This window comes from Streptomyces sp. NPDC057854 (assembly GCF_042797055.1).
Taxonomy (GTDB): Bacteria; Actinomycetota; Actinomycetes; order Streptomycetales; family Streptomycetaceae; genus Streptomyces.
In genome coordinates, this window is sequence record NZ_JBHVMF010000005.1 from 171,196 (window position 1) to 226,423 (window position 55,228).

General features: G+C 72.8%; 55 protein-coding genes and 1 riboswitch (2 of these 56 running past the window's edge). Of the genes, 41 read left to right on the forward strand and 14 right to left on the reverse strand.

All coding sequences use genetic code 11. The features are described from left to right. From ACFVQZ_RS10190 to ftsH, 6 genes are all read left to right on the forward strand, one after another. Positions 1-471: the end of a hypothetical protein gene (locus tag ACFVQZ_RS10190; protein WP_030496979.1), read on the forward strand. It extends 1,002 nt beyond the left edge of the window; only the last 471 of its 1,473 coding nucleotides appear in the window; its start codon lies off the left edge, out of view; its stop codon occupies positions 469-471. 354 nt (positions 472-825) lie between these two features. Continuing rightward, complete coding sequence (locus ACFVQZ_RS10195) at positions 826-2,172, forward strand: ammonium transporter (RefSeq protein WP_030496980.1); 1,347 nt, start codon at positions 826-828, stop codon at positions 2,170-2,172. Further along, the gene (locus ACFVQZ_RS10200; RefSeq protein ID WP_015036464.1) at positions 2,169-2,507 is read left to right on the forward strand and encodes a P-II family nitrogen regulator; all 339 of its coding nucleotides are present in this window, start codon (positions 2,169-2,171) and stop codon (positions 2,505-2,507) included. Before ACFVQZ_RS10195 ends, ACFVQZ_RS10200 begins: the two co-directional genes overlap by 4 nt. Before the next feature lie 144 nt (positions 2,508-2,651). After that, positions 2,652-5,105, forward strand: a complete 2,454-nt coding sequence (locus tag ACFVQZ_RS10205) for a [protein-PII] uridylyltransferase (RefSeq protein WP_383620949.1) — start codon at positions 2,652-2,654, stop codon at positions 5,103-5,105. Positions 5,106-5,222: 117 nt separating this feature from the next. Beyond that, entirely contained in the window at positions 5,223-6,776 is a 1,554-nt protein-coding gene (gene ffh / locus ACFVQZ_RS10210; RefSeq protein ID WP_383620951.1) for a signal recognition particle protein, read from the forward strand. A 143-nt stretch (positions 6,777-6,919) separates the two neighbouring features. Beyond that, on the forward strand, positions 6,920-8,878 hold the full coding sequence (gene ftsH / locus ACFVQZ_RS10215) for an ATP-dependent zinc metalloprotease FtsH (protein ID WP_051788191.1): 1,959 nt from the start codon (positions 6,920-6,922) through the stop codon (positions 8,876-8,878). Positions 8,879-8,885: 7 nt separating this feature from the next. Here ftsH and ACFVQZ_RS10220 read toward each other — a convergent pair whose 3' ends face one another. Further along, complete coding sequence (locus ACFVQZ_RS10220; RefSeq protein WP_383620953.1) at positions 8,886-9,611, reverse strand: class I SAM-dependent methyltransferase; 726 nt, start codon at positions 9,609-9,611, stop codon at positions 8,886-8,888. Positions 9,612-9,952: 341 nt separating this feature from the next. Here ACFVQZ_RS10220 and ACFVQZ_RS10225 point away from each other — a divergent pair, with 341 nt between their 5' ends. The 17 genes from ACFVQZ_RS10225 (at position 9,953) to ACFVQZ_RS10305 (ending at position 22,672) form a co-directional block, all read left to right on the forward strand. After that, positions 9,953-10,546 carry a hypothetical protein gene (locus ACFVQZ_RS10225; protein WP_383620955.1) on the forward strand — a complete coding sequence of 198 codons (594 nt, stop codon included), beginning with the start codon at positions 9,953-9,955 and terminating at the stop codon, positions 10,544-10,546. 154 nt (positions 10,547-10,700) lie between these two features. Further along, on the forward strand, positions 10,701-11,132 hold the full coding sequence (gene rpsP, locus ACFVQZ_RS10230; RefSeq protein WP_030496986.1) for a 30S ribosomal protein S16: 432 nt from the start codon (positions 10,701-10,703) through the stop codon (positions 11,130-11,132). A 2-nt stretch (positions 11,133-11,134) separates the two neighbouring features. Then, entirely contained in the window at positions 11,135-11,374 is a 240-nt protein-coding gene (locus ACFVQZ_RS10235) for an RNA-binding protein (protein WP_005311361.1), read from the forward strand. Between the two features lie 77 nt (positions 11,375-11,451). Continuing rightward, positions 11,452-12,006 (forward strand): ribosome maturation factor RimM, encoded by a 555-nt coding sequence (gene rimM, locus ACFVQZ_RS10240; protein ID WP_030496987.1) that lies wholly within the window; start codon positions 11,452-11,454, stop codon positions 12,004-12,006. After that, complete coding sequence (trmD, locus tag ACFVQZ_RS10245) at positions 12,003-12,824, forward strand: tRNA (guanosine(37)-N1)-methyltransferase TrmD (protein ID WP_030496988.1); 822 nt, start codon at positions 12,003-12,005, stop codon at positions 12,822-12,824. Before rimM ends, trmD begins: the two co-directional genes overlap by 4 nt. A gap of 127 nt (positions 12,825-12,951) precedes the next feature. Further along, on the forward strand, positions 12,952-13,302 hold the full coding sequence (rplS, locus tag ACFVQZ_RS10250) for a 50S ribosomal protein L19 (RefSeq protein WP_030496989.1): 351 nt from the start codon (positions 12,952-12,954) through the stop codon (positions 13,300-13,302). Positions 13,303-13,371: 69 nt separating this feature from the next. Continuing rightward, entirely contained in the window at positions 13,372-14,175 is an 804-nt protein-coding gene (gene lepB, locus ACFVQZ_RS10255; protein ID WP_383620957.1) for a signal peptidase I, read from the forward strand. Next, a complete protein-coding gene (lepB, locus tag ACFVQZ_RS10260; RefSeq protein WP_030496991.1) occupies positions 14,168-15,175 on the forward strand; it encodes a signal peptidase I in 1,008 nt (335 codons plus the stop codon). The genes lepB (ACFVQZ_RS10255) and lepB (ACFVQZ_RS10260) overlap by 8 nt, the downstream gene beginning before the upstream one ends. Next, positions 15,111-16,055: a signal peptidase I gene (gene lepB / locus ACFVQZ_RS10265; RefSeq protein ID WP_383620959.1), complete on the forward strand. Its 945-nt coding sequence runs from the start codon at positions 15,111-15,113 to the stop codon at positions 16,053-16,055. The genes lepB (ACFVQZ_RS10260) and lepB (ACFVQZ_RS10265) overlap by 65 nt, the downstream gene beginning before the upstream one ends. 52 nt (positions 16,056-16,107) lie before the next feature. Then, a complete protein-coding gene (lepB, locus tag ACFVQZ_RS10270) occupies positions 16,108-16,863 on the forward strand; it encodes a signal peptidase I (RefSeq protein WP_383620961.1) in 756 nt (251 codons plus the stop codon). Further along, entirely contained in the window at positions 16,860-17,387 is a 528-nt protein-coding gene (locus ACFVQZ_RS10275; protein WP_030496994.1) for an NUDIX hydrolase, read from the forward strand. The genes lepB (ACFVQZ_RS10270) and ACFVQZ_RS10275 overlap by 4 nt, the downstream gene beginning before the upstream one ends. A gap of 29 nt (positions 17,388-17,416) precedes the next feature. Then, positions 17,417-17,725, forward strand: a complete 309-nt coding sequence (locus tag ACFVQZ_RS10280) for a DUF2469 domain-containing protein (RefSeq protein ID WP_005311352.1) — start codon at positions 17,417-17,419, stop codon at positions 17,723-17,725. 117 nt (positions 17,726-17,842) lie between these two features. Next, complete coding sequence (locus tag ACFVQZ_RS10285; protein ID WP_030496995.1) at positions 17,843-18,208, forward strand: YraN family protein; 366 nt, start codon at positions 17,843-17,845, stop codon at positions 18,206-18,208. A gap of 1 nt (position 18,209) precedes the next feature. Next, positions 18,210-19,823 (forward strand): YifB family Mg chelatase-like AAA ATPase, encoded by a 1,614-nt coding sequence (locus ACFVQZ_RS10290; protein WP_030496996.1) that lies wholly within the window; start codon positions 18,210-18,212, stop codon positions 19,821-19,823. Continuing rightward, positions 19,820-20,980, forward strand: coding sequence for a DNA-processing protein DprA (gene dprA / locus ACFVQZ_RS10295; RefSeq protein WP_383620962.1), 1,161 nt, complete (start codon positions 19,820-19,822; stop codon positions 20,978-20,980). Before ACFVQZ_RS10290 ends, dprA begins: the two co-directional genes overlap by 4 nt. Before the next feature lie 239 nt (positions 20,981-21,219). After that, on the forward strand, positions 21,220-22,053 hold the full coding sequence (whiG, locus tag ACFVQZ_RS10300; protein ID WP_030497432.1) for an RNA polymerase sigma factor WhiG: 834 nt from the start codon (positions 21,220-21,222) through the stop codon (positions 22,051-22,053). A 52-nt stretch (positions 22,054-22,105) separates the two neighbouring features. Continuing rightward, the gene (locus ACFVQZ_RS10305; protein WP_383621069.1) at positions 22,106-22,672 is read left to right on the forward strand and encodes a TetR/AcrR family transcriptional regulator; all 567 of its coding nucleotides are present in this window, start codon (positions 22,106-22,108) and stop codon (positions 22,670-22,672) included. On the opposite strand, the gene ACFVQZ_RS10310 is transcribed toward ACFVQZ_RS10305, so the two are convergent. Further along, positions 22,653-23,111, reverse strand: a complete 459-nt coding sequence (locus tag ACFVQZ_RS10310) for a M23 family metallopeptidase (RefSeq protein ID WP_030497434.1) — start codon at positions 23,109-23,111, stop codon at positions 22,653-22,655. The genes ACFVQZ_RS10305 and ACFVQZ_RS10310 overlap by 20 nt on opposite strands. Positions 23,112-23,367: 256 nt before the next feature. Here ACFVQZ_RS10310 and rpsB point away from each other — a divergent pair, with 256 nt between their 5' ends. The 9 genes from rpsB to ACFVQZ_RS10355 all read left to right on the forward strand — a co-directional run bounded on the left by rpsB (position 23,368) and on the right by ACFVQZ_RS10355 (position 33,173). Then, positions 23,368-24,234 carry a 30S ribosomal protein S2 gene (gene rpsB, locus ACFVQZ_RS10315; protein ID WP_383620965.1) on the forward strand — a complete coding sequence of 289 codons (867 nt, stop codon included), beginning with the start codon at positions 23,368-23,370 and terminating at the stop codon, positions 24,232-24,234. Between the two features lie 111 nt (positions 24,235-24,345). Then, positions 24,346-25,182, forward strand: a complete 837-nt coding sequence (gene tsf / locus ACFVQZ_RS10320; RefSeq protein WP_030497436.1) for a translation elongation factor Ts — start codon at positions 24,346-24,348, stop codon at positions 25,180-25,182. Between the two features lie 166 nt (positions 25,183-25,348). Then, on the forward strand, positions 25,349-26,116 hold the full coding sequence (gene pyrH / locus ACFVQZ_RS10325) for a UMP kinase (RefSeq protein WP_030497437.1): 768 nt from the start codon (positions 25,349-25,351) through the stop codon (positions 26,114-26,116). Between the two features lie 100 nt (positions 26,117-26,216). Next, a complete protein-coding gene (gene frr, locus ACFVQZ_RS10330) occupies positions 26,217-26,774 on the forward strand; it encodes a ribosome recycling factor (protein WP_030217939.1) in 558 nt (185 codons plus the stop codon). Further along, positions 26,774-27,883, forward strand: a complete 1,110-nt coding sequence (locus ACFVQZ_RS10335; protein ID WP_383620968.1) for a phosphatidate cytidylyltransferase — start codon at positions 26,774-26,776, stop codon at positions 27,881-27,883. Before frr ends, ACFVQZ_RS10335 begins: the two co-directional genes overlap by 1 nt. Before the next feature lie 198 nt (positions 27,884-28,081). After that, a complete protein-coding gene (gene rlmN, locus ACFVQZ_RS10340; protein WP_319011277.1) occupies positions 28,082-29,194 on the forward strand; it encodes a 23S rRNA (adenine(2503)-C(2))-methyltransferase RlmN in 1,113 nt (370 codons plus the stop codon). Between the two features lie 29 nt (positions 29,195-29,223). After that, a riboswitch (TPP riboswitch) is annotated at positions 29,224-29,333 on the forward strand. Between the two features lie 83 nt (positions 29,334-29,416). Beyond that, positions 29,417-30,502, forward strand: a complete 1,086-nt coding sequence (locus ACFVQZ_RS10345; RefSeq protein WP_383620970.1) for a thiamine ABC transporter substrate binding subunit — start codon at positions 29,417-29,419, stop codon at positions 30,500-30,502. Between the two features lie 38 nt (positions 30,503-30,540). Further along, complete coding sequence (locus ACFVQZ_RS10350; protein WP_030497441.1) at positions 30,541-32,154, forward strand: iron ABC transporter permease; 1,614 nt, start codon at positions 30,541-30,543, stop codon at positions 32,152-32,154. Further along, entirely contained in the window at positions 32,154-33,173 is a 1,020-nt protein-coding gene (locus ACFVQZ_RS10355; RefSeq protein ID WP_383620972.1) for an ABC transporter ATP-binding protein, read from the forward strand. Before ACFVQZ_RS10350 ends, ACFVQZ_RS10355 begins: the two co-directional genes overlap by 1 nt. Here the strand turns inward: ACFVQZ_RS10355 and ACFVQZ_RS10360 are convergent, their stop codons facing one another. The 5 genes from ACFVQZ_RS10360 to ACFVQZ_RS10380 form a co-directional block, all read right to left on the reverse strand. Continuing rightward, the gene (locus tag ACFVQZ_RS10360; RefSeq protein ID WP_383620974.1) at positions 33,174-34,307 is read right to left on the reverse strand and encodes an LOG family protein; all 1,134 of its coding nucleotides are present in this window, start codon (positions 34,305-34,307) and stop codon (positions 33,174-33,176) included. Positions 34,308-34,360: 53 nt separating this feature from the next. Next, complete coding sequence (locus ACFVQZ_RS10365; RefSeq protein ID WP_383620976.1) at positions 34,361-35,509, reverse strand: hypothetical protein; 1,149 nt, start codon at positions 35,507-35,509, stop codon at positions 34,361-34,363. After that, entirely contained in the window at positions 35,491-36,219 is a 729-nt protein-coding gene (locus tag ACFVQZ_RS10370; protein WP_030497445.1) for an ATP-binding cassette domain-containing protein, read from the reverse strand. The genes ACFVQZ_RS10365 and ACFVQZ_RS10370 overlap by 19 nt, the downstream gene beginning before the upstream one ends. A gap of 201 nt (positions 36,220-36,420) precedes the next feature. After that, positions 36,421-37,809, reverse strand: coding sequence for an aspartate aminotransferase family protein (locus ACFVQZ_RS10375; RefSeq protein WP_383620978.1), 1,389 nt, complete (start codon positions 37,807-37,809; stop codon positions 36,421-36,423). Next, the gene (locus ACFVQZ_RS10380; RefSeq protein WP_234338256.1) at positions 37,794-38,285 is read right to left on the reverse strand and encodes an Lrp/AsnC family transcriptional regulator; all 492 of its coding nucleotides are present in this window, start codon (positions 38,283-38,285) and stop codon (positions 37,794-37,796) included. Before ACFVQZ_RS10380 ends, ACFVQZ_RS10375 begins: the two co-directional genes overlap by 16 nt. A 205-nt stretch (positions 38,286-38,490) precedes the next feature. On the opposite strand from ACFVQZ_RS10380, the gene ACFVQZ_RS10385 reads away from it, so the two are divergent. Continuing rightward, positions 38,491-39,927: a gamma-aminobutyraldehyde dehydrogenase gene (locus tag ACFVQZ_RS10385; protein WP_030497448.1), complete on the forward strand. Its 1,437-nt coding sequence runs from the start codon at positions 38,491-38,493 to the stop codon at positions 39,925-39,927. Between the two features lie 129 nt (positions 39,928-40,056). Continuing rightward, on the forward strand, positions 40,057-41,244 hold the full coding sequence (locus ACFVQZ_RS10390) for a spermidine/putrescine ABC transporter substrate-binding protein (RefSeq protein WP_383620980.1): 1,188 nt from the start codon (positions 40,057-40,059) through the stop codon (positions 41,242-41,244). A gap of 57 nt (positions 41,245-41,301) precedes the next feature. Here the strand turns inward: ACFVQZ_RS10390 and ACFVQZ_RS10395 are convergent, their stop codons facing one another. The 6 genes from ACFVQZ_RS10395 to ACFVQZ_RS10420 form a co-directional block, all read right to left on the reverse strand. After that, the gene (locus tag ACFVQZ_RS10395; protein WP_383620982.1) at positions 41,302-42,471 is read right to left on the reverse strand and encodes a serine hydrolase domain-containing protein; all 1,170 of its coding nucleotides are present in this window, start codon (positions 42,469-42,471) and stop codon (positions 41,302-41,304) included. Between the two features lie 121 nt (positions 42,472-42,592). Next, complete coding sequence (locus ACFVQZ_RS10400; RefSeq protein ID WP_383620984.1) at positions 42,593-43,276, reverse strand: response regulator; 684 nt, start codon at positions 43,274-43,276, stop codon at positions 42,593-42,595. Continuing rightward, positions 43,273-44,424: a sensor histidine kinase gene (locus ACFVQZ_RS10405; protein WP_383620986.1), complete on the reverse strand. Its 1,152-nt coding sequence runs from the start codon at positions 44,422-44,424 to the stop codon at positions 43,273-43,275. The genes ACFVQZ_RS10400 and ACFVQZ_RS10405 overlap by 4 nt, the downstream gene beginning before the upstream one ends. Next, on the reverse strand, positions 44,424-45,200 hold the full coding sequence (locus tag ACFVQZ_RS10410; protein ID WP_383620988.1) for an SAM-dependent methyltransferase: 777 nt from the start codon (positions 45,198-45,200) through the stop codon (positions 44,424-44,426). The genes ACFVQZ_RS10405 and ACFVQZ_RS10410 overlap by 1 nt, the downstream gene beginning before the upstream one ends. Next, positions 45,200-45,886: a glycerophosphodiester phosphodiesterase gene (locus tag ACFVQZ_RS10415; RefSeq protein WP_051788312.1), complete on the reverse strand. Its 687-nt coding sequence runs from the start codon at positions 45,884-45,886 to the stop codon at positions 45,200-45,202. The genes ACFVQZ_RS10410 and ACFVQZ_RS10415 overlap by 1 nt, the downstream gene beginning before the upstream one ends. 22 nt (positions 45,887-45,908) lie before the next feature. Then, entirely contained in the window at positions 45,909-46,940 is a 1,032-nt protein-coding gene (locus tag ACFVQZ_RS10420; protein ID WP_383620990.1) for an adenosine deaminase, read from the reverse strand. Between the two features lie 75 nt (positions 46,941-47,015). On the opposite strand from ACFVQZ_RS10420, the gene ACFVQZ_RS10425 reads away from it, so the two are divergent. Next, entirely contained in the window at positions 47,016-47,723 is a 708-nt protein-coding gene (locus tag ACFVQZ_RS10425) for a hypothetical protein (RefSeq protein WP_383620992.1), read from the forward strand. Here the strand turns inward: ACFVQZ_RS10425 and ACFVQZ_RS10430 are convergent. After that, positions 47,691-48,275 carry an NADAR family protein gene (locus tag ACFVQZ_RS10430; RefSeq protein WP_383620993.1) on the reverse strand — a complete coding sequence of 195 codons (585 nt, stop codon included), beginning with the start codon at positions 48,273-48,275 and terminating at the stop codon, positions 47,691-47,693. The two genes, ACFVQZ_RS10425 and ACFVQZ_RS10430, sit on opposite strands and share 33 nt — an antisense overlap. A gap of 175 nt (positions 48,276-48,450) precedes the next feature. On the opposite strand from ACFVQZ_RS10430, the gene ACFVQZ_RS10435 reads away from it, so the two are divergent. The 6 genes in view from ACFVQZ_RS10435 to ACFVQZ_RS10460 are tightly spaced (at most 49 nt apart) and all read left to right on the forward strand, a layout consistent with a single transcriptional unit that may run on beyond the window. Continuing rightward, positions 48,451-49,965 (forward strand): gamma-aminobutyraldehyde dehydrogenase, encoded by a 1,515-nt coding sequence (locus ACFVQZ_RS10435; protein WP_383620995.1) that lies wholly within the window; start codon positions 48,451-48,453, stop codon positions 49,963-49,965. A 49-nt stretch (positions 49,966-50,014) separates the two neighbouring features. After that, positions 50,015-51,262, forward strand: coding sequence for a spermidine/putrescine ABC transporter substrate-binding protein (locus tag ACFVQZ_RS10440; protein WP_383620997.1), 1,248 nt, complete (start codon positions 50,015-50,017; stop codon positions 51,260-51,262). A gap of 41 nt (positions 51,263-51,303) precedes the next feature. After that, positions 51,304-52,452 carry an ABC transporter ATP-binding protein gene (locus tag ACFVQZ_RS10445; RefSeq protein ID WP_383620999.1) on the forward strand — a complete coding sequence of 383 codons (1,149 nt, stop codon included), beginning with the start codon at positions 51,304-51,306 and terminating at the stop codon, positions 52,450-52,452. Further along, positions 52,449-53,378 (forward strand): ABC transporter permease, encoded by a 930-nt coding sequence (locus ACFVQZ_RS10450; RefSeq protein ID WP_383621001.1) that lies wholly within the window; start codon positions 52,449-52,451, stop codon positions 53,376-53,378. Before ACFVQZ_RS10445 ends, ACFVQZ_RS10450 begins: the two co-directional genes overlap by 4 nt. Further along, a complete protein-coding gene (locus ACFVQZ_RS10455; protein WP_030497462.1) occupies positions 53,378-54,172 on the forward strand; it encodes an ABC transporter permease in 795 nt (264 codons plus the stop codon). Before ACFVQZ_RS10450 ends, ACFVQZ_RS10455 begins: the two co-directional genes overlap by 1 nt. A 37-nt stretch (positions 54,173-54,209) precedes the next feature. After that, a protein-coding gene (locus ACFVQZ_RS10460) for an FAD-dependent oxidoreductase (protein WP_081959574.1) crosses the window boundary here: on the forward strand, positions 54,210-55,228 show its 5' portion. It continues 400 nt past the right edge of the window; 1,019 of the gene's 1,419 nt are visible here — the first part of the coding sequence; its start codon is at positions 54,210-54,212; the stop codon falls past the right edge of the window.

Here is a 55,228-nt window from a genome sequence, read left to right on the forward strand (position 1 = left end):
CGGGCCGTGCGGATGGCCGAGGACACCTTCGCCGACGCCACCCTCGAAGGCGGCCCCGAGCCGGACTGGATCCGCTTCTTCACCGAGGCCGAGCTCAACGGCGAGAACTCCCACTCCTTCCGCGACCTCGCCTATGTCGCCGGACGCTCCCCGACGTACGCCTCGCTGGCCGAACCGGTCATGGAGCGGGCCGTGGAGCTCTTCGAGAAGGACCCCGACCACCAGCGGTCGTACGCCCTCAACCTGATCGGCATGGCCACCGTCCACCTGCTCAAGCGCGAGCCCGAGCAGTCCGTCGTCCTCGCCGAGAAGGCCCTCGGCGTGGCCCGTTCCATCCGCTCCGAACGGGTCAACAACCGGCTCCGCAAGACCGTCGACACCGCCGCCCGCGACTTCGGCGACGTCGCGGAGGTCGTCGACCTCACCGACCGCCTCACCCTGCTGCTCCCGGAGTCCGCCGAGGCCGTCTGACCGGCCCCGCGACTCCCGCGAGCCCCGTACCCCGGCCGCGCCGGACGTCCCGTACTGCCCGACTCGGCTCCCCCGCCGCACAGGACACACGGACGCCGGCGCGGCCGGTCCGCGTCCCGGCCCCGGACCGCTCCCCGCCCGCCCGGCCGGGAGAGTACCCCGTTACCTCCCCGTGACCCGCGTGTTCACGGTCACGTAACACGCCCCCGTCCTTCGTCACCGCCGCGAAACATCGAGCGGCATCGGCGGAAACCGCGCTGCGCGAATCTCTGGCGCATAACCGGCCATCCCTCAGGCCGCCGCTCACCGCCGGCCCCGCCCCGCACAGGCCGCACCGACGACGAGGAGACGCCGATGGCACCAGCCATCACGACCCTGGCAGCGGACGCCCCCGCGCTGTCCGCCGCCAACACCGGGTTCATGCTCATCTGCTCCGCCCTGGTCATGCTGATGACCCCGGCCCTCGCCTTCTTCTACGGAGGCATGGTCCGCGTCAAGTCCACCCTCAACATGCTGATGATGAGCTTCATCAGCCTCGGGATCGTCACGGTCCTGTGGGTGCTCTTCGGCTTCAGCGTCGCCTTCGGCACCGACTCCGGCGGCCTCGTCGGCTGGTCCTCCGACTACCTCGGCCTCAGCGGCATCGGCGTCACCGAACTCTGGGACGGCTACACCATCCCGGTCTACGTCTTCGCCGTCTTCCAGCTGATGTTCGCCGTCCTCACCCCCGCCCTGATCAGCGGCGCCCTCGCCGACCGGGTCAAGTTCACCGCCTGGGCGCTCTTCGTCACCCTGTGGGCCACGGTCGTGTACTTCCCCGTCGCCCACTGGGTGTGGGGCGCCGGCGGCTGGCTCTTCGAGATGGGCGTCATCGACTTCGCCGGCGGCACGGCGGTCCACATCAACGCCGGAGCCGCGGCCCTCGGCGTCATCCTCGTCATCGGCAAGCGCGTCGGCTTCAAGAAGGACCCGATGCGCCCGCACAGCCTGCCGCTCGTCATGCTCGGCGCGGGTCTGCTCTGGTTCGGCTGGTTCGGCTTCAACGCCGGCTCCTGGCTGGGCAACGACGACGGCGTCGGCGCCGTGATGTTCGTCAACACCCAGGTCGCCACGGCCGCCGCCATGCTCGCCTGGCTCGCCTACGAGAAGCTCCGCCACGGCTCCTTCACCACCCTCGGCGCGGCCTCCGGCGCCGTCGCCGGCCTCGTCGCCATCACCCCCGCCGGCGGCTCCTGCTCCCCGCTCGGCGCCCTCGCCATCGGCGCGATCGCCGGTCTCGTCTGCGCCATGGCCGTCGGCCTCAAGTACAAGTTCGGCTACGACGACTCCCTCGACGTCGTCGGCGTCCACCTCGTCGGCGGCGTCCTCGGCTCCCTCCTCGTCGGCTTCTTCGCCACCGGTGGCGTCCAGTCCGACGCCAAGGGCCTCTTCTACGGCGGCGGCCTGGAGCAGCTCGGCAAGCAGGCCGTCGGCGTCGCCGCCGTCCTCGCCTACTCTCTGGTCGTCTCCGCGGTCCTCGCCCTGATCATCGACAGGACCATGGGCATGCGGGTCGCCGAGGACGACGAGGTCTCCGGCATCGACCAGGTCGAACACGCCGAGACGGCCTACGACTTCAGCGGAGCCGGCGGCGGCACCTCCGGGCGCGCCACCGCCGCCCCCGCCCCGGCCGTCACGCAGAACAAGAAGGTGGACGCATGAAGCTCATCACCGCGGTCGTGAAGCCGCACCGGCTCGACGAGATCAAGGAGGCCCTGCAGGCGTTCGGGGTCCACGGCCTCACCGTCACCGAGGCCAGCGGCTACGGCCGGCAGCGCGGGCACACCGAGGTGTACCGCGGCGCCGAGTACACCGTCGACCTCGTCCCCAAGATCCGCATCGAGGTCCTGGTCGAGGACGAGGACGCCGAACAGCTCATCGACGTCGTCGTGAAGGCCGCCCGCACCGGAAAGATCGGCGACGGGAAGGTCTGGAGCGTCCCGGTCGAGACCGCCGTCCGCGTCCGGACGGGCGAGCGCGGCCCCGACGCGCTCTAGGAGCAGCACCCGGAGGGGTACGGCTTCCAGGAACACGGCCCCCAGGGGGTACGGCCTCCGGCCCCGGAGCCGTACCCCCTGAGCCGTACCCCCGGCGCCACCCCCGCCGCCCCGCCAAGCGCCCCCCGAGCGAAGGAGCCGCCGGTGACCACCCCCGAACCGCAGGACGCGACCGGAGAGCAGGGCCGCCGAGGCTACGCGGCGGCCCGGTCGGCGCTCCTCCAGGAGAGGACCGCGTCCGGCCCGGAGCGCCGCGCCGCCCTCGCCCGCCTCACCGACGACTGGCTCGCCGGCCTCTTCGCCGCCGCCGCGCCGCCGCCCGGCACCGCCCTCGTCGCCGTCGGCGGCTACGGCCGCGCGGAACTCTCCCCGCGCAGCGACCTCGACCTCCTGCTGCTCCACGACGGCAGCGCCCCGAAGGAGGCGGTCGCCGCCCTCGCCGACCGCCTCTGGTACCCCGTCTGGGACCTCGGGCTCGCCCTCGACCACTCCGTCCGCACCCCCGCCCAGGCCCGCGCCACCGCCGCCGACGACCTCAAGGTCCAGCTCGGCCTCCTCGACGCCCGGCCGCTCGCCGGCGACACCGCCCTCGCCACGGCCCTGCGCTCCACCGTCCTCGCCGACTGGCGCAACCAGGCCGCCGGCCGCCTCCCCGAACTCGCCGAGCTCTGCCGCGACCGCGCCGAACGCGCCGGCGAACTCCGCTTCCTCCTCGAACCCGACCTCAAGGAGGCCCGCGGCGGCCTCCGCGACGCCCAGGCCCTGCGCGCCGTCGCCGCCTCCTGGCTCGCCGACGCCCCCCGCGACGGCCTCGACACCGCCCGCCGCCGCCTCCTCGACGCCCGCGACGCCCTCCACCTCGCCACCGGCCGCGCCACCGACCGGCTCGCCCTCCAGGAACAGGACGCCGTCGCCAAGGAACTCGGCCTGCTCGACGCCGACACCCTGCTCCGCGAGGTGTACGAGGCCGCCGGCACCGTCACGTACGCCTCCGACGTCACCTGGCGCGAGGTCGCCCGCGTCCTCAAGGCCCGCTCCGCCCGCCCCCGCCTGCGCGGCCTCCTCGGCGGCCGGTCCCCGCAGAAGGCCCCCGCCGAGCGGACCCCGCTCGCCGAGGGCGTCGTCGAGATGGACGGCGAGGCCGTCCTCGCCCTCTCCGCCCGGCCCGAACGCGACCCGGCCCTCCCGCTCCGCGCCGCCGCCGCGGCGGCCCAGCACGGCCTGCCGCTCTCCCCGCACGCCGTCCGCCGGCTCGCCGCCACCGCCAAGCCGCTGCCCGTGCCCTGGCCGGCCGAGGCCCGCGAGGCGCTCGTCACCCTGCTCGGCGCCGGAGCCGCCGCGATCCCGGTCTGGGAGGCCCTGGAGGCCGAAGGGCTCGTCACCCGCCTGCTGCCCGACTGGGAACGCGTCCGCCACCGCCCCCAGCGCAACCCCGTCCACACCTGGACCGTCGACCGCCACCTCGTCGAGACCGCCGTCCGCGCCGCCTCCCTCACCCGCCGCGTCGGCCGCCCCGACCTCCTCCTCGTCGCCGCCCTCCTCCACGACATCGGCAAGGGCTGGCCCGGCGACCACTCCGTCGCCGGCGAGACCATCGCCCGCGACCTCGCCGCCCGCGTCGGCTTCGACCGCACCGACACCGCCACCGTCGCCACCGTCGTCCGCCACCACCTCCTCCTCGTCGACACCGCCACCCGGCGCGACCTCGACGACCCCGCCACCGTCCAGGCCGTCGCCGCCGCCGTCGGCACCGTCGGCACCCTCGAACTCCTCCACGCCCTCACCGAGGCCGACGCGCTCGCCACCGGACCCGCCGCCTGGTCCGCCTGGCGCGCCTCCCTCGTCGCCGACCTCGTCAAACGCGTCACCGGCGTCCTCGCCGGCGAGCCGCTGCCCGACCCCGAGGCCGCCGCGCCCAGCGCCGAACAGGAACGGCTCGCCGTCGAGGCGCTGCGCACCGGCGAACCCGTCCTCGCCCTCCACACCCGCGACGAGCAGCCCCTCGACCCCGACGAGCCCGAACCCGTCGGCGTCGAACTCCTCATCGCCCTGCCCGACCAGCCGGGCGTCCTGCCCGCCGTCGCCGGCGTCCTCGCCCTCCACCGGCTCACCGTCCGCGCCGCCGAACTCCGGGCCGTCGAACTCCCCGCGGACCTGGGCGCCGCGCCCGGCCCCGTGCTCGTCCTCGACTGGCGGGTCGCCGCCGAGTACGGCTCCCTGCCCCAGGGCCACCGGCTCCGCGCCGACCTGCTGCGCGCCCTCGACGGCTCCCTCGACATCCCCGCCCGGCTCGCCGAGCGCGAGGCCGCCTACCCGCGCCGCCGCGGTGTCCAGGCCCCGCCGCCCCGCGTCACCGTCGCCCCCGCCGACTCCCGCCTCGCCACCGTCCTGGAGGTCCGCGCCCAGGACGCCCCGGGCCTGCTCCACCGGATCGGCCGGGCCCTGGAGGGCGCGGCGGTCCGGGTCCGCAGCGCCCACGTCTCCACCCTCGGCGCCAACGCCGTGGACACCCTGTACGTGACCCGCCCGGACGGCTCCCTCCTCCCGGACGAGGAGGCGATCGACCTGGCCCGGACGCTGGAGGCGGCGCTGGGGTGAGGGCCGCCCGGCCCCGCCTCCGTACCCGGATCGGGCGGGCGGGGCCACACTCTCCGGACGGCCCGATACCCTGGAGGGCAATCCGACCGCCCACGACACCGAGGATCCGCGACCGCCGTGTTCGATACCCTCTCCGACCGCCTTGCAGCGACCTTCAAGAACCTCCGCGGCAAGGGCCGTCTGTCCGAGGCGGACATCGACGCCACCGCACGCGAGATCCGGATCGCCCTGCTCGAAGCGGATGTCGCCCTTCCGGTCGTCCGCTCCTTCATCAAGCAGGTCAAGGAGCGCGCCACCGGCTCCGAGGTCTCCCAGGCGCTCAACCCCGCCCAGCAGGTCATCAAGATCGTCAACGACGAGCTGATCGCGATCCTCGGCGGCGAGACCCGCCGGCTGCGGTTCGCCAAGACCGCGCCGACCGTGATCATGCTCGCCGGTCTCCAGGGTGCCGGTAAGACCACCCTCGCCGGAAAGCTCGGCCTCTGGCTGAAGGGGCAGGGCCACTCGCCGCTGCTCGTCGCCTGCGACCTCCAGCGCCCCAACGCCGTCAACCAGCTCTCCGTCGTCGCCGACCGCGCCGGCGTCGCCTTCTACGGCCCGCAGCCCGGCAACGGCGTCGGCGACCCGGTCCAGGTCGCCAAGGACTCGATCGAGTACGCGCGCACCAAGCTGTACGACGTCGTCATCGTCGACACCGCCGGCCGCCTCGGCATCGACCAGGAGCTGATGCAGCAGGCGGCCGACATCCGGGACGCCGTCTCGCCCGACGAGATCCTCTTCGTCGTCGACGCCATGATCGGTCAGGACGCGGTCAACACCGCCGAGGCGTTCCGCGACGGCGTCGGCTTCGACGGCGTCGTGCTCTCCAAGCTCGACGGCGACGCCCGCGGTGGTGCCGCGCTCTCCATCGCGCACGTCACCGGCAAGCAGATCATGTTCGCCTCCAACGGCGAGAAGCTGGACGACTTCGACGCGTTCCACCCGGACCGCATGGCGTCCCGCATCCTCGGCATGGGCGACATGCTGTCGCTCATCGAGAAGGCCCAGCAGACCTTCGACGAGGAAGAGGCCGCCAAGATGGCCTCGAAGCTCGCGTCGAAGAAGGGCCAGGACTTCACCCTGGACGACTTCCTCGCCCAGATGGAGCAGGTCCGCAAGATGGGCTCCATCAGCAAGCTCCTCGGCATGCTGCCCGGCATGGGGCAGATGAAGGAGCAGATCGCCAACATCGACGAGCGGGACGTGGACCGCACCGCCGCCATCATCAAGTCGATGACGCCGGCCGAGCGCCAGGACCCGACCATCATCAACGGCTCCCGCCGCGCCCGTATCGCCAAGGGTTCCGGTGTCGAGGTCAGCGCGGTGAAGGGCCTGGTCGAGCGGTTCTTCGAGGCCCGCAAGATGATGTCCCGGATGGCCCAGGGCGGCGGCCTGCCCGGCATGCCCGGCATCCCCGGCATGGGCGGCGGCCCCGGCCGGCAGAAGAAGCAGATCAAGCAGGCCAAGGGCAAGCGGAAGAGCGGCAACCCGATGAAGCGGAAGGCCGAGGAGCAGGCCGCCCAGGCGAAGCGGGAGCAGGCCCAGCAGGGCGGCGCCTTCGGGCTGCCGGGCGCCGGGCAGGGCCCGCAGGACTTCGAGCTGCCGGACGAGTTCAAGAAGTTCATGGGCTGACGGTCTCCGGACGCCCCGCGAGAAGGGGCCCGTGGCGGGTACGCAACCGCCCCGGGCCCCTTTTCGTCCCCCCGGCCCGCCCGGAATGCCGCTTCTGTCGCGATCTTCGATACTGGGGCCACTGCCGCCCCGAGGAGAGCGACGTGGCCAACCCCGTACCCCCGCGCGACCGGACCGACCAGCCCTGGCGCTCGGAGGGGGCGCCGCCGCCCCCGCCGCCGAAGCGGAAGATGCCCGGCGGCTGGGGCAGCCTCATCCTCACCGCGCTCGCCGTGTACCTGATCACCAACATCGTGCTGTCCTTCTTCAACGAGGGCGACGGGCCGACGATCTCGTACACCGAGTTCAGCAAGCAGGTCACCGCCGGGAACGTCACCAAGATCTACTCCAAGGGCGACGCCATCCAGGGGCAGCTGAAGGACAAGCAGCCGGTGCCCGACGGCAAGGGCGACTACACCAAGTTCCAGACCCAGCGGCCGGCCTTCGCCGACGACGACCTGTGGGCGCAGCTCACCAAGCAGAAGGTCACCGTCACCGCCGAACCGGTGGTGCAGGAACGCTCCTTCCTCGCCAACCTCCTCCTCTCCCTCGCCCCGATGCTGCTCCTCGTGCTGCTCTGGGTCTTCATCGCCCGCCGGATGAGCTCGGGCATGGGCGGCGCCGGCGGGATGCTCGGCCGCAAGCAGCCGCCGAAACCGGTCGAGCTGGAGGGCGGCAAGCGCACCACGTTCGCCGACGTGGCCGGCATCGACGAGGTGGAGGGCGAGCTCAACGACGTCGTCGACTTCCTGAAGAACCCCGACGCCTACCGGCGGATGGGCGCCAAGATGCCGCGGGGCGTGCTGCTCGCCGGCCCGCCCGGCACCGGCAAGACGCTCCTCGCGCGGGCCGTGGCCGGCGAGGCCGGGGTGCCGTTCTTCTCGGCCTCCGCCTCCGAGTTCATCGAGATGATCGTCGGCGTCGGCGCCTCCCGGGTCCGCGAGCTGTTCGCCGAGGCCCGCAAGGTCGCCCCCGCGATCATCTTCATCGACGAGATCGACACCATCGGCCGGGCCCGCGGCGGCGGCTCGGGCATGGGCGGCCACGACGAACGTGAGCAGACGCTCAACCAGATCCTCACCGAGATGGACGGCTTCACCGGTTCCGAGGGCGTCATCGTGCTGGCCGCGACCAACCGGGCCGACGTCCTCGACCCCGCCCTCACCCGCCCCGGCCGCTTCGACCGGATCGTGCACGTCAACCCGCCGGACCGGGGCGGCCGGGAGGCCATCCTGAAGATCCACACCCGGCAGATCCCGCTCGCGAAGGACGTCGACCTGGAGCAGGTCGCCCGCACCACCCCCGGCATGACCGGCGCCGAACTCGCCAACCTCGCCAACGAGGCCGCCCTCCTCGCCGTCAAGCGCGAGCAGAAGGCCGTCACCCAGTCGGACCTCTCCGACGCCCTGGAGAAGGTGCAGCTCGGCGCCGAGCGTCCGCTCGTCATGCCCGAGGAGGAACGCCGCCGCACCGCGTACCACGAGAGCGGCCACGCCCTGCTCGGCATGCTCCAGCCCGGCGCCGACCCGGTCCGCAAGATCACCATCGTGCCGCGCGGCCGGGCCCTCGGCGTCACCCTCTCCACCCCGGACGCCGACAAGTACGCCTACACCGAGGAGTACCTGCGCGGCCGGATCATCGGCGCCCTCGGCGGCATGGCGGCCGAGCAGGTCGTCTTCGGCGTCATCACCACCGGCGCGGAGAGCGACCTGGAGCAGGTCACGAACATCGCGCGGGGCATGGTCGGCCGCTGGGGCATGAGCGAGACCGTCGGCCGACTGACCGCGATCCCCAGCGACGCCCAGCAGGCGTACGGGCTCTCCGCCGCCCCCGCGACCCTCGACGCCGTCGACGCCGAGATGCGCCGGATCGTCGACGAGTGCTACGTGGACGCCGTACGGCTCCTGCGCGAGCACCGCGACCGGCTGGACGCCCTCAGCGCCGCGCTGCTGGAGAACGAGACCCTGGAGGAGGACGCGGCCTACCGGGCGGCGGGCATCGAGCGCCCCGCCCCGGACGCGCCCGAGCCGGGCGTCCGGCCCGACCCGGAGCGGCGCGCCTGAGCGGCGGTCAGGGCACGCGCGCGACGACGTACCGGAAGTCGTTCGGCATCCACACCGTGCCGTCCGGGCGGCGGTACGGGGCCAGCGCCTCCTCGATCTCCTTCTCCACCTGCGCCGGGTCGCCGGCCCGCGCGGCAGCGTCGAAGGCGCCGGTCGACAGCAGCCCGCGCACCGCGCTGCTCTCGTCCGCGTACCCGAAGGGGCAGGCGACCCGCCCCGCGCCGACCGGCCGCAGCCCGGCCCGGGCCGCGAGGACGGCGAGGTCGGTACGGGGGGAGGGGCGCCGGTCCGCGAGCCGGTCCGCCAGCCGCAGCAGCGGCTCCGTCGCGCACCGCTCCGGCGGCCCCCAGCCGGCCAGCACGACCGTCGCGCCCGGTTGGGCCGCCCGGGTGAGGTCGGCCGGCGCGAAGCCGGTGCGGTCGCCCGCGTGGAAGGCGGTGACGACGTCGTACGGGCCGTCCTCCGGTACGCCGGAGGTGACCGGCACGTTCTCGGGGAGGCGTGTCCTGGCGAGCTCCACGCGCGCGTGGTCCCGCTCCGCCCCGGCGGCCGAGGCGCCCCGGGCGGTCGCCATCAGCAGGGCGAGGCCGGTGCCGCAGTCCAGGCCCAGCAGGCGGGTGCCCGGGCCGACGCCGACGCGTTCGTAGGCCGCCTCGTACAGCGGGACGAGCATCCGTTCCTGGATCTCGGCCCAGTCGCGCGCGGGGTGGTGCGGGACGAGCGTAGGTGTCATGGATCAGGCCCCATTCCGTGCCGGACGACAGCCCCCCCGTAGCCAGGGAACTGCGCTTCGCCCCCCGCGTCCAGTGGTCGGGCCGGACGACCGGGGGACGAGTTCGGGCCACCCCCTGAAAGATGTCGGCCGGGGGAGGGGGGCGGTGCCCGAACTCGGGCACGGGCGCGGTAGTGTCCCCTCCCACACCGCCCCGGCGCGCGTGACCTGACCGCGCGCCGGGGCGTATGCGCCGCTGTGCACCAGCTGTGGACGCCTCGCTACCGACTGACGGGTACGTGCAAAATATTTGAGTTGCCCCGGAATGGAACCCGGAGGGGATCCGGCTCGTTGTACCCGACGTGAGCACGACACCACCTGTCCTCGCCGCAGAGCTGGCGCAGGCGTGGGCCGACATTCAGCGGCACCACCCCGAGCTGCCGGACCTCGCCGCGCCCGAGTCCCTGATCGGAGAGTCGTCGTCCGCCTGCGGCGCCGAGCTCTCCTTCGAGCGACTGCTCCACGAGGCAGTCCACGGCATCGCCGCCGCCCGGGGTGTCCGCGACACCTCCCGCGCCGGCCGCTACCACAACCGCAGATTCCTCGCGATCGCCGAGGAGATGGGCCTCGACCATCCCGAGGAGCCGCACGCCAGCAGCGGCTTCTCCCTGGTCACGCTCACCCCCGAGGCGAAGCGGCGGTACCGGCCCACCATCGAGCGGCTCCAGCGCGCCCTCAAGGCCCACACCGTGGCCACGGCCGCCGACACCAAGCGCTCCTTCCGCGGACCGGCCGCCCGGCACGGCTCCTCGGGCGGCGGCGTCCGGGTCAAGGCCGTCTGCGACTGCGGGCGCAGCGTGCGCGTGGTGCCCTCGGTGCTCGCCCAGGCGCCGATCGTCTGCGGCGGCTGCGGCAAGCCGTTCCGGATCCCGGAGACCGTGGGCGCCGCAGGCTGACCTGGCGGGGTGTGGCACAATGGTCAGCTGTACTCGACAGTCGCACAGGACCCCTCTCTCCTCCGGCTGACGCGTCCATCGGGCACCCGAGTACCGCAACCCCACGTGGCATCTCAAGTGCCCACCCACGTCAAGACCAGGAGACACCACTCCAGTGGCAGTCAAGATCAAGCTCAAGCGCCTCGGCAAGATCCGCCAGCCGCACTACCGCATCGTCGTCGCCGACTCGCGCACCCGCCGTGACGGCCGCGCGATCGAGGAGATCGGCCTCTACCACCCGACGTACAACCCGTCGCGTATCGAGGTCGACTCCGAGCGTGCGCAGTACTGGCTCTCCGTCGGCGCCCAGCCGACCGAGCCGGTTCTCGCCATCCTGAAGCTCACCGGCGACTGGCAGAAGCACAAGGGCCTCCCGGCCCCGGAGAAGCCGCTGCTCGCCCCGGCGACCAAGGAAGAGAAGCGCGCTTCCTTCGACGAGTTCGCCAAGGCGCTCGAGGGTGCCGAGGACAAGGGTGAGGCCATCACCCCGAAGGCCAAGAAGGCGAAGGCGGACGAGGCCGAGGCCGAGTCCACCACCGAGGCCTGATCATGCTCGAGGAGGCTCTCGAGCACCTCGTGAAGGGCATCGTCGACAACCCTGACGACGTGCAGGTCGCCTCGCGCAACCTGCGCCGCGGTCGCGTGCTGGAGGTCCGGGTCCACCCCGACGACCTCGGCAAGGTGATCGGCCGCAACGGCCGCACCGCGCGTGCGCTGCGGACCGTCGTGGGCGCCATCGGCGGTCGTGGCATCCGCGTCGACCTCGTCGACGTGGACCAGGTCCGCTGAAAGTTTGACACCGGCACGGGCCGGGGAGGGCAGACCGCCCACCCCGGCCCGTTGCCGTACGACAGGAGAGTTCACCAGTGCAGTTGGTAGTCGCGCGGATCGGCCGCGCCCACGGGATCAGGGGCGACGTCACCGTGGAGGTGCGCACCGACGAGCCCGAGCTGCGGCTCGGTCCCGGCGCCGTCCTGCTCACCGACCCGCCCTCCGCCGGTCCGCTGACCGTCGAGTCCGGCAAGGTGCACAGCGGCCGGCTGCTGCTCCGCTTCGAGGGCGTCCACGACCGCAACGCCGCCGAGGCGCTCCGCAACACCCTCCTCATCGCCGAGGTCGACCCGGCCGAGCTGCCCGAGGAGGAGGACGAGTACTACGACCACCAGCTCGTCGACCTCGACGTGGTCCTCGCCGACGGCACCGAGGTCGGCGTGATCACCGAGATCTCCCACCTGCCCTCGCAGGACCTGCTCATCGTGGAGCGTCCCGACGGCACCGAGCTGATGATCCCCTTCGTCGAGCAGATCGTCACCGAGATCGACCTGGAGAACCAGCGGGCCGTCATCGCCCCGCCGCCCGGCCTCATCGACGACCGCGCCGAGATCGCCTCCGCCCGCGACGCCGAGGACGAGCAGGCATGAGGCTCGACGTCGTCACGATCTTCCCCGAGTACCTGGAACCGCTGAACGTCTCCCTCGTCGGCAAGGCCCGCGCGCGCGGGCAGCTCGACGTGCACGTCCACGACCTGCGCCGGTGGACGTACGACCGGCACAACACCGTCGACGACACCCCCTACGGCGGCGGCCCCGGCATGGTCATGAAGACCGAGCCCTGGGGCGACGCCCTCGACCAGACCCTCGCCGACGGCTACGAGGCCGGCGCCCGCGGCCCCGTCCTCGTCGTCCCCACCCCCAGCGGACGCCCCTTCACCCAGGAACTCGCCGTCGAGCTCTCCGAGCGGCCCTGGCTGATCTTCACCCCCGCCCGCTACGAGGGCATCGACCGCCGGGTCATGGACGAGTACGCCACCCGCATGCCGGTCTACGAGGTCTCCATCGGCGACTACGTGCTCGCCGGCGGCGAGGCCGCCGTCCTCGTGATCACCGAGGCCGTCGCCCGTCTCCTGCCCGGCGTCCTCGGCAACGCCGAGTCGCACCGGGACGACTCCTTCGCCCCCGGCGCCATGGCCAACCTCCTCGAAGGCCCCGTCTACACCAAGCCGCCGAGCTGGCGCGGCCGGGAGATCCCCGAGGTGCTGCTCAGCGGCCACCACGGCAAGATCGCCCGCTGGCGCCGCGACGAGGCGTTCCGCCGCACCGTCGCCCACCGGCCCGACCTCATCGAGCGCTGCGACCCCGCCGCCTTCGACAAGAAGGACCGCGAGCTGCTGTCGATCCTCGGCTGGGCCCCCGAGCCCGGCGGGCGATTTTGGCGCAGGGTCGAGGGCGTGGAAGAATAGGCGACTGCCGTCCGTCCGGCGCGCGCCCCTGCCACAGGGGGAGCCGCCCGCCAGGGACCGGACGGCGTCTCCATCATTCGTACGTCACCGTCGATGACCTGTGGCATCGGCGAGGAAAGAGACCTCCATGGCCTCCCTGCTCGACCAGGTGAACGCGGCTTCGCTCCGCTCCGACCTGCCCGCCTTCCGTCCCGGCGACACCGTGAACGTCCACGTGCGCGTCATCGAGGGCAACCGCTCCCGTATCCAGCAGTTCAAGGGCGTCGTCATCCGCCGCCAGGGCTCCGGCGTCTCCGAGACCTTCACCGTCCGCAAGGTCTCGTTCTCCGTCGGCGTCGAGCGCACCTTCCCGGTGAACAGCCCGATCTTCGAGAAGATCGAGCTCGTCACCCGCGGTGACGTCCGTCGCGCCAAGCTTTACTACCTCCGTGAGCTGCGCGGCAAGGCCGCCAAGATCAAGGAGAAGCGCGACAACTGAGCTCCGGCTCACCGCTCGCGCGACGCTTCACGCTCCTCGTACAGGCGGGCCGGATAGGCTCACCCCCCGATGGACACCGAAGCACAGCACACGGAGCGCGACCCCTCGTCCCCGGCGGATCCCCCACCGGATCCCGCCACGGACGACGGGTCGCGCTCCGTGCGCGTTTCCGGGCGCGGTCCCTCGTGGCGGCGGACCGGGCTGATCGGCGCCGCCTGTGTGGTGTTCCTGCTGCTCCTCAGCCACTTCGTGGCCCAGCCGTTCCTGATCCCCAGCGGCTCGATGGAGCCCACCCTCCAGGTCGGCGACCGGATCCTGGTGAACAAGCTGGCGTACCGTTTCGGCAGTGAGCCGCGCCGCGGTGACATCGTCGTCTTCGACGGCACCGGCTCCTTCGTACAGGAGGAGGCGGCCGGTGATCCCGTCACGGGGCTGCTGCACGACGCCGCCGCCTCCCTCGGCCTCGCCGCCCCCGACGAGACGGACTTCGTGAAGCGGGTCGTCGGCGTCGGCGGCGACCGCGTGGTCTGCTGCGACGCGAAGGGCCGCGTCACCGTGAACGGCACCCCCGTCCAAGAGCCGTACCTCGCCCCCGGTGACCGCCCCTCCGAGGTGCCCTTCGACATCGTCGTCCCGCCGGCCTCGCTCTGGGTGATGGGCGACCACCGCAGCCAGTCCAGCGACTCCCGCGACCACCTCGGCAGCCCCGGCGGTGGCATGGTCCCCGTGGACCAGGTCGTCGGCCGCGCCGACTGGATCGTCTGGCCGGCCGCCCGCTGGAGCTCCGTGCCCGCTACCGGCGCGTACGACTCCGTACCGGCGCCGCCGGCCGGCGGACACGCCGTCGGCCCGCGGGGGAGCGGGCATGGGTAGCCGCGGACGGCGGGCGGGCTCCGAGGCGGGCGCGGCGCCGGCACCGCCCGGGCGCGCCGAGCGGCGCAGGCTGGCCCGCAAGGTCAAGCGGCGCCGGCAGCGCTCCGCGCTCCGCGAGATCCCCATCCTGGTCGGCGTCGCGGTGCTGATCGCGCTCGTCCTCAAGACCTTCCTCGTGCAGGCGTTCGTCATTCCGTCCGGCTCCATGGAGCAGACGATCCGGATCGACGACCGGGTGCTCGTCGACAAGCTCACTCCGTGGTTCGGCTCGAAGCCGCAGCGCGGCGACGTGGTCGTCTTCAAGGACCCGGGCGACTGGCTCCACCAGGAGGCCGCCCCCGCCGCCGAGGACCCCGTCGGGATCAAGCAGGTCAAGCAGGCGCTGACCTTCATCGGTCTGATGCCCTCGGCCGACGAGCGGGACCTGATCAAGCGGGTCGTCGCGGTCGGCGGGGACACCGTCCGCTGCTGCGGCGCGGACGGCCGGATCACCGTCAACGGCGTGCCGCTGGACGAGCCGTACCTCAACCCCGGCGACAAGCCGTCCACCATCCCCTTCGAGGTCAAGGTCCCCGAGGGCCGGATCTTCGTGCTCGGCGACCACCGCTCCGACTCCGCCGACTCGCGCTACCACCTCGACGAACCCGGGCGGGGCACCATCGCCGAGGAGCAGGTCGTGGGCCGTGCCGTGGTGATCGCCTGGCCGGTCGGCCACTGGCGGCGCCTGGAGCAGCGCGAGGCGTTCGCCGCCGTGCCGGACGCGCCCGCGACCGCAGGGACCGCGCCGGGCCCGTCGCATAGTGTGTCCTCGCGGAACGTGAACGGAATGCCTGGGCCGCCGACCCCTGCGGAACTCCTGCTCGTTATGGGAGTGGCGGGCCTGTCCCTGTTCCGGGACGGGCGGCCGCATCGAGTGAGGAGTGGATGTGGGGGAAGTGGCCGTCGGCGCACGTTCCGGACACGACGGGCCCGAGGACAGGGCCGACGGGGCCAGAGGTGAGAACGTGACGGAAGAGAACACCAGCGGCGGCGGCACGTCGCCCTCCGGCGACCGGCCGGACGGGACCGACGGGTCCGACGCGAGCGACGGGCAGGGCGCGCGCGGGAAGAAGCAGCGGTCCTTCTGGAAGGAGCTGCCGCTGCTCATCGGCATCGCGCTGATCCTCGCGCTGCTGATCAAGACCTTCCTGGTGCAGGCGTTCTCGATTCCGTCGGAATCGATGATGAACACCCTGAAGAAGGGTGACCGGGTCCTCGTCGACAAGCTGACCCCGTGGTTCGGCTCCGAGCCCGAGCGCGGCGAGGTCGTCGTCTTCCACGACCCGGGTGGCTGGCTGGAGACGGCGGAGACGCCGAAGCCCAACGCGGTGCAGAAGTTCCTCAGCTTCATCGGCCTCATGCCGTCCGCCGAGGAGAAGGACCTCATCAAGCGGGTCATCGCCGTCGGCGGCGACACCGTCTCCTGCAAGGAGGGCGGCAAGGTCGTCCTCAACGGCAAGGAGCTCGACGAGACCGCGTACCTCTTCCCCGGCTCCGTCCCCTGCCAGGACTCCTTCGGCCCGGTCAAGGTCCCCGAGGGCCGCATCTGGGTCATGGGCGACAACCGGCAGAACTCGCTCGACTCCCGCTTCCACCAGGAGCTGCCCGGCGGCGGCACCATCGCCAACGACCAGGTCGTCGGCCGTGCCGTGGTCGTCGCCTGGCCCGTCAGCCGCTGGGCGACGCTGCCCGTCCCGGACGTCTTCGACCAGGCGGGCCTGAATCCGGCCGCCGCGCTCCCTGCCGCGGCGGCGACCCCGGCCGCCGCGGGACTCGCGGCGGCGCTCCCGCTGGTGCTGTGGCGGCGCAAGAAGCGGGCCGCGCGGCATACCGCCGAGTAGCTTCCCGCGGGTAGGGTCCGTCCCAGACCGACGACGGACCCCTGGGGAGCACATGAGCGCAACCGGCAGGAAGAGGGACGGCCACGGCCGGCTCGGCAGCGTGCTGTCGGGGCTGGCCGTGGCCGTCGGCTGTCTGCTCTTCGTCGGCGGCTTCGCCGCCGGGGCGCTGCTCTACCGGCCGTACACCGTGCCCACCGGCTCCATGGCCCCCACCTTCGACGCGGGCACCAAGCTGCTCGCCCAGCGGATCGACGGGGACGAGGTCCGGCGCGGCGACGTCGTGGTCTTCGAGGACCCGCTGTGGGGCGGCTCGACCATGGTCAAGCGGGTCGTCGCGGTGGGCGGCGACACCGTCGCCTGCTGCGGCGACGGGGGCCGGCTCACCGTCAACGGCACCCCCGTCGAAGAACCGTATCTGCGGCCCGGACCCGACGGCACCGTCCGCGCCGCCACCGAGGACTTCACCGCCACCGTCCCCGCCGGCAGCCTCTTCCTCCTCGGCGACGACCGCTTCACCTCGCTCGACTCCCGCACCCACCTGGAGGACGCTGCCCAGGGCTCCGTCCCGCGCTCCAGCGTCGTCGCCCGGGTCGACGCCGTCGCCTGGCCGCTCCCCGGCGACCTCCTGGAGCGCCCCGCCGGCTTCGCCGCCCTCCCCGGCGGCGTCTCCGAGCCCGGCCCCCTCCGGCTCCTCCTCGCCGCCGTCGCCACGGGCGCCGTCCTCATCCTCGGCGGCGCCGCCCACGGGCCCGTGAGCGCCCGCCTCCGGGCGCGGCGCACCCCCGCGCGCGAGAAGGTGAAGGCATGACGGGGAGCACCGAAGTGCGCCAGGTCGCCCGGGTGATCCTGCTCGACCCCGACGACCGGGTGCTCCTCATGCACGGCCACGAGCCGGACGACCCCACCGACACCTGGTGGTTCACCCCCGGCGGCGGCCTGGAGGGCGACGAGACCCGCGAGGAGGCCGCGCTGCGCGAACTCGCCGAGGAGACCGGGCTCACCGACGTCGAGCTCGGGCCGGTCCTCTGGCAGCGCCGCTGCTCCTTCCCCTTCGCCGGCCGCCGCTGGGACCAGGACGAGTGGTACTACCTCGCCCGCACCCGCCACCTCGGTCCCGTGCCCGGCCCGCAGGCCCTCACCGAGCTGGAGACCCGTAGTCTCTCGGGGCTGAGATGGTGGACCTCCGCCGAACTGTCGGCGGCCCATGAGACCGTGTACCCCATCAGGCTCGCCGAGCTGCTGCGCACGCTGCTCGACGAGGGACCCCCCAGCGTGCCCGTCGTGCTCGCCCCGGAAATCGTCGGGGAGGCACCCGCGGCTGGCGCACAATAGGGGGACGCACGGCTGAAGGGGAACATGCCATGAGCGCCGAGGACCTCGAGAAGTACGAGACCGAGATGGAGCTGAAGCTCTACCGGGAGTACCGCGACGTCGTCGGGCTGTTCAAATACGTGATCGAGACCGAGCGGCGCTTCTACCTCACCAACGACTACGAGATGCAGGTGCACTCGGTCCAGGGCGAGGTCTTCTTCGAGGTCAGCATGGCCGACGCCTGGGTCTGGGACATGTACCGACCGGCCCGGTTCGTCAAGCAGGTCCGCGTCCTGACCTTCAAGGACGTCAACATCGAGGAGCTCAACAAGAGCGACCTCGAACTGCCCGGCAGCTGACCCCACCCCCGCCTCTCACCCGTGTGAGTGACGCGGTCCTCCGCGACCGCCCGCTCGTCCACAGGCCCGCACACGCCGGGACCGCGTCCGTCACAGTCGGTGACGGAGGTGGTCCCGATGAACGCGACCCGAGCACTCGGACGGTACGGAGAAGAGCTGGCGGCCCGCCGGCTCGCCCGCGCCGGCCTGCACATCCTGGCCCGCAACTGGCGCTGCGGACGCACAGGGGAGATCGACATCGTCGCCCTGCACGGCGACACCCTCGTCATCTGCGAGGTCAAGACCCGGCGCATCGGCTCCTTCGAGCACCCCATGGCCGCCGTCACCCCCGAGAAGGCCGCGCGGCTCCGGCACCTCGCGCTCTGCTGGCTCGACCGCACCGGCAGCCCGCCACCCGCCGGCGGCGTCCGCATCGACCTCGTCGGCATCGTCCTGCCCCGCCACGGCGCCCCCGTCCTCACCCACGCCCAGGGGGTGGCCTGAGATGGGATTCGCCCGCACCTGCTCCGTCGCCCTGGTCGGCGTCGAAGGCGTCGTCGTCGAGGTCCAGGCCGACCTCGAACCGGGCGTCGCCGCCTTCACCCTCGTCGGCCTCCCCGACAAGAGCCTCAGCGAGAGCCGCGACCGCGTCCGCGCCTCCGTCGTCAACTCCGGCGCCGAATGGCCCCAGAAGAAGCTCACGGTCGGCCTCAGCCCCGCCTCCGTCCCCAAATCGGGCTCGGGGTTCGACCTCGCCGTGGCGGCGGCCGTCCTCGGCGCGGCCGAGCGGATCGACCCGCGCTCCATCGCCGACCTCGTCCTCATCGGCGAACTCGGCCTCGACGGACGCGTCCGGCCCGTCCGCGGCATCCTCCCCGCCGTGCTCGCCGCCGCCGACGCCGGCTACCACCAGGTCGTCGTCCCCGAGCAGACCGCCGGCGAGGCCGCGCTCGTCCCCGGCGTCTCCGTCCTCGGCGTCCGCACCCTCCGCCAGCTCATCGCCGTCCTCGGCGGCGAACCCGTCCCCGACGAGGAACCCGCCGAACCGGGCCGCCCCGACGCCATGCTCGCCGGCCTCCTCGTCCCCGGCGCCGGTATCGGCACCGGACTCGCCCCCGACCCCGGCGAAGGCCCCGACCTCGCCGACGTCGCCGGCCAGCACACCGCCCGCCGCGCCCTGGAGATCGCCGCCGCCGGCGGCCACCACCTGCTGCTCACCGGCCCGCCCGGCGCCGGGAAGACGATGCTCGCCGAACGGCTCCCCGGCGTCCTCCCGCCGCTGAACCGGCAGGAATCCCTCGAAGTCACCGCCGTCCACTCCGTCGCCGGCATCCTCCCGCCCGGCGAACCCCTCGTCGGCCGCGCCCCCTACTGCGCGCCCCACCACTCCGCCACCATGCAGTCCCTCGTCGGCGGCGGGAACGGCATCCCCCGGCCCGGAGCCGTCTCGCTCGCCCACCGGGGCGTCCTCTTCCTGGACGAAGCGCCCGAGTTCTCCACGAAGTCCCTCGACGCGCTCCGCCAGCCCCTGGAATCCGGGCACGTCGTCATCGCCCGCACCGCCGGAGTCGTCCGCCTGCCCGCCCGCTTCCTCCTCGTCCTCGCCGCCAACCCCTGCCCCTGCGGTCGCCACACCCTGCACGGCGCCGGGTGCGAATGCCCGCCGTCCGTCATCCGTCGCTACCAGGCCCGCCTCTCCGGCCCGCTGCTCGACCGCGTCGACCTCCGCGTCGAGGCCGAGCCCGTCACCCGCGCCGACCTCCTCGGCCAAAGCGGCCGGGGCGAATCCACCACCGCCGTCGCCGACCGGGTGCGCGAGGCCCGCGCCCGCGCCACCGCCCGCCTCACCGGCACCCCCTGGACCCTCAACAGCGAGATCCCCGGCCACGAGCTCCGCACCCGCTACCTCGCCGCCCCCGGCGCCCTCGCCCACGCCGAACGCGACATCGAACGCGGCCTCCTCACCGCCCGCGGCCTCGACCGCGTCCTCCGCGTCGCCTGGACCGTCGCGGACCTCGCCGGACACGACCGCCCCGACCACGACGACCTCGCCCTCGCCCTCGAACTCCGCACCGGCATCACCCGCGGCGTCCCCCTCACCGCCGGAGACCTCCCATGACCCAGAGCCCCCAGGACGCGGAGCGCCTCGCCCGCGCCGCCCTCACCCGCATCGTCGAACCCGGCGACGAACAGGCCGGCCACGCCCTGCGCGTCCACGGCGCCACCGGCTTCCTCGCGCTCCTCCGCGACCCCGGCGCACCCCCGCCGCCCGGCACCGGACCGCGCCGCCTCGCCGGCTGGCGGCACCGCGCCCGCACCACCGCGCCCGAGGCCGACCTCGACCGCATCGCCCGGCTCGGCGGACGCTTCCTCGTCCCCGGCGACCCCGACTGGCCCACCCAGCTCGACGACCTCGGCGACGCCCGGCCCGTCGGCCTGTGGACCCGGGGCCCCGCCTCGCTCCGCACCTGGGCCCTGCGCTCCGTCGCCCTGGTCGGCGCCCGCGCCTGCACCCCGTACGGCGCCCACACCGCCGCCGACCTCGCGACCGGCCTCAGCCGCCACGGCTGGGTCGTCGTCTCCGGCGCCGCCTACGGCATCGACGGCGCCGCCCACCGCGGCGCCCTCGCCGCCGGCGGAGCCACCGCCGCCGTCCTCGCCTGCGGCGTCGACACCCCCTACCCGCGCGGCCACCGCGGCCTGCTCGACCGCATCACCCAGCAGGGCCTCCTCATCGGCGAGCTCCCGCCCGGCAGCCACCCCACCCCCAGCCGCTTCATCCTCCGCAACCGCGTCATCGCCGCCCTCACCCGCGGCACCGTCGTCGTCGAGGCCCGGCACCGCAGCGGCTCCCTCGTCACCGCCCGCGCCGCCACCCGCCTCGGCCGCCACACCATGGGCGTCCCCGGCCCCGTCACCAGCGCCCTCTCCGCGGGCGTCCACGAACTGCTCCGGGACGGCGCCACCCTCGTCACCGACGCCGACGAGATCGTCGAACTCGTCGGCGCCATCGGCGACCTCGCCCCCGCCCGGCGCGGCCCCGTGCTCCCCCGCGACCTGCTCCACCCCGCAGCCGCCCAGGTCCTCGAAGCGCTCCCCGCCCACCCGCCCGCACCCGCCACCGAGATCGCCCGCCGCGCCGGCACCACCCCCGACGACGCCCTCGCCCGGCTCTACGAGCTCCACGCGCTCGGTCACGCCGAGCGGGACGGCGACGGATGGAGGTTGACGAACAGCGGCAAGCCGGGGTCGAACGCGCGGCGAGGCGGTCCTTGACCCGGCGCATTCGGGTGAAAAGGTGATGCCGATGAGGAACCGAGTCATCCCGGCCGCACCGGCGGGGCCGACGCGCGCCACGGCCCCGGTTCGAAGATGTGGCCGACCACGTCCCCCTGGACCGGCGCGATCCGCTCCCGTTCGCTCACCGCGACTGCCCACTCACGCTACGCTCACCAGGATTCCCCACCGGACACCCAGACCGACGCACCCGACAGCAGAACGGCTCAAGGCGACGCATGCCCCAGCACACCTCCGGGTCTGACCGCGCCGCGGTGCCCCCCGCAGCCCGGGGCACCGTGCGGCCGGCCGCGCCGACCTCCCTCGAAGAGCTGTGGCGCTCCTACAAGGCCACCGGCGACGAGCGGCTGCGGGAACAGCTGATCCTGCACTACTCGCCCCTCGTCAAGTACGTCGCCGGACGCGTCAGCGTCGGCCTGCCGTCCAACGTGGAACAGGCGGACTTCGTCTCCTCCGGGGTGTTCGGCCTCATCGACGCCATCGAGAAGTTCGACGTCGAGCGCGCCATCAAGTTCGAGACGTACGCCATCACCCGCATCCGCGGCGCGATGATCGACGAGCTCCGCGCCCTCGACTGGATCCCCCGCTCGGTGCGCCAGAAGGCCCGCAACGTGGAACGCGCCTACGCCACCCTGGAGGCCCAGCTCCGCCGCACCCCCACGGAGGGCGAGGTCGCCGCCGAGCTCGGCATCCCGCTGGAGGAACTGCACGCCGTCTTCAGCCAGTTGTCCCTGGCGAACGTCGTCGCCCTCGAAGAGCTGCTGCACGTCGGCGGCGAGGGCGACCGGCTCTCCCTCATGGACACCCTGGAGGACACCGCCGCCGACGACCCCGTCGAGGTCGCCGAGGACCGCGAACTGCGCCGGCTGCTCGCCCGCGCCATCAACACCCTCCCCGAGCGGGAGAAGACCGTCGTCACGCTCTACTACTACGAGGGCCTGACCCTCGCCGAGATCGGCCACGTCCTCGGCGTCACCGAGAGCCGCGTCTCCCAGATCCACACCAAGTCCGTCCTGCAGCTTCGCGCCAAGCTCGCCGACGTCGGCCGCTGACCCGCCGCACCGGTCGTACAGTGGAGCCGTGCCCAGGATTCGAGCGGCCTCCGTGGCCGAGCACCGGACCATGCAGCGCGGCGCCCTCCTGGACGCCGCGCGCGCCCTGCTGTCCGAGGGCGGGACGGAGGCCCTGACCTTCCCCGCGCTCGCCGAGCGCACCGGCCTCGCGCGCTCGTCCGTCTACGAGTACTTCCGCTCCCGCGCCGCCGTCGTCGAGGAGCTGTGCGCGGTCGACTTCCCCGTCTGGGCCGCCGAGGTCGAGCGGGCCATGGCCGCCGCCGACACCCCCGAGGCCAAGGTCGCCGCCTATGTGCGCACCCAGCTGGAACTCGTCGGCGACCGCCGCCACCGCGCCGTCGTCGCCATCTCCGCCGGTGAACTCGACGACGGCGCCCGCGAGAAGATCCGCGCCGCCCACGGCGGCCTCGTCGCGATGGTCGTCGAGGCCCTCGCCGGTCTCGGCATGACCGAACCCCGCCTCGGCGCCATGCTCCTCCAGGGCGTCGTCGACGCCGCCGTCCGCCGTATCGAGCTCGGTGCGGCGGAGGACCCCGGCAGCATCGCCGAGGCCGCCGTCGCCATGGCCCTCCACGGCGTCACGGGCCCGCGTCCCTGACCGGCAGCAGCCGCGACCGGGGCCGGGCCGTCAGCAGCAGCGGGTCCAGGTAGTCCCGGCCGCGCAGCAGTCCCCAGTGCAGGCAGGACGCCGCGCAGTGCGTGCCGGGGGCGACCTCGGCGATCGGGGTCCCCGCGGCGACCCGGTCGCCCCGGCGGGCCAGCGGGACCACCGGCGAGAAGGTGGTCCGCAGCGGGGGAGCGCCCGTCCCCGCGAGGGTGAGCGTGACCACCCCACGGCCGCCCACCGGACCCGCGAAGGTCACCGTCCCGGCGGCCGGGGCGCGCACCACGGTGCCCGGCGGAGCGGCGAGATCGACCCCGCGGTGCCCCGCTGCGTACGGGCCGGGCGGCGGGTGCCAGCCGCGCAGGACCTCGGGGGCCGGCGGGCCCACCGGCCAGAGCAGGGCGAGGACGAGGAAGACGGTCGTGAGCTGCATGGGACGAGCCTTCCCGGGCGGCGCGGCCCCGGCGGCCCGCGCCGATTTCTGTGGACAGGCCGGGACCTGTGGACAGCGTCGTCACCCGGCGCTCCCGGGGTCCCGTACACTTCCTATGGCGACCCGGGTCACCGGGTCGACTTCGCACGCCCCGCCACCCCGCTCCTGGAGCACGGTGGCAGCGCCTTTCGGTCCTTCGTGGCACGGCGCGCCGGGGCGTCAGGAACACAACCGAGAAACTCAAGGAGATACGGCCATGGCCGTCGTCACGATGCGGGAGCTGCTGGAGAGCGGCGTCCACTTCGGTCACCAGACCCGTCGCTGGAACCCGAAGATGAAGCGCTTCATCTTCACCGAGCGCAACGGCATCTACATCATCGACCTGCTCCAGTCGCTGTCGTACATCGACCGCGCCTACGAGTTCGTCAAGGAGACGGTGGCCCACGGCGGCTCCGTCATGTTCGTCGGTACGAAGAAGCAGGCCCAGGAGGCCATCGCCGAGCAGGCGACCCGCGTCGGCATGCCGTACGTCAACCAGCGCTGGCTGGGCGGCATGCTCACCAACTTCTCGACCGTCTACAAGCGTCTGCAGCGCCTCAAGGAGCTCGAGCAGATCGACTTCGAGGACGTCGCGGCCTCGGGTCTCACCAAGAAGGAGCTCCTGGTCCTCTCGCGCGAGAAGGCCAAGCTGGAGAAGACCCTCGGTGGCATCCGCGAGATGCAGAAGGTGCCGAGCGCCGTCTGGATCGTCGACACCAAGAAGGAGCACATCGCCGTCGGCGAGGCTCGCAAGCTCAACATCCCGGTCGTCGCGATCCTCGACACCAACTGCGACCCCGACGAGGTCGACTACAAGATCCCGGGCAACGACGACGCGATCCGCTCCGTCACCCTGCTCACCCGCGTGATCGCCGACGCCGTCGCCGAGGGCCTCATCGCCCGCTCCGGCGCCGCGACCGGTGACTCGAAGCCGGGCGAGAAGGCCGCCGGCGAGCCGCTCGCCGAGTGGGAGCGCGACCTGCTCGAGGGTGAGAAGAAGGCCGACGAGCCGGCCGCCGCCGAGGCGCCCGCCGCCGAGGCCCCCGCTGCCGAGGCCGAGGCCCCGGCCGCCGAGCAGGCCTGACCCTTCCGCACTCCGGAACACCTCGGAGGTGACGGCGGGGGCTCACGAAGCCCCCGCCGTCCCGCCGCAGATCTTCGTAGATCTTTCTGACTTCGAGAGAGAAACAGACTCATGGCGAACTACACCGCCGCTGACGTCAAGAAGCTCCGTGAGCTCACCGGCGCCGGCATGATGGACTGCAAGAAGGCCCTCGAAGAGGCCGACGGCGACGTCGACAAGGCCGTCGAGGCCCTGCGCATCAAGGGCCAGAAGGGTGTCGCCAAGCGCGAGGGCCGCTCCGCCGAGAACGGCGCCGTGGTCTCCCTCATCGCCGACGACAACACCTCCGGCGTCCTCGTCGAGCTGAAGTGCGAGACGGACTTCGTCGCCAAGGGTGACAAGTTCCTCGCCGTGGCCGACGCCCTCGCCGCCCACGTCGCCGCCACCAAGCCGGCCGACATCGAGGCGCTCCTCGCCTCCGAGATCGAGCCCGGCAAGACCGTGCAGGCCTTCGTGGACGAGGCCAACGCCAACCTCGGCGAGAAGATCGTCCTCGACCGCTTCGCCGCGTACGCCGACGGCTACGTCTCCGCGTACATGCACCGCACCATGCCCGACCTCCCGCCGCAGATCGGTGTCCTCGTCGAGTTCGACAAGGAGAACGCCGAGGTCGCCAAGGGTGTCGCGCAGCACATCGCCGCCTTCGCGCCGAAGTACCTCACCCGTGAGGACGTCCCGGCCGAGGTCGTCGAGTCCGAGCGCCGCATCGCCGAGGAGACCACCCGCGCCGAGGGCAAGCCCGAGGCCGCGATCGCCAAGATCGTCGAGGGTCGCGTCAACGGCTTCTTCAAGGACGCCACGCTGCTCGGCCAGCCGTACGCCCTGGACAACAAGAAGTCCGTCCAGCAGGTCCTCACCGAGGCCGGTGTCACCCTGAAGCGCTTCACCCGCATCAAGGTCGGCATCTGAGTCCGTTCGCCCACACGCGACGGACACCGGACCCGGGTAGGGTCTGAGACAGTCGGACCGCCCCGCGCGGCACGACCGCAGATGTGACGAGGAGGCCATTGCCGCACGGGAAACCCACGAGGGACCCAGGCAATGGCCTTCTTCGTATGTGCACGAGGAGATCTCCATGAATCAGGGCGCCGTACAGGGCGACGACCACAAAAGCGGCAAGAAGCTCGGCCGCTACATGCTGAAGCTGTCCGGGGAGGCGTTCTCCGGCGGTACCGGTCTCGGTGTCGACCCCGACGTCGTGCACGCCATCGCGCGTGAGATCGCGGCCGTCGTCCGGGACGGAGCCCAGATCGCGATCGTGATCGGCGGCGGCAACTTCTTCCGCGGCGCCGAGCTCCAGCAGCGCGGCATGGACCGGGCCCGCTCCGACTACATGGGCATGCTCGGCACCGTGATGAACTGCCTCGCCCTCCAGGACTTCCTGGAGAAGGAGGGCATCGACTCGCGCGTCCAGACGGCCATCACCATGGGCCAGGTCGCCGAGCCGTACATCCCGCTGCGCGCCGTGCGCCACCTGGAGAAGGGGCGCGTGGTGATCTTCGGCGCCGGCATGGGCATGCCGTACTTCTCCACCGACACGACCGCCGCCCAGCGGGCCCTGGAGATCGACGCCGAGGCCCTCCTCATGGGCAAGAACGGCGTGGACGGCGTCTACGACTCCGACCCGAGGACCAACCCGAACGCGGTCAAGTTCGACGCCCTGGAGTACAGCGAGGTCATCACCCGCGACCTCAAGGTCGCCGATGCCACCGCCATCACGCTGTGCCGCGACAACAAGCTCCCGATCCTCGTCTTCGAACTGCTCGCCGAGGGCAATATCGCGCGCGCCGTGACGGGTGAGAAGATCGGCACACTCGTGAGCGACCAGGGCACCCGGGCCTGAGCCCGACCGCATACGGGAACCGCCCCGCACGGGGCTGGACGACAGCCCTGCCGGTCGTACACCGTGCAGGACACAACGCGACGACACGCAGGAGCAAGTGGTGATCGAAGAGACCCTCCTCGAGGCCGAGGAGAAGATGGAGAAGGCCGTCGTGGTCGCCAAGGAGGACTTCGCCGCGATCCGCACCGGCCGTGCGCACCCGGCGATGTTCAACAAGATCGTGGCGGACTACTACGGCGCCCTCACCCCCATCAACCAGCTGGCCTCGTTCTCGGTGCCGGAGCCGCGCATGGCCGTGGTGACCCCGTTCGACAAGAGCGCGCTGCGCAACATCGAGCAGGCCATCCGCGACTCGGACCTCGGCGTCAACCCGAGCAACGACGGCAACATCATCCGGGTGGTCTTCCCGGAGCTCACCGAGGAGCGCCGCCGCGACTACATCAAGGTCGCCAAGGGCAAGGCCGAGGACTCCAAGATCTCGATCCGCTCGGTGCGCCGCAAGGCCAAGGAGACCATCGACAAGTTCGTCAAGGACGGCGAGGTCGGCGAGGACGAGGGCCGCCGCGCCGAGAAGGAGCTCGACGACACCACCGCGAAGTACGTGGCGCAGGTGGACGAGCTGCTGAAGCACAAGGAAGCCGAGCTCCTCGAGGTCTGATGAACGACTCATCCTGGGGGGCGCCGGCGGCCGGTTCAGGTCTCGGCGGACCCGACCAGGGGCCTGCCCCGGCGGGTCCCGCCCACGATCGGCACCAGGCGGCGCAGACTCGCCCCATGCCCATCGTGCCCGACGTACCCGCCGGCGGATTCCAGGACGGACACGGACGGGGGGCCGCTCACACGGGCGGTCCCCTGTTCCGTGACGAGACTCCGCACGAGCACCCGCAGGAGCCCATGCCCGGCCCGGTCCCGCCTCCTCCGCCGTCCCCGGCCCGCGCGCCGCGGCAGAAGAAGAGCGCGGGCCGCGACCTGGGCGCGGCCATAGGGGTCGGCGTCGGTCTCGGGGCCGTGATCATCGCGTCGCTGTTCATCTGGAAGCCGGCGTTCGTCGGCGTGATAGCGGTCGCCGTGGTCGTCGGTCTCTGGGAGCTGACCTCCCGGCTCCAGGAGCGCAAGGCGATCAAGGCGCCGCTGGTGCCGCTCGCGGTCGGCGGCGCGGCCATGGTCGTCGCCGGGTATGTACGGGGCCCCGAGGGCGCCTGGGTCTCGATGGCCCTCACGGCGCTCGCGGTGCTCGTCTGGCGCATGACGGAGCCCCCCGAGGGCTACCTGAAGGACGTCACGGCGGGCGTCTTCGCCGCGTTCTACGTGCCGTTCCTGGCGACCTTCGTGGCGCTGCTGCTCACCGCCGACGACGGGCCGTGGCGGGTGCTGACCTTCCTGCTGCTCACGGTGGTCAGCGACACCGGGGCGTACGCGGTCGGCTGGCGCTTCGGCAAGCACAAGCTGGCGCCCCGGATCAGCCCCGGCAAGACCCGCGAGGGCCTGTTCGGCGCGGTGGCCTTCGCGATGGCGGCCGGCGCGCTGTGCATGGAGTTCCTGATCGACGGCGGCACCTGGTGGCAGGGCCTGCTCCTCGGCCTGGCGGTGGCGGCGAGCGCGACGCTCGGCGACCTCGGCGAGTCGATGATCAAGCGGGACCTCGGCATCAAGGATATGGGGACGCTGCTCCCCGGCCACGGAGGCATCATGGACCGCCTGGACTCGCTGCTGCCGACGGCGCCGGTGGTGTGGCTGCTGCTCGCGCTGTTCGTGGGCACGGGCTGAGCCGTGCCCGTGCTCTTCGCCGGAACGGGTTGACGGGCAGCGGGGTACTCTGGAAGGGCTCGGGGCGTGTGCCCCGGGCCCTTCGTCGTCCTCGCCGCCGCGGGGACGGTCCAGTGAGGTCGCTCCGGCACCGCAGTGCCGTGCTCCCCGCCGCCGCGGGACGTCCGACCTCGTGCCTGTTTGAGGAGAGACGCCGTCGTGGCTCGTCCGCTGCCCGGAGAACTCACTTTCGTCGCCCCGCGCGGAGCCAAGAAGCCGCCGCGGCACCTCGCCGACCTGACGCCCGCGGAGCGGAAGGAGGCCGTCGCCGCGATCGGCGAGAAGCCGTTCCGCGCCAAGCAGCTGTCGACGCACTACTTCTCGCGTTACGCGCACGACCCCGCCGCCTGGACCGACATCCCGGCCGCCGCGCGGGAGAAGCTGGCCGGCGAGCTGCTGCCCGACCTGATGTCGGTGGTCCGGCACATCTCGTGCGACGACGACACCACCCGCAAGACGCTGTGGCGGCTGCACGACGGCACGCTCGTCGAGTCGGTGCTCATGCGCTACCCGGACCGGGTGACCATGTGCATCTCCTCGCAGGCCGGCTGCGGCATGAACTGCCCGTTCTGCGCCACCGGCCAGGCCGGCCTCGACCGGAACCTGTCGACTGCCGAGATCGTGCACCAGATCGTCGACGGCATGCGCGCCCTGCGCGACGGCGAGGTGCCCGGCGGGCCCGCGCGGCTCTCCAACATCGTCTTCATGGGCATGGGTGAGCCGCTCGCCAACTACAAGCGGGTCGTCGGCGCCATCCGCCGCCTCACCGACCCCGAGCCCGACGGCCTCGGCCTCTCCCAGCGGGGCATCACCGTCTCCACCGTCGGCCTGGTGCCGGCCATGCTGCGCTTCGCCGACGAGGGCTTCAAGTGCCGGCTCGCGGTCTCGCTGCACGCCCCCGACGACGAGCTGCGGGACACCCTGGTGCCGGTGAACACCCGCTGGAAGGTCCGGGAGGTGCTGGACGCGGCCTGGGAGTACGCCGAGAAGTCCGGGCGCCGGATCTCCATCGAGTACGCCCTCATCCGGGACATCAACGACCAGGCCTGGCGCGGCGACCTGCTGGGCAGGCTCCTCAAGGGCAAGCGGGTCCACGTCAACCTGATCCCGCTCAACCCGACGCCCGGCTCGAAGTGGACCGCGTCCCGCCCCGAGGACGAGAAGGCGTTCGTCGAGGCCATCGCCCGGCACGGCGTGCCGGTGACCGTCCGCGACACCCGCGGACAGGAGATCGACGGCGCCTGTGGACAGCTGGCGGCGGCCGAGCGCTGACCTTGTACCCTGTGCTCGAACACATCTGCATATTCCGACAGGGGAGCGCCACAGCGCTGAGAGTGCGGTGACCGTAGACCGCAGACCCTCTGAACCTCGCCCGGGTCATTCCGGGTAGGAAGTTCGGTCGTAACTCGAGCTGTTGCGCCCTGCCCGCGTCCGGTCCCCGGCCGCGGGCAGGGCCGCGTCTCTTCCTGGTCCCACCCAGGAGGAAGTACCACGATGCACATCAGGAAGGCCGCCGCCGTCGCGCTGGCCGCGGCGCTCGGCGCCACGAGCCTCGCCGCCTGCTCCACCGAGGACGTCCGCGAAGCCGCGGGCAAGTCCGGGTCGCCGGCGCCGAAGACCGTGACCCTCGTCAGCCACGACTCCTTCAACGCCTCCAAGGAGGTGCTGGCCGAGTTCACGAAGCGGACCGGCTTCACCGTCAAGGTGCTGAAGGCCGGCGACGCGGGCGAGGCCGTCAACAAGGAGATCCTGACCAAGGGCTCCCCGCAGGGCGACGTCTTCTTCGGCGTCGACAACACCCTGCTCTCCCGCGCCGTCGACAATGGCATCTTCGTGGAGTACGAGGCGAAGGGCGCCGACCGGATCCCGGACGCCCTCAAGCTCGACAAGCGCGTCACCCCGGTCGACACCGGCGACATCTGCGTCAACTACGACAAGAAGTACTTCGCCGACAAGAAGCTGGCGCCGCCGCAGACCTTCGCCGACCTGGCGAAGCCGGCGTACAAGGACCTCCTCGTGGTGGAGAACCCCGAGCGGTCCTCCCCGGGCCTCGGCTTCCTCCTCGGCACGATCGCGGAGTACGGCGACGACGGCTGGCAGGACTACTGGTCGAAGCTGAAGGCCAACGGCGTGAAGACCGTCGACAGCTGGGAGCTCGCCTACAACCAGGAGTTCTCCGGTTCGGCCGGCGGCAAGGAGGCCAAGGGCGACCGCCCGCTGGTCGTCTCCTACGCCTCCAGCCCGCCGGTCGAGGTGCTGTACGCCGACCCGCAGCCCAAGGAGGCACCCACCGGGGTGTCCGCCGGCACCTGCTTCCGGCAGATCGAGTTCGCGGGCCTGCTGAACGGCGCGAAGAACCCCGAGGGCGGCAAGGCGCTGATCGACTTCCTGGTCTCGAAGACGTTCCAGGACGACATGCCGCTCCAGATGTTCGTCAACCCGGTCGTGAAGGACGCCACCCTGCCGGAGCTGTTCACGCAGCACGGCGTGGTGATCGACAAGCCGGAGACGATGGCCCCCGAGAAGATCGCCGAGAAGCGCGAGGCGTGGATCCAGCAGTGGTCGTCGCTCCTCAGGTGACGCGCGACCGGCGGGGGAGCGCGGCGCGGCTGGGCCTGATGGTCCTGCCCGTCGCGTTCTTCGCCGTCTTCTTCGCGTGGCCGGTCGTGTCGATCGTCGAGCGCGGGCTGCGGCCGGACGGCGTCTGGGACCCGGGCGCGCTCGGAGCGACCCTGAGCCGGCCGGACATCCTCGACGTGCTCGGCTTCACCGTCTGGCAGGCCGCCGCCTCCACCGGGCTGACGCTGCTGGTGGCGCTGCCGGGGGCGTACGTCTTCGCCCGCTTCGACTTCCCCGGCAAGAACGCGCTGCGGGCCGTCGTCACCGTGCCGTTCGTGCTGCCCACGGTGCTGGTCGGCACCGCGTTCCTGGCGCTGGTGGGACGGGGCGGGTTCACCGACGCGCTGTGGGGGCTGCGGCTCGACACCACGGTGTGGGCGATCCTCCTCGCGCACGTCTTCTTCAACTACGCGGTCGTCGTGCGGACCGTCGGCGGGCTGTGGGCGCAGCTCGACCCGCGCCAGGAGGAGGCCGCGCGGGTGCTCGGCGCCTCGCGGTGGACGGCGTGGCGGACGGTCACGCTGCCCGCGCTGGCGCCGGCGGTGTCGGCGGCGGCGCTGATGGTCTTCCTCTTCACCTTCACCTCGTTCGGCGTCGTGCAGATCCTCGGCGGGGACGCGTACACGACGCTGGAGGCGGAGATCTACCGGCAGACGGCCCGGCTGCTCGACCTGCGGACGGCGGCCGTGCTGACCCTGACGCAGTTCGCGGCCGTCGGCGCGATCCTCGCCGTGCACGCGCGGACGGTACGGCGCCGGGAGACGGCGCTCCGGCTGGTCGCCGCGGAGTCGACCGCGCGCCGGCCGCGCGGCGCCGGGCAGTGGGCGCTGCTCGGCGCGGTGCTGCTGTCGGTGGTGCTGCTGATCCTGCTGCCGCTCGGGGTGCTGGTGGAGCGTTCCTTCGCCACGCCGGAGGGGTACGGGCTCCGCTACTACCGGGCGCTCGGCTCGCTCGACGAGGCCGGCACGTTCCTGGTGCCGCCGCTGGAGGCGGTCGGGAACTCGCTGCGGTACGCGGTCGCCGCCACGGCCATCGCCGTGGTTATCGGCGGGCTCGCGGCGGCGGCGCTCACCCGGCGGGCCGGGCGGCTGGTGCGGGGCTTCGACGCGCTGCTGATGCTGCCGCTCGGGGTGTCGGCGGTCACCGTCGGCTTCGGCTTCCTCATCACGCTGGACGAGCCGCCGTTCGACCTGCGGGCCAGCTGGATCCTCGTCCCGCTCGCGCAGGCGCTGGTCGGGGTGCCGTTCGTGGTGCGGACCATGCTGCCGGTGCTGCGGGCGGTGGACCAGCGACTGCGGGAGGCGGCGGCGGTGCTCGGGGCGTCGCCGTGGCGGGCCTGGCGGGAGGTGGACCTGCCGCTGGTGCGGCGGGCGCTGCTGATCGCGGCCGGGTTCGCGTTCGCGGTGTCGCTCGGCGAGTTCGGCGCGACCGTCTTCATCGCCCGGCCCGACAGCCCGACGCTGCCGGTCGCCGTGGCACGGCTGCTCGGCCGGCCGGGCGAGCTCAACTACGGGCAGGCGATGGCCCTGTCGACGATGCTGATGGTGGTGTGCGCGGTGTCCCTGTTGCTGCTGGAGCGGCTGCGCACCGACCGGACCACCGGGGAGTTCTGATGCTGACCCTTGAGGGAGCGACCGTACGGTTCGGGGCGCGGGCGGTGCTCGACGCGGTGGACCTGACGGTCGCCGAGCACGAGATCGTGTGCGTGCTCGGGCCGAGCGGGTCGGGCAAGTCGACGCTGCTGCGGGCGGTCGCCGGGCTCCAGGCGCTGGACGCGGGCCGGGTGCTGCTCGGCGGGGCGGACCAGGCGGGGGTGCCGGTGCACCGGCGCGGGGTGGGGCTGATGTTCCAGGACCACCAGCTGTTCCCGCAGAAGGACGTGGCCGGGAACGTGGCCTTCGGGCCGCGGATGCACGGCGTGCCGAAGGCGGAGCGGGACGCCCGGGTGGCGGAGCTGCTGGAGCTGGTGGGGCTGCCGGGGGCGGGGCGCCGGCCGGTGGCCGCGCTGTCCGGCGGCGAGCAGCAGCGGGTGGCGCTGGCCCGGGCGCTGGCGGCCCGGCCGCGGCTGCTGATGCTGGACGAGCCGCTGGGGCAGCTGGACCGGGGGCTGCGGGAGCGGCTGGTGGTGGAGCTGCGGTCGCTGTTCGGGCGGCTCGGGACGACGGTCCTCGCGGTCACCCACGACCAGGGGGAGGCGTTCGCGCTGGCGGACCGGGTGGTCGTGATGCGGGACGGGCGGATCGTGCGCGCGGGCACCCCGCTGGAGGTGTGGCAGCGGCCGGGGTCGGAGTTCACGGCCCGCTTCCTCGGCTTCGAGAACGTGGTCCCGGCGACCGTCGCCGGGACGGCGGCGGAGACGGTCTGGGGCCGGATCCCGGTCCCGGCCGGCGCGCCGCAGGGCGAGCGGAGGCTGCTGGTCCGTCCGGCGGGGGTGCGCGTGGCGGCCGAGGGGCTGGCCTGCCGGGTCGAGGCCCGCACGTTCCGCGGGCACCACGTGACGGTCGTCCTCCGCCCGGCGGACGGTCCGCCGCTGGAGGCGGAGTTCCCGCTCCGCGAGGTGCCGGAGGAGGGCGCGGAGGTCGCGGTGGCGTTCCGCGCCGAGGAGGTCGTCGTGCTGGACCAGGACCTCTAGCTAGGACCCCGAGAGCCGGGCCAGGGCCGCCGGGGCCTCGTCGACGCTGTCGACCAGGGCGATCGCGGCGGCCATCGGGCGGCCCGCCGCCAGGGTCTCCAGGAGGGGCCAGGCGGGGAGGCGGGTGGTCCAGTGGGCGCGGTCGACCAGGACCATGGGGGCGGGGGCGCCCAGGGACTCGTAGTAGTTCGGGGTGGCGTCGGCGAAGATCTCCTGGACGGTGCCGGCGGCGCCGGGCAGGAAGACGACGCCGGCGGTGGAGCGGGCCAGCAGGCCGTCCTCGCGGAGCGCGTTGGTGAAGTACTTGGCGACGCGGCCGGCGAAGGCGTTGGGCGGTTCGTGGCCGTAGAACCAGGTGGGGATGCCGGTCGAGTCCCCGCCGCCGGGCAGCAGGTCGCGTACGGCGAAGGCGGCGCGGGCCCACTCGGTCACGGAGGGGACGAAGGACGGGGCCTTCGCGAGGAGGGCCAGCGCCTCGGTGAGGGCGGGGTCGTCGAAGGGGGCGGTGTACGCGCCGAGGTTGGCGGCCTCCATCGCGCCGGGGCCGCCGCCGGTGGCGACGGTGTAGCCGGCGCGGGCGAGGGAGCGGCCGAGCCGGGCGGCGCCCGCGTACGCCTCGGTGCCCCGGGCCATCGCGTGGCCGCCCATCACGCCGACGACCCGCAGGCCGGCCAGGTGCTCGTCGAGGGCGTCGCCGACGGCGTCGTCGTGGAGCGAGCGGAGCAGGGAGGCGAAGACGTCGCCGTCGCCGCGGGTGGCGCCGAACCAGGCGTATGTGCGGGCGTCGGGGGTGTCCGCGTAGCCGGCGGGGCCGGTCACGCCCTCGTACAGCTCGCCGGGGGTGTAGAGCCGGTTGCGGTACGGGTCGAAGGGGAGGTCGGGGACGGGCGGGAAGACCAGCGCGCCGTCGGCCCGCACCTTCGCCGCCGCCTCCGGTTCCATCGGGCAGCCGAGGAAGACGGTGCCGGCGGCGGAGGCCGTGAGGAGGGCGAAGGTGCGGTCGGTGAGGTCGACGGACTGGACCCGCTGCCCGGCGAGGCCGCCGGGCCGGGCGAGCGACGCGTCGAACTCGTCCAGGGTGTGGATCTCGCGGTCCCGCCGGTGCGGGACGCGCGGCGGTGGGGGCGTCGCCATGGGCCCACGATAGGCGGCCCGGGGCGGCGCGGCCCGCCGGATGCCGGGGCCGGTCAGGCGGTCAGCGGCAGCGCCGCCAGTTCGCCGACCAGCCAGGTGAGGGGGACGAAGAGGGCGAGCAGCGCCCCGGCGCGCAGCAGGGCGGCGGTGCGCAGCACGGTCGGCGGGGCGCCGAGCCGGGCCAGTGCCTCGGTGGTGTGGGCGCGGCACTGGCGGGACTCCAGGGCGGCGGTCAGCAGGGTCGCGGTGGTGCAGGCGAGGACGACGCCGGCGCCGAGCCCGGTGAGCGGCCCGAAGGCGGTGCCGCCGTCGCCCGCCCCGTACAGGGTGGCGGCGGCGAGGGTGCCGGAGAGCACCGCGCAGACCACGCCGAGGGGGCGGCCGATGCGGGTGGCCTCGTCCATGAGGACCCGGCCGGCGAGGAGACGTACGGCTCCGGGCCGGGCGGCCTGCAGGAGCCGGCCGCACAGGTGGGTGAGGCCGGGTCCGGCGAGCGCGAGCCCGGCCGCGGTGAGGACCCAGCCGGCCAGGACGCCGGCGGGGGAGCCGTCGAAGCGGCCGGGGAGCGCGACGCCCGTGCCGCCGCCCTGTCCGGCGTACGTCTCGACGGCGAGGCCGACGGCGACGAGCGCGACGCCCCACGGGAGGCCGCTGGGCACCGGCCGGGCGGCGCCCTCGGGGGCGGGGGAGCCGGTGCGGGGGCGCAGCGCGAGGGCGGCGGCGGTGGCGCCGGCGACCGGGACGACCGCGAGCAGGGTGAGGGCGGCGGCCAGCGGCAGCGGCTGTCCGGCGGCGAGGAGTCCGGCGGCGGCCCCGTCGAAGGGGAGGCCGGTGAGGTCGCCGCGCAGGTGCAGGTAGACCAGGAGGGCCACCATGGAGCCGAGGGTGCAGGCGACGGCGGTCGAGGTGGCGGCGATGGCGGTGAGCCGGGCCGGGCCGAGGCCGAGGGAGGAGAGCCCGGGGCGGGGCCGGGTGGCGGGGTCGGTCCGGGCGACGGCGACGGCGAACTGGACGGTGGCGGCGACCGGCAGGACGCACCAGAGGAGCCGCAGCACGGAGGCGGCGGAGTCCTCGGGGTGGCCGACGGCGTAGCCGAGGGTGCACAGCAGCAGGAAGCCCACGCCGGCGGCGGCCGCGGCGACCAGGAGCCGCCGCAGCTGGACGAGCGGGTGGGAGCCGCGGACTAGACGGAGAGCGAGCACGCGGCGACGCCCTCCGCCCCCGAGGCCGGCGGCAGGCTGCCGGTCCGGCGTCCGTCCAGCAGGGTGACCGCCCGGTCGGCGAGCGCCGCGACCTCGCCGTCGTGGGTGGCGAGGAGCACGGTGATGCCGTGCGAGCGGGCGGCGGCGGTGAGGGTGCGGAGCACCTGCGCGCCGTCGGCCCGGTGCAGGGCGGCGGTGGGTTCGTCGGCGAAGAGGACGGTGGGTCCGGCGGCGAGCGCGCGGGCGATGGCGGTGCGCTGGCGCTGGGAGCGGGTGAGGGCGTGCGGCCGGGTGCGGGCGCAGGCGCCGATGTCGAGGCGGTCCAGCCATTCGCCGGCGGCGGTCCGCGCGGCCCGGTGGGGGACGCCGCGGAGCAGCAGCGGGAGGGCGGTGTTCTCCCAGGCGGTGAGTTCGGGGACGAGGCCGGGCTCGGGGCCGATCCAGCCGAAGCGTTCGCGGCGGAGCCGTTCGCGGGCGGCGGGGGAGAGGGTGTGGACCGGGGCGCTGTTGAACCAGACCTCGCCCTTCTGGGCGGCGAGTTCGCCGGAGAGGCAGCGCAGGAGGGTGGTCTTGCCGCTGCCGCGGGGGCCGGTGACGGCGAGGATCTCGCCCTCGCGGACGCCGACGGAGACGCCGCTGAGGGCCTGGGTGCCGCCCAGGGAGCAGTGCAGGGAACGCGCCCAGAGCACGTCGTTGTCCGGTGGGGCCATCGCGTACACCTCGATGTCGGATCCGATTGTTGCGTTCCCCCGTCCGGGGGAACGACGGGCGGGCCGGTCGGTCACTGGGCACCGTAAGTATTCGGATCCGTTTGTACGGACAGCACGCGGCCCGGGCCGCCGCCATCCACTCGGATGGCGGCATGCCCGGGCCGGGGGGTCACGCCGTGAGGGCGTCGCGACCGGGCGGGATCAGAGCTTCGTCCAGGCCTCGGTGAGGGTGGCGCGGAGGATCTGCTCGATCTCGTCGAACGTGGACTGGTCCGAGATCAGCGGCGGAGCCAGCTGGATGACCGGGTCGCCGCGGTCGTCGGCCCGGCAGTACAGGCCGTTGTCGAACAGCGCCTTGGAGAGGAAGCCGTACAGGACGCGCTCGGTCTCCTCGTCGTTGAAGGACTCCTTGGTGGCCTTGTCCTTGACGAGCTCGATGCCGTAGAAGAAGCCGTTGCCGCGGACGTCGCCGACGATCGGCAGGTCGTGCAGCTTCTGCAGCGTCGACAGGAAGTTGCCCTCGTTGTCGAGCACGTGCTGGTTGAGCTTCTCCTTCTCGAAGATGTCGAGGTTGGCGAGGCCCACGGCCGCGGAGACCGGGTGGCCGCCGAAGGTGTAGCCGTGCAGGAAGGTGTTGTCGCCCTTGTAGAACGGCTCCGCCAGGCGGTCGGAGATGATGCAGGCGCCGATCGGGGAGTAGCCCGAGGTCATGCCCTTCGCGCAGGTGATCATGTCCGGCACGTAGCCGAACTTGTCGCAGGCGAAGGTGGTGCCGAGGCGGCCGAAGGCGCAGATGACCTCGTCGGAGACGAGCAGCACGTCGTACTTGTCGCAGATCTCGCGGACCCGCTGGAAGTACCCGGGCGGCGGCGGGAAGCAGCCGCCGGCGTTCTGCACCGGCTCCAGGAAGACCGCGGCGACGGTGTCGGGGCCCTCGAAGAGGATCTGCTGCTCGATCTGGTCGGCGGCCCAGCGGCCGAAGGCCACCGGGTCGTCGCCGAAGAGCGGCGCGCGGTAGATGTTGGTGTTCGGGACCTTGTGGGCGCCGGGCACCAGCGGCTCGAACGGGGCCTTCAGGCCCGGCAGGCCGGTGATGGACAGCGCGCCCTGCGGGGTGCCGTGGTAGGCGACCGCGCGGGAGATGACCTTGTGCTTGGTCGGCTTGCCGGTCAGCTTGAAGTACTGCTTGGCGAGCTTCCAGGCGGTCTCGACCGCCTCGCCGCCGCCGGTGGTGAAGAAGACCTTGTTGAGGTCGCCGGGGGCCTCGTTCGCGAGGCGCTCGGCCAGCTCGACGGCCTTCGGGTGGGCGTAGGACCACACCGGGAAGAAGGCGAGCTCCTGGGCCTGCTTCATGGCGGTCTCGGCCAGCTCGGTGCGGCCGTGTCCGGCCTGCACCACGAACAGGCCGGCGAGGCCGTCGAGGTACTTGCGGCCCTTGTCGTCGTAGATGTAGGTGCCCTCACCGCGGACGATGGTGGGGACGGGGCTGTTCTCGTACGACGACATGCGGGTGAAGTGCATCCACAGGTGGTCGTAGGCGGACTTCGAAAGGTCGCTGCGGTCCTGGCTCACGGCTATCGGGTTCCCCACATGTAGGTCTGCTTCTTGAGCTTCAGGTAGACGAAGCTCTCGGTGGAGCGCACGCCGGGGAGCGTGCGGATCCGCTTGTTGATCACTTCCAGAAGGTGGTCGTCGTCCTCGCAGACGATCTCCACCATCAGGTCGAACGAGCCCGCGGTCATCACCACGTACTCGCACTCGGGCATGTCCGTCAGCGCCTCCGCGACCGGATCCAGGTCACCCTCGACGTGGATGCCGACCATCGCCTGTCGCCGGAGGCCCACGGTGAGCGGGTCGGTGACGGCGACGATCTGCATGACGCCCTGGTCGAGGAGCTTCTGGACGCGCTGCCGCACGGCCGCTTCGGAGAGGCCGACGGCCTTGCCGATGGCGGCGTAGGGACGGCGGCCGTCCTCCTGGAGCTGCTCGATGATCGCCAGGGAGACGGCATCGATCGTCGGGGACGAACCGGTTCCGGTTCTGGAGTCTGTGCTTCGACTGGCCACGTCTTCACTGTGCACCGAGATGCGCAGTCGCGCAACCCCAGAGCGATGTAATTCGTTGTCTCGGGCCCGTGACGGAACTGAATCCGAAGTGGAGGGCCCTCGGGGCTGTTGAAAGCGTCAGCCGAACCAGTAGGCTGAGACGTCTCACCCATCGGGACGTCGCACAAGGTCGTGCGAAGACAGAACGTGACAGGAGGGGTGGCAAGTGACCACCGAGCTGCGCCGGCTGCGCAACTACATCGACGGGGAGTTCCGCGACGCGGCCGACGGCCGCACCATCGAGGTGATCAACCCGGTCACCGGCGAGGCGTACGCGACCTCCCCGCTCTCCGGCCAGGCCGACGTCGACGCCGCCATGGAGGCCGCCGCGGCCGCCTTCCCCGCCTGGCGCGACACCACGCCCGCCGAGCGCCAGAAGGTGCTCCTCAAGATCGCCGACGCCTTCGAGGAGCGCGCCGAGGAGCTCATCGCCGCCGAGGTCGAGAACACCGGCAAGCCGGTCGCCCTCACCGCGAGCGACGAGATCCCGCCGATGGTGGACCAGATCCGCTTCTTCGCGGGTGCCGCCCGGCTGCTCGAAGGCCGCTCGGCCGGCGAGTACATGGAGGGCATGACCTCGATCATCCGCCGCGAGCCGGTCGGCGTCTGCGCGCAGGTCGCGCCGTGGAACTACCCGATGATGATGGCCGTGTGGAAGTTCGCCCCGGCCCTCGCCGCGGGCAACACGGTCGTCCTCAAGCCCTCGGACACCACCCCGGCGTCCACGGTCCTGATGGCCGAGATCATCGGCTCGATCGTCCCCAAGGGCGTCTTCAACGTCATCTGCGGCGACCGCGAGACCGGCCGCGCCATGGTCGAGCACCCGGTCCCGGCGATGGCCTCCATCACCGGCTCCGTCCGCGCCGGCATGCAGGTCGCCGAGTCGGCGGCCAAGGACGTCAAGCGCGTCCACCTGGAGCTGGGCGGCAAGGCCCCCGTCGTGGTCTTCGAGGACACCGACATCGACAAGGCCGTCGAGGACATCTCCGTCGCCGGCTTCTTCAACGCCGGCCAGGACTGCACGGCCGCCACCCGCGTGCTCGTCCACGAGTCCATCCACGACGAGTTCGTCGCCGCCCTCGCCAAGGCCGCCGCCGAGACGAAGACCGGTCAGCCGGACGACGAGGACGTGCTCTACGGCCCGCTGAACAACGCCAACCAGCTGAAGCAGGTCGCCGGCTTCATCGACCGCCTCCCGGCCCACGCCAAGGTGGAGGCGGGCGGCCACCGCGTCGGCGACAAGGGCTACTTCTACGCCCCGACCGTCGTCTCCGGCCTCAAGCAGGACGACGAGATCGTCCAGAACGAGGTCTTCGGCCCGGTCATCACCGTCCAGTCCTTCGCGGACGAGGCCCAGGCCCTGGAGTACGCGAACGGTGTCGAGTACGCCCTCGCCTCCTCCGTCTGGACCAAGGACCACCAGCGCGCCATGCGCATGTCCCGCTCGCTCGACTTCGGCTGCGTGTGGATCAACACCCACATCCCGCTGGTCGCCGAGATGCCGCACGGCGGCTTCAAGAAGTCCGGCTACGGCAAGGACCTCTCCGCGTACGGCTTCGAGGACTACACGCGCATCAAGCACGTGATGACCTCGCTGGGCTGAACCCCCCGGTAGGCCCGCGTACGGCCCCGGCACCGCCGATCCGATGATCGACAAGGTGTCGGGGCCGTGCCGTGCCGCTCGACGGAGCGTCCATTGCGGGGTCCCGGCGGCGGGCGCGAAGCTGCGCGGGTGAGAGCGATAGCCAGGAACCCCCTTCCGCGCCGGTCCCTCCTCCGCGGCCTCGGCGCCGCCGGAGTCGGCGGCCTGCTCGCCGCCTGCGGCGTGAAGCCCGCCTACGTCGCCGAGGGCGACCGGGCCGGCCGCGACCTGTCCGACCGCGAGCGCAGCGTCACCTTCGCCAACTGGCCGCTCTACATCGACACCGACGACGACGATCCGCAGCGGCGGCCCACGCTCGACGCCTTCCGGAAGCGCACCGGGATCTCCGTCCGCTACACCGAGGAGATCAACGACAACGACGAGTTCTTCGGCAAGGTCGGCCCCGCCCTCATGAACGGCCAGGCCACCGACCGCGACCTCGTCGTCGTCAGCGACTGGATGGCCGCCCGCTTCGTCCGCCTCGGCTGGGTCCAGAAGATGGACCGCGCCGCCCAGCCGCACGTCGCCGGCCGGCTCGACCCCCAGCTGCTCCGCCCCGCCTTCGACCCCGGCCGGCTCCACGCCGTGCCCTGGCAGTCCGGCATCACCGGCATCGCCTACAACCGGCGCGCGCTCGGCCGGGAAATCCGCTCCACCCGCCAGCTGTGGGACGCCGACCTGCGCGGCAAGGTGACGCTGCTGTCCGGCCTCGACGAGTCCATCGCCCTGCTCATGCGGGGCAACGGCGCCGACATCACCCGCTGGACGCAGGACGACTTCGGCGCCGTGTGCGACCAGGTCGAGAAGCTGGTGCGGGAGAAGCACATCCGCCGCTTCACCGGCAACGACTACATCAAGGACCTGTCGAGCGGCGACGTGCTGGCCTGCCAGGCGTACTCCGGCGACGTCATCCAGCTCCAGGCCGACAACCCCGACATCGCGTTCGTCGTCCCCGAGGAGGGCGGCGAGCTGTGGGCCGAGTCGCTGATGATCCCCAACCTCGCGCGCCACAAGGCCAATGCCGAGAAACTGGTCGACTACTACTACGAGCCCGAGGTGGCCGCCGAACTCGCCGCCTGGGTCAACTACGTCTGCCCGGTCCCGGCCGCCCAGGCCGTCCTCGCCGACTCCGGCGACGAGGAACTGGCCGCGCTCGCCGAGGACCCGCTGATCTTCCCCGACCGGGAGATGCGCGGCCGGCTCGCCGTCGCCCGGGACATCACCTCGGCCGAACGCCCGGCCATGGCCAAGCGCTGGAACTCCCTCGTGGGCCTGTGAGCGGAGCGGCCGCCAGGCGCCGGCTCGTCAAGCGGCTGGAGGCCGCCCGGGGCGGTGTCACTCCGACGGCAGTCCGTACGTCGCCAGCATGAGCTCCAGGGCCGTGCGGTTCATCCCCTCGCCCTTCGCGTCCGTCGCGTTGACGCTGTAGACCAGGGTCCGTTCCCCGTGCCGGGTCGACGCGACGGCCGTGTTGTAGCCCCACCGGCCGCCCGTCTTGCCCCACACCTCGCGCCCGCCCAGCCGCTTCACCGACAGGCCGGCGGAGTACGCCGCCGGCTCGCCGGACCCGAAGTCGGTCACCTCCGGCAGCGTGAACATCTCCTCCAGCAGCGGACCGCGCACCACCCGCCCCGCGAACAGGGCCCGGGTGAACCGCTCCAGGTCCGCCGTGGTCGACACCAGGTCGCCGGCCGCCCAGCCGTCCGTGACCCCCCACTCCGACACGTCCCGCAGCCCCGTGGTCCCGTCCTCCCGCCGCATCAGCTGGTAGCCGTGGTTGTACGACCCCCGGATCACGGTCTCCCGGCCGGGCGCGTAGGTGTCCCGCAGGCCGAGCGGGCGCAGGATCCGGCGCTCCAGCTGCTCCTCGTACGCGTCGCCCGTCACCCGCTCCACGATCAGCCCGGCGATCGTGTAGCCGATGTTCAGGTAGTGCTGGCGGGTCCCGGGGCGGAACTCCCGCGCCTTCGCGGTCGCCCGGCGGACCATCTCCTCCGGCTCGTGCACCTCGAAGCGGCGCTCGTACCACTCCTCCACGGTGCCGCCCGGCAGGCCCGCCGCCGGGATGCCGTGCGTGTGGTTCAGCAGCTGACGGACCGTCACCGTCGCGTAGCGGCCCGGGATCAGCTCCGGCAGGTACGAGCGGGCGGTGCGGTCCAGGTCGATCCGGCCCTCGGCGGCCAGCTGCAGCACGGTCGCCGCCGTGAACACCTTCGTCACCGAACCGGCCCGGAACCGCCCCGCCGGATCGGCCGGCGCCCCCGACTCCAGGTCCCGCACCCCCGCGCCGCCCGCCCAGCCGCCCTCGGTGCCGCCGACCCGGACCAGCGCCGCCGTCGCGTCGGCGCGCGGCAGCCCGGAGATCACCGCCGACAGATCGGGACCCGCCGTCGCCGCCGCGGCGGGCGGGACCGGCGCCGCGACGGCGGGGGAGAGGGCGGACGGACCCGCGGCCACACCCAGGACGAGGGCGGTGGCGAGCAGGGCGCGGGCGGACTTCTTCATGGTCAACTCCCGTGGGACGAGCCGTTGTTCTCGACGGCTCCATCCTGCTGAGCGGCGGCGGCCGGCGGATCGCCCGCACCGGCGGACCCGCCCCGCCCGCCCCTCGCCGGAGCGGGGGAGGTCAGCCGCCCGCGCCTCCCCCGCGCGGGGGAGGGCCCGGCGTCACCAGGCCCGTCTCGTACGCGCAGATCACCGCCTGGATCCGGTCCCGCAGCCCCAGCTTCGCCAGCACGTTGCCCACATGGGTCTTCACCGTGTGCTCCGAGACCACCAGCTCCGCCGCGATCTCCGCGTTCGACAGGCCCCGCGCGAGCAGCAGCAGCGTCTCCCGCTCCCGGCCCGTCAGCACGTCCAGCCGCGGGTCCGGCGCCGCAGGCCGCTGCGGGCCGCCCGCCGTGTACTGCTCCACCAGCCGCCGGGCCACCGACGGCGCGAGCAGCGAGTCGCCCGCCGCCACCACCCGGACCGCGTGCACCAGGTCGTCCCGGCGCACGTCCTTCAGCAGGAAGCCGCTCGCCCCCGCGTGCAGCGCCTCGTACACGTACGCGTCCGAGTCGAAGGTCGTCAGCATCACCGTCCGGCAGGCGCTCTCCGCGGTGATCGCCCGGCACGCCTCGATCCCGTCCAGCCGGGGCATCCGGATGTCGAGCAGCGCCACGTCCGGCCGGTGCCGCCGCACCGCCTCCACCGCCGCCGCCCCGTCGGCCGCCTCGGCCACCACCTCGATGTCGTCCTGGACGTCGAGGATCAGCGCGAAGCCGCTGCGCACCAGTTCCTGGTCGTCGGCCACCACCACCCGGATCACCGCGCACCCCCTTCCGCCGGCGCGGGCACGGGCAGGTCCACCCGCACCTCGAACCCGGTGCCGCCCGGGCCCGGGCCCGCCGTCGCCGTCCCGTCGTGCGCCGCCGCCCGCTCCCGTATCCCGGCCAGTCCGTGCCCGGCGGCGCGCCCTGGGGACGGCCGGGGACCCCGCCCGTCGTCGCGCACCAGGACGGTGACCCGGCCGGGGGAGCGGTCGACCCGGACCGTGGCGGTACGGGCCCTGGCGTGCCGCACCGTGTTGGTCAGCGCCTCCTGCACGATCCGGTACACCGTCGCCGCGAGCCCCGCAGGCAGCCCCGCCACCTCCCCCGAGGTCTCGTACCGCACCTCCAGACCGCCGGCCCGCACCCGCTCCAGGAGCGCGGGCAGCTCCTCGGGACCGGGCTGCGGTGACCGGCCCGCGCCGCCGTCCTCGTCCCGCAGCACCCCCAGCATCCGCCGCAGCTGGTCCATCGCGTCCCGCCCCGTCGCGGAGATCGCCTCGAACGCCGCCTCCGCCCGCTCCGGCGCCTTCCGCACCGCCACCGGACCCGCCTCCGCCTGCACCACCATCAGGCTCACCGCGTGCGCCAGGATGTCGTGCATCTCGCGGGCGATCCGCGCCCGCTCCCGGGCCGCCGCCCGCTCCGCCTCCACCGCCTGCGCCCGCTGCCGGGCGTCGGTCAGCCGGCCCGAGACGTAGGCCGCCGCGAACACGAAGAGCGAGAAGGTCAGTTCGCGCGCCGACCGCGAGTTCAGCCACACCGACACCGGCACCGAGACCAGCATCAGCACCCCCGCCACCGCCCGCTGCCCCGCAGGCGCGAGCGCCGCGACCGCGTGCAGGCACACCAGCCCCTGGTACGGCAGCGGCTGCCCCGGCCCGTCCACCGCCAGCCGGTACAGCCCGCTGGTGGCCAGCACCGCGAGCAGCACCGCCATCGGCGCCCGCCGCCGCCACACCAGCGGCAGCACGGTCAGCGTCGTCAGCCCGTACGCCTCCCAGGTCGCCGGCGGCAGCTCCGGCCCGCGCGGCACCACGAACGGCATCGTCACCGCCGCCTGCACCAGCAGCGCCAGCCCCGCGTCCACCGCCGCCGGATGCGCGGCGCCCCACTCGCGGGCCTGCGCCACCCCCCGTATCCGCATTACGGCTTGCGGCCCACCGCGCCGAACTGGGCCACCACGGCGGCGTCCGGAGCGCCCCAGCGGGCACACGAGACGACGCCCGGCTCCAGCAGCTCCAGGCCGTCGAAGAAGGACGCGAACTCCTCGCGGGTGCGGGCGGTGATCGGCGGGGTGGCGTTCTCGTTCCAGAACGCCATCGCCGCCTCGTTGCCCTCGCCGCCCAGCTCCGGGTCGAGCGTCGGATGGGTGAGCACCAGGTGGCTGCCGGAGGGCACCGCCGCCATCAGGGTGCGGACGATCGACCGGGCCTCGTCCGTGTCCAGCACGAAGTTGAGCAGGCCGAGCATCAGCACCGCCACCGGACGGGACAGGTCCAGGACCTCGCCGGCCGCCGCCACGATCTTCTCCGGCTCGTGCGCGTCCGCGTCGACGTACTCGGTGACGCCCTCGGGGGAGCTGGTCAGCAGCGCCCGGGCGTGGGTGAGGACGATCGGGTCGTTGTCGACGTAGACGATCCGGGCGTCCGGCACGACCCGCTGCGCCACCTCGTGGGTGTTGTCGGCGGTCGGCAGGCCGGTGCCGATGTCGAGGAACTGGTGGGTCCCCCCGGCGGCCAGCCGGGTCACCACCCGGCCGAGGAACGCCCGGTCCGCGCGGGCCACTTCGCCGATGCTCGGGTGGAACGAGACGACCTGGTCGCCGACGGCGCGGTCGACGGGATAGTTGTCCTTGCCGCCCAGCCAGTAGTTCCACACCCGGGCGTTGTGGGCGATGTCGGTCCGGATCCGGTCGTTCATCAGGGAGCCTTTCGCAGGACGGCGGCGAGGACGTCGACCCGGTTGGTGGTGATCGAGTCGACCCCGTTCGCGATCAGCCTACGCATGGTCCTGCGGGTGTCCGGCGTCCAGGCCGAGACGAGCAGCCCGTCCCGGTGCACCCGCTCGGCCAGCGCCGACCCCACCAGGCCGAAACGGTAGTTGAGCCACTTCGGGCGGACCGCGTCGAGCAGCACCTTGCGGGGCGGGGCCAGCGACGTCCAGGTGAGCGCGATCTCCGCGTGCGGGTCGGCCGCCCGCACCTGGAGCATCGCGACCGCGCCCGCGCAGTAGAAGACGCGCTCGCCGGCGCCGGCCTCGCGGACCGCGCCGACGATCTTCCGGACCGACGCCTCGTTCCCGCCCGGCAGGTCCAGCATCAGCCGGCGCTCCCCGGCGGCCCGGAGCGCGTCGCGGAGCGTCGGCACCCCGCCGCCGGTGAGGGTCCGCACCTCGGCGTGGGTGAGCGAGGAGAGCCGCCGGTCGTGGCCCCACAGGCGCTTCAGGGTGTCGTCGTGGAGCAGGACGGGCACCTCGTCCTTCGTGAGCCGGACGTCGACCTCGACCGCGTCCGCACCCCGCTCGAAGGCGGAGCCGATCGAGGCGAGGGTGTTCTCCCGGGCGCGGTACGGGTCGCCGCGGTGGCCTACGACAGTGACAGATCGCATGGGGCCCATTCTTCGCCGGGGCTCAGCGCGCCAGCCAGTCCTCCGTGTACGTGTCGATCTCGGCGGCCAGCCGCCGCTTGCCGGCCGGGTCCAGGAAGGACGCCTCGACGGCGTTCTTCGCGAGGGCCGCGAGCCCCCGCTCGTCGAGGCCGAGGAGGCGGGCGGCGACGGCGTACTCGGTGTTGAGGTCGGTGCCGAACATCGGCGGGTCGTCGCTGTTGACGGTGACCAGCACGCCCGCGTCGGCCATGGCGCGGATCGGGTGCTCGTCCAGGGTGGCCACCGCCCGGGTCGCGATGTTGGAGGTCGGGCAGACCTCCAGCGCGATCCGGTGCTCCGCCAGGTACGCCAGCAGCTCCGGGTCCTGGACGGAGCTGGTGCCGTGGCCGACGCGCTCGGCGCCCAGGTCGCGGATCGCGTCCCAGACGGTCTGCGGGCCGGTCGTCTCGCCGGCGTGCGGCACCGAGTGCAGCCCGGCCGCCCGGGCCCGGTCGAAGTACGGCTTGAACTGCGGGCGCGGCACCCCGATCTCCGGGCCGCCGAGGCCGAAGGAGACCAGGCCCTCGGGGCGGACGCCGTCCGCGGTGGCGAGCCGCGCGGTCTCCTCGGCGGCCTCCAGGCCGGCCTCGCCGGGGATGTCGAAGCACCAGCGCAGCACGGTGCCGAACTCGGCCTCCGCCGCCGTGCGGGCGTCCTCGATCGCCGCCATGAACGCCCGCTCGTCGATGCCGCGGCGGGTGGACGAGTACGGGGTGACGGTCAGCTCCGCGTAGCGGATGTTCTGCCGGGCCATGTCCCGGGCGACCTCGAAGGTCAGCAGCCGGACGTCCTCCGGGGTGCGCACCAGGTCCACGACGGACAGGTACACGTCGATGAAGTGCGCGAAGTCGGTGAAGGTGAAGTAGTCGGCCAGCGCCTCCGGGTCCGTGGGGACCTTGGAGTCCGGATGCCGGGCGGCCAGCTCGGAGACGATCCGGGGGGAGGCGGAGCCCACGTGGTGGACGTGCAGCTCCGCCTTGGGCAGGCCCGCGATGAAGGGGTGGAGGTCGGTCATCGGGTCATCGTAGGCCGGGCGCCCGCGGGCCGGACGGCACGCCGTAGCATGACGGGACCACGGAGGGAGCCCCGCATGTCCGACACCGCCGATCCGAGCCCGCAGGACCGGGGCATGAACGACCCGTGGGCCCCGCCGGAGCGGTCCGAGGCCCGGGTGCGGCCGGCGAAGCGGGCCCCGGCGGACCGCCCGGTCCACGAGCAGCCCACGATCACCTCGATACCCACCGGCGAGGCGGCCGGCGCCGAGCTGCCGCCGCCTCCGGTCGCCCCCGGCGGCCCCGCCGCGTACGGGACGCCCGCGCCGCCGGCCGGGTACGGCCCCCCGGCCGCTCCGGCGGGCTACGGCTACCCGGGCCCCGGCGCCGGCGCCCCGACCGCGTACGGCTACCCGGCCGCGCCCGTCGCCTCCTCGTACGGCTACCCGCCGGCCGCCCCGCTGCCCTACGGCCCGGCGCACGGCCAGAACAACGGCATGGGCACGGCCGGCATGGTGCTGGGCATCATCGGGACCTGCGTGTTCTGGTTCTACGGCGTCCCGTCGATCGTGCTCGGCGTCCTCGCCCTGATCTTCGGCATCCTCGGCCGCAAGCGGGCCGGCCGGGGCGAGGCGAGCAACGGCGGCGCCGCCACCGCCGGCATCGTCCTCGGCGTGATCTCCACCGTCCTCGGCGCGGCGGTCATCGCCCTCGTCGTGTGGGCGGTCACCAGCTACGGCGAGTACGAGGAGACCGACGGGGGCGTCCGGACCTCAGCGGTCCTCACCGTCGGCGACCGGGGCTGAACCCGCCCCCGCCCGCAGCCGCTCCCGCGCCTCCATCAGCGCGAAGCCCAGCAGGTTGAGCCCGCGCCAGCGGGCCGGGTCGGCGGCGCCGGGGTCGCCGGCGGCGAGCCCGATGCCCCACACCCGGTCCAGCGGGCTCGCCTCCACGAGCACCCGGGAACCGGTCCCGAGCAGGAAGTCCCGCAGCCCCGGGTCCGAGGCGAACTTGTGGACGCTGCCGGCCACCACGATCCCGGCGCGCTCCCGAGCCCACACGGTCTCGTCGAAGCCGCGGACCAGCCGGCCGGCGTTCTTCGCCTCGGCCGGGGTGCGGGCGGCGAGCACCGTCCGCTCCGCCTCCGCGTCGCCGAAGAGGCGCGCCTTCTCCGCCATCATCCAGTGCTCGGCCGTCGCGTAGCGCACGCCGTCCACCACGAAGGGCGACGGCCACCACTGGCTCAGACAGCTCTGCGTGAGCCGTCCGTCGGGGGCCGGCCGGTGGCCCCAGAAGTGCAGCCACTTCACCCGTTCACCCCTGCTGACCTGCTCCGTCAGCGCCTCGATGGTCATCATGCACGCGAGTCTGGCAGGCGCGACCGACACTCCGTACGGAGATTTTCCCGGGACCTCGACACTTGGTCGACCGAATCCGTCGAGTAACCAAAAGGCAACAACGGAATCACTTGTTCGAGCCTGACCCCTCTGTCAGGATCGGCACTCAATTCGAGCTGGGACAACGGAGAGCGTCATGGGCAACCGCTTCCAGGCGACGGACCGCTTCGCGGACGGCGCGCAGTACATCGGCGGACGGCTCCGCCCCGGGACCTCGGGCCGGACGCACAGCGTCGTCGCCCCCGCCACCGGCGAGACCGTCCTCACCTACACCCTCGCCTCCACGGCGGACGTCGACGAGGCGGTGGCCGCCGCCAAGGCCGCCTTCCCCGGCTGGGCGGGCGCCACCCCCGGGGAGCGCTCCGACGCCCTGCACCGGCTGGCCGGCATCCTCGCCGAGCGGGCCGAGGACTTCGCCCGCGCCGAATCCGTCCAGTGCGGCAAGCCGATCCGGCTCACCACCGAGTTCGACGTGCCCGGCACCATCGACAACACCGCCTTCTTCGCCGGCGCGGCCCGCCACCTCCAGGGCCAGTCCGCCGGCGAGTACTCCGGCGACCACACCTCGTACGTGCGGCGCGAGCCGATCGGCGTGATCGGCTCCATCGCCCCCTGGAACTACCCGCTCCAGATGGCCGCCTGGAAGATCCTCCCGGCGATCGCGGCCGGCAACACCATCGTCCTGAAGCCGGCCGAGCTGACCCCGCTGACGTCCCTGATGTTCGCCCAGGCGGCCACCGACGCGGGCATCCCCGACGGCGTCGTCAACGTCGTCACCGGCTCCGGCCGGGTGGCCGGCGAACACCTCGTCGGCCACCCCGACGTCGCCATGACCTCCTTCACCGGCTCCACCGCCGTGGGCAAGCGGGTCGCCGAGGTCGCCACCGCCACGGTCAAGCGGCTCCACCTGGAGCTCGGCGGCAAGGCGCCCTTCGTCGTCTTCGACGACGCCGACCTGGAGGCCGCCGCCCACGGCGCCGTCGCCGCCTCCCTCATCAACACCGGCCAGGACTGCACCGCCGCCACCCGCGCCTACGTCCAGCGCCCCCTCTTCGACGCCTTCGTCCAGCGCGTCGCGGAGCTCATGGAGACCGTCCGCCTCGGCGACCCCGGCGACCCCGCCACCGACCTCGGCCCGCTGGTCTCGCACGTCCAGCGCGACCGGGTCGCCGGCTTCGTCGAGCGGGCCCGCGGCTGCGCGACCGTCGTCACCGGAGGCGAAGCCCCTGGTGGAGAGCTCAAGAACGGCGCATACTATCGGCCCACCCTGATCACCGGCGCCGCTCAGGACAGCGAGGTCGTGCAGTCGGAGATCTTCGGACCGGTCCTGGTGGCCCTGCCCTTCGACACCGACGACGAGGGCATCCGGCTCGCCAACGACACCCCGTACGGCCTCGCCGCCTCCGCCTGGAGCCGCGACGTCTACCGGGCGAACAGGGCCACCCGCGAGATCAAGGCCGGCTGCGTCTGGGTCAACGACCACATCCCGATCATCAGCGAGATGCCGCACGGCGGATACAAGGCGTCGGGCTACGGAAAGGACATGTCCTCCTACTCCTTCGAGGAGTACACGCAGGTCAAGCACGTGATGTTCGACAACACGGCGGTGGCGGCCAAGGACTGGCACCGCACGATCTTCGGGGACCGATAGCAGCCAGCCGCCCGACCAGCGGCGCAACCATCCCGAAAGGGCACAGCGCATGGAGCAGTACGAGCCCGACCGCCTGTCCGCCGCGCAGCTGGCGGCGATCCGGCGCAGCATGACGAGCGGCCGCGGCGCGCTCAGCCGCCGCTCGCTGCTGCGGGCCGGCGGCGTGGGCGCGCTCACGGTCGGCGGCCTGGCCGGCCTCACCGCCTGCGGCATCCCGCCGGCCAAGCGGGAGGGCGAGGGCCCGGCGTCCACCGACTTCTCGGCCAAGGAGAAGACCCTCGCCTTCTCCAACTGGACCGAGTACATGGACGTCAGCGAGGACGAGAAGTCCCGCCCCACCCTGGACGCGTTCACCGAGCGCACCGGGATCAAGGTCAAGTACACCGAGGACATCAACGACAACGTCGAGTTCTTCGGCAAGATCAAGCCGCAGCTCGCGGCCGGCCAGGACACCGGCCGCGACCTGATATGCGTCACCGACTGGCTCGCCGCCCGCATCATCCGGCTCGGCTGGGCGCAGAAGCTCGACCCGGCGAACCTGCCCCACGCCTACGCCAACCTCTCCGCCCAGTTCCGCCGCCCCGACTGGGACCCGGGCCGCGCCTACTCGTACCCGTGGACCGGCATCTCCACCGTCATCGCCTACAACGTGAAGGCGACCGGCGGGAAGAAGATCGAGTCGGTCAGCCGGCTCCTCGACGACCCCGCGCTCAAGGGCCGGGTCGGCTTCCTCACCGAGATGCGCGACACGATCGGCATGACCCTGCTCGACCTCGGCAAGGACCCGGGCGACTTCACCGACGCCGACTTCGACGCGGCGATCGGCCGCCTCCAGAAGGCCGTCGACAAGAAGCAGATCCGCCGCTTCACCGGCAACGACTACACCTCCGACCTGGACAAGGGCGACATCGCCGCCTGTCTCGCCTGGGCCGGCGACATCATCCAGCTCCAGGCGGACAACCCGGACATCCAGTACACGATCCCGGACGCCGGCTACATCACGTCCACGGACAACCTGCTCGTCCCCGCCAAGGCCCGGCACAAGGCCAACGCCGAGAAGCTCATCGACTTCTACTACGAGCTCCCCAACGCCGCCCAGCTCGCCGCCTACATCAACTACGTCTGCCCCGTCGACGGCGTGAAGGACGAACTGGCCAAGATCGACCCCGAGCTCGCGGCCAACACCCTGATCCTCCCCGACAAGGCCATGGCCAAGAAGTCCCGCGCCTTCCGCTCGCTGACCGGCGAGGAGGAGACGGCGTACGAGGAGAAGTTCGCCAAGCTCATCGGCGCCTGAGCCGTCGTCCACCCCCTCACCACGATCCGGGACCGCAACCCATGACTGACAAGACCACCGGCGGCGACGTCCGACTCACCGGGATCAGCAAGACCTACGGCTCCTTCACGGCCGTCCACCCGCTCGACCTCACCGTGCCGCAGGGCTCCTTCTTCGCCCTCCTCGGCGCCTCCGGCTGCGGCAAGACCACCACCCTGCGCATGATCGCCGGCCTGGAGGACCCCTCCACCGGCACGGTCTTCCTCGGCGACAAGGACGTCACCGACCTCCCGCCGTACAAACGGCCGGTCAACACCGTCTTCCAGTCCTACGCGCTCTTCCCGCACATGGACATCTCCGAGAACATCGCCTTCGGCCTGCGCCGGCGCGGCATCAAGTCGGTGAAGAAGCAGGTCGACGAGATGCTGGAGCTCGTCCAGCTCGGCGACAAGGCGAAGCACAAGCCGCACCAGCTCTCCGGCGGCCAGCAGCAGCGCGTCGCCGTCGCCCGCGCCCTCATCAACCACCCGCAGGTGCTGCTCCTCGACGAGCCGCTCGGCGCCCTCGACCTCAAGCTGCGCCGCCAGATGCAGCTGGAGCTCAAGCGGATCCAGACCGAGGTCGGCATCACCTTCGTGCACGTCACCCACGACCAGGAGGAGGCCATGACGATGGCCGACCAGGTCGCGGTCATGAACGGCGGCCGGGTCGAGCAGCTCGGCGCCCCCGCCGAGCTGTACGAGAACCCGCGGACCACCTTCGTCGCGAACTTCCTCGGCACCTCCAACCTCATCGAGGCCGAGGTCGTCGAGACGGGCGCGGACGTCGTCGTCACGGCCGGCGGCGGCAAGCTCCGGGTCCCCGGCGACCGCTGTACCGACGCCGTCCGCCAGGGCGGCAAGCTCCTCGTCGGCGTCCGCCCGGAGAAGATCTCGCTGACGCACGCCGACGACGCCGGAGAGATCCCGGACGGCCGCAACCGCGTCACCGGCCGCATCGCCGACTCCTCCTTCATCGGCGTCTCCACCCAGTACGTGGTGAACTCGCCGGCCGGCGCCGAACTCCAGGTGTACGAGCAGAACATCGAGCGCGACGCCCGCCTCCGCCCCGGCGCCGAGGTCGTCCTGCACTGGAACCCGGCCCACACCTTCGGCCTCGACGCCGCCCAGGACATCGACGCGGGCGTGGAGACGGTGGAGGACGCCTCGTGACCGCCACCCTCACGAAAGAGGCCCCGGGGCCGGTCGAGGAACCGGTGCTGCGCAAGCCTCCGACCCGCAAGCGGCTCGTCCCCTACTGGCTGCTGCTCCCCGGCATCCTGTGGCTGCTGGTCTTCTTCGCCCTGCCGCTCGTCTACCAGGCGTCCACCTCGGTGCAGACCGGCTCCCTCGAAGAGGGCTTCAAGGTCACCTGGCACTTCCCGACCTACCTGGACGCCTTCGCCGAGTACTGGCCGCAGCTGCTGCGCTCGCTGCTGTACGCCGGCACCGCGACCTTCCTGTGCCTGCTGCTCGGCTACCCGCTGGCGTACCTCATCGCCTTCAAGGCCGGCCGCTGGCGCAACCTGCTGCTCGTCCTGGTGATCGCGCCCTTCTTCACCAGCTTCCTCATCCGGACCCTGGCCTGGAAGACGATCCTCGCCGACGACAGCCTCGTGGTCGACGCGCTGGGCGCGCTGCACGTCCTCGACGTGACCAGCTGGCTCGGCTGGACCGACGGCGACCGGGTGCTCGCCACCCCGATGGCGGTCGTCTGCGGCCTCACGTACAACTTCCTGCCGTTCATGATCCTGCCCCTCTACACCTCCCTGGAGCGGATCGACGGCCGGCTGCACGAGGCCGCCCAGGACCTCTACGCCTCCCCGGCGACCACCTTCCGCAAGGTGACCTTCCCGCTGTCGATGCCCGGCGTCGTCTCCGGCACCCTGCTCACCTTCATCCCGGCGAGCGGCGACTACGTCAACGCCGAACTGCTCGGCTCCACCGACACCAAGATGATCGGCAACGTCATCCAGTCGCAGTTCCTCCGCGTCCTCGACTACCCGACGGCCGCCGCCCTGTCCTTCATCCTCATGGCGATCGTGCTGTTCATGGTCACCGTCTACATCCGCAAGGCGGGAACGGAGGACCTCGTCTGATGACCTGGCTGCGCAAGAACCTCGTCGTCATCGCGGGCCTGCTGACGCTCGCGTACATGATCCTGCCGAACGTCGTGGTCATGGTGTTCTCGTTCAACAAGCCGAACGGGCGCTTCAACTACTCCTGGCAGCAGTTCTCCCTCGACGCCTGGAAGGACCCCTGCGGCGTCGCCGACATGTGCGAGTCGCTGACGCTCTCGCTCCAGCTCGCCGCCTGGGCCACGGTCGGCGCCGTCGTCCTCGGCACCATGATCGCCTTCGCGCTGGTCCGCTACCGCTTCCGGGCGCGCGGCGCGATCAACTCGCTGATCTTCCTGCCGATGGCGATGCCCGAGGTCGTGATGGCCGCCTCGCTGCTCACCCTCTTCCTCAACATGGGGATCGAGCTGGGCTTCTGGACGGTCCTCATCGCCCACATCATGTTCTGCCTGTCGTTCGTCGTGACGGCGGTCAAGGCCCGGGTCATGTCCATGGACCCGCGCCTGGAGGAGGCCGCCCGCGACCTCTACGCGGGCCCCGCGCAGACCTTCCTGCGCGTCACCCTGCCGATCGCCGCGCCCGGCATCGCCGCCGGCGCGCTGCTCGCCTTCGCGCTCTCGTTCGACGACTTCATCATCACCAACTTCAACGCGGGCTCCACCGTGACCTTCCCCATGTTCGTCTGGGGCTCGGCCCAGCGCGGAACCCCCGTTCAGATCAACGTCATCGGCACCGCGATGTTCGCCCTCGCGGTACTGATCGTCGTGGCCGGCCAGATCATCACGAACCGGCGCAGGAAAACAGCAACAGCCTGAGCGAAGGCCGTCTCAGGCACCGAAGGAGTTGGAAACCATGGCCCCAGTCGCCATGCGTCTCGCTGCACGATCTCTCTCCGACGCCCAGCCCGTCCCCTTCTGGCTGGAAGACCCCGGCAAGCCCGGCGCCCTGCCCGCCCTCACCGGCACCGAGAAGTGCGACCTCCTGGTGATCGGCGGCGGTTACAGCGGACTGTGGACCGCGCTGCTCGCCAAGGAGCGCGACCCCGCCCAGGACGTCGTGCTCATCGAGGGCCGCGAGGCGGGCTGGGCCGCCTCGGGCCGCAACGGCGGCTTCTGCGCCGCCTCCCTCACCCACGGCTTCGGCAACGGCCTCGCCCGCTGGCCGGGCGAGCTGCCGAAGCTGGAACGGCTCGGCGCGGCCAACCTCGACGCCATCGAGGAGGCCGTTGCCCGCTACTCGCTGGACTGCGAGTTCGAGCGCACCGGCGAGATCGACGTGGCCACCGAGGCGTACCAGGTGGACGAACTCCACGCGTGGTACGAGGAGGCCGAGCGGCTCGGCCTCGCCGGCGGCCTCACCCTCCTCGACCAGGACGCCGTCCGGGCCGAGGTGAACTCGCCGACCTTCCGGGGCGGCCTGTGGGACCGCGACGGCGTCGCCATGCTCCACCCGGCGAAGCTCGCCTGGGGCCTCAAGCGCGCCTGCCTCGACCTCGGCGTCCGGATCTTCGAGAACACCCCGGGCCTCGACCTGGTGTCGGCCGGCTCCGGCATGGCCGTCCGCACCCCGTACGGCCGGGTCGCCGCCCGCCGGGTCGCCCTCGGCACCAACGTCTTCCCCTCGCTGGTCAAGCGGCTGCGCCCGTACACCGTCCCGGTCTACGACTACGCGCTGGTCACCGAGCCGCTGACCGACGAGCAGCTGGCGTCGGTCGGCTGGAAGAACCGGCAGGGCCTCGGGGACTCCGCCAACCAGTTCCACTACTTCCGGATCACCGCCGACCACCGGATCCTCTGGGGCGGCTACGACGCCATCTACCGCTTCGGCGGCAAGGTGCAGGCGGAGATGGACCACCGCCCGGAGACGTACCT

What these genes read in the sequence shown, in the direction of transcription:
- ACFVQZ_RS10405 (WP_383620986.1), bottom strand. Translation starts at nt 44,424, where the DNA reads ATGCGGATACGGGGGGTGGCGCAGGCCCGCGAGTGGGGCGCCGCGCAT.
- ACFVQZ_RS10235 (WP_005311361.1), top strand. Translation starts at nt 11,135, where the DNA reads ATGCTCGAGGAGGCTCTCGAGCACCTCGTGAAGGGCATCGTCGACAAC.
- ACFVQZ_RS10355 (WP_383620972.1), top strand. Translation starts at nt 32,154, where the DNA reads ATGCTGACCCTTGAGGGAGCGACCGTACGGTTCGGGGCGCGGGCGGTG.
- ACFVQZ_RS10425 (WP_383620992.1), top strand. Translation starts at nt 47,016, where the DNA reads ATGTCCGACACCGCCGATCCGAGCCCGCAGGACCGGGGCATGAACGAC.
- ACFVQZ_RS10415 (WP_051788312.1), bottom strand. Translation starts at nt 45,886, where the DNA reads ATGCGATCTGTCACTGTCGTAGGCCACCGCGGCGACCCGTACCGCGCC.
- pyrH (WP_030497437.1), top strand. Translation starts at nt 25,349, where the DNA reads ATGAATCAGGGCGCCGTACAGGGCGACGACCACAAAAGCGGCAAGAAG.
- ACFVQZ_RS10290 (WP_030496996.1), top strand. Translation starts at nt 18,210, where the DNA reads ATGGGATTCGCCCGCACCTGCTCCGTCGCCCTGGTCGGCGTCGAAGGC.
- ACFVQZ_RS10395 (WP_383620982.1), bottom strand. Translation starts at nt 42,471, where the DNA reads ATGAAGAAGTCCGCCCGCGCCCTGCTCGCCACCGCCCTCGTCCTGGGT.
- ACFVQZ_RS10285 (WP_030496995.1), top strand. Translation starts at nt 17,843, where the DNA reads ATGAACGCGACCCGAGCACTCGGACGGTACGGAGAAGAGCTGGCGGCC.
- lepB (WP_383620961.1), top strand. Translation starts at nt 16,108, where the DNA reads ATGAGCGCAACCGGCAGGAAGAGGGACGGCCACGGCCGGCTCGGCAGC.
- ACFVQZ_RS10420 (WP_383620990.1), bottom strand. Translation starts at nt 46,940, where the DNA reads ATGACCGACCTCCACCCCTTCATCGCGGGCCTGCCCAAGGCGGAGCTG.
- tsf (WP_030497436.1), top strand. Translation starts at nt 24,346, where the DNA reads ATGGCGAACTACACCGCCGCTGACGTCAAGAAGCTCCGTGAGCTCACC.
- ACFVQZ_RS10280 (WP_005311352.1), top strand. Translation starts at nt 17,417, where the DNA reads ATGAGCGCCGAGGACCTCGAGAAGTACGAGACCGAGATGGAGCTGAAG.
- trmD (WP_030496988.1), top strand. Translation starts at nt 12,003, where the DNA reads ATGAGGCTCGACGTCGTCACGATCTTCCCCGAGTACCTGGAACCGCTG.
- ACFVQZ_RS10200 (WP_015036464.1), top strand. Translation starts at nt 2,169, where the DNA reads ATGAAGCTCATCACCGCGGTCGTGAAGCCGCACCGGCTCGACGAGATC.
- ACFVQZ_RS10410 (WP_383620988.1), bottom strand. Translation starts at nt 45,200, where the DNA reads ATGAACGACCGGATCCGGACCGACATCGCCCACAACGCCCGGGTGTGG.
- dprA (WP_383620962.1), top strand. Translation starts at nt 19,820, where the DNA reads ATGACCCAGAGCCCCCAGGACGCGGAGCGCCTCGCCCGCGCCGCCCTC.
- lepB (WP_030496991.1), top strand. Translation starts at nt 14,168, where the DNA reads ATGGGTAGCCGCGGACGGCGGGCGGGCTCCGAGGCGGGCGCGGCGCCG.
- ACFVQZ_RS10435 (WP_383620995.1), top strand. Translation starts at nt 48,451, where the DNA reads ATGGGCAACCGCTTCCAGGCGACGGACCGCTTCGCGGACGGCGCGCAG.
- ACFVQZ_RS10360 (WP_383620974.1), bottom strand. Translation starts at nt 34,307, where the DNA reads ATGGCGACGCCCCCACCGCCGCGCGTCCCGCACCGGCGGGACCGCGAG.
- ACFVQZ_RS10195 (WP_030496980.1), top strand. Translation starts at nt 826, where the DNA reads ATGGCACCAGCCATCACGACCCTGGCAGCGGACGCCCCCGCGCTGTCC.
- rpsB (WP_383620965.1), top strand. Translation starts at nt 23,368, where the DNA reads ATGGCCGTCGTCACGATGCGGGAGCTGCTGGAGAGCGGCGTCCACTTC.
- ACFVQZ_RS10440 (WP_383620997.1), top strand. Translation starts at nt 50,015, where the DNA reads ATGGAGCAGTACGAGCCCGACCGCCTGTCCGCCGCGCAGCTGGCGGCG.
- ACFVQZ_RS10275 (WP_030496994.1), top strand. Translation starts at nt 16,860, where the DNA reads ATGACGGGGAGCACCGAAGTGCGCCAGGTCGCCCGGGTGATCCTGCTC.
- rplS (WP_030496989.1), top strand. Translation starts at nt 12,952, where the DNA reads ATGGCCTCCCTGCTCGACCAGGTGAACGCGGCTTCGCTCCGCTCCGAC.
- ACFVQZ_RS10370 (WP_030497445.1), bottom strand. Translation starts at nt 36,219, where the DNA reads ATGGCCCCACCGGACAACGACGTGCTCTGGGCGCGTTCCCTGCACTGC.
- ACFVQZ_RS10445 (WP_383620999.1), top strand. Translation starts at nt 51,304, where the DNA reads ATGACTGACAAGACCACCGGCGGCGACGTCCGACTCACCGGGATCAGC.
- whiG (WP_030497432.1), top strand. Translation starts at nt 21,220, where the DNA reads ATGCCCCAGCACACCTCCGGGTCTGACCGCGCCGCGGTGCCCCCCGCA.
- ACFVQZ_RS10350 (WP_030497441.1), top strand. Translation starts at nt 30,541, where the DNA reads ATGGTCCTGCCCGTCGCGTTCTTCGCCGTCTTCTTCGCGTGGCCGGTC.
- ACFVQZ_RS10220 (WP_383620953.1), bottom strand. Translation starts at nt 9,611, where the DNA reads ATGACACCTACGCTCGTCCCGCACCACCCCGCGCGCGACTGGGCCGAG.
- ACFVQZ_RS10310 (WP_030497434.1), bottom strand. Translation starts at nt 23,111, where the DNA reads ATGCAGCTCACGACCGTCTTCCTCGTCCTCGCCCTGCTCTGGCCGGTG.
- ACFVQZ_RS10345 (WP_383620970.1), top strand. Translation starts at nt 29,417, where the DNA reads ATGCACATCAGGAAGGCCGCCGCCGTCGCGCTGGCCGCGGCGCTCGGC.
- ACFVQZ_RS10455 (WP_030497462.1), top strand. Translation starts at nt 53,378, where the DNA reads ATGACCTGGCTGCGCAAGAACCTCGTCGTCATCGCGGGCCTGCTGACG.
- ACFVQZ_RS10335 (WP_383620968.1), top strand. Translation starts at nt 26,774, where the DNA reads ATGAACGACTCATCCTGGGGGGCGCCGGCGGCCGGTTCAGGTCTCGGC.
- ACFVQZ_RS10430 (WP_383620993.1), bottom strand. Translation starts at nt 48,275, where the DNA reads ATGATGACCATCGAGGCGCTGACGGAGCAGGTCAGCAGGGGTGAACGG.
- lepB (WP_383620957.1), top strand. Translation starts at nt 13,372, where the DNA reads ATGGACACCGAAGCACAGCACACGGAGCGCGACCCCTCGTCCCCGGCG.